Origin of the sequence: Herpetosiphon gulosus (assembly GCF_039545135.1) — a bacterium.
GTDB lineage: Bacteria > Chloroflexota > Chloroflexia > Chloroflexales > Herpetosiphonaceae > Herpetosiphon > Herpetosiphon gulosus.
The window spans coordinates 1-46,452 of record NZ_BAABRU010000026.1; the positions used below are offsets into that span (position 1 = coordinate 1).

At 49.7% G+C, this 46,452-nt stretch carries 34 protein-coding genes, 1 rRNA gene and 1 pseudogene; 13 read left to right on the plus strand and 23 right to left on the minus strand.

The genetic code is table 11. The annotated features are described in order from the left end of the window. The coding region (locus ABEB26_RS23180) for an NCS2 family permease (RefSeq protein WP_345724470.1) at positions 1-1,435 on the minus strand (1,435 nt) is incomplete at its 3' end. Between the two features lie 532 nt (positions 1,436-1,967). On the opposite strand from ABEB26_RS23180, the gene rlmN reads away from it, so the two are divergent. The 6 genes from rlmN (at position 1,968) to ABEB26_RS23210 (ending at position 8,791) form a co-directional block, all read left to right on the plus strand. Further along, positions 1,968-3,059, plus strand: a complete 1,092-nt coding sequence (rlmN, locus tag ABEB26_RS23185; protein ID WP_345724471.1) for a dual-specificity RNA methyltransferase RlmN — start codon at positions 1,968-1,970, stop codon at positions 3,057-3,059. Positions 3,060-3,233: 174 nt separating this feature from the next. Continuing rightward, positions 3,234-4,298: an SAM-dependent methyltransferase gene (locus tag ABEB26_RS23190; protein WP_345724472.1), complete on the plus strand. Its 1,065-nt coding sequence runs from the start codon at positions 3,234-3,236 to the stop codon at positions 4,296-4,298. A gap of 344 nt (positions 4,299-4,642) precedes the next feature. Then, positions 4,643-5,647: a hypothetical protein gene (locus ABEB26_RS23195; protein ID WP_345724473.1), complete on the plus strand. Its 1,005-nt coding sequence runs from the start codon at positions 4,643-4,645 to the stop codon at positions 5,645-5,647. Between the two features lie 331 nt (positions 5,648-5,978). Then, the gene (locus tag ABEB26_RS23200) at positions 5,979-7,595 is read left to right on the plus strand and encodes an FAD-dependent thymidylate synthase (protein WP_345724474.1); all 1,617 of its coding nucleotides are present in this window, start codon (positions 5,979-5,981) and stop codon (positions 7,593-7,595) included. Positions 7,596-7,604: 9 nt separating this feature from the next. Then, entirely contained in the window at positions 7,605-8,432 is an 828-nt protein-coding gene (locus tag ABEB26_RS23205; RefSeq protein WP_345724475.1) for a TIGR02587 family membrane protein, read from the plus strand. Beyond that, on the plus strand, positions 8,429-8,791 hold the full coding sequence (locus ABEB26_RS23210; RefSeq protein ID WP_345724476.1) for a hypothetical protein: 363 nt from the start codon (positions 8,429-8,431) through the stop codon (positions 8,789-8,791). Before ABEB26_RS23205 ends, ABEB26_RS23210 begins: the two co-directional genes overlap by 4 nt. On the opposite strand, the gene ABEB26_RS23215 is transcribed toward ABEB26_RS23210, so the two are convergent. Further along, positions 8,792-9,553 (minus strand): hypothetical protein, encoded by a 762-nt coding sequence (locus tag ABEB26_RS23215; protein WP_345724477.1) that lies wholly within the window; start codon positions 9,551-9,553, stop codon positions 8,792-8,794. Positions 9,554-9,717: 164 nt separating this feature from the next. Between ABEB26_RS23215 and ABEB26_RS23220 the strand changes: the two genes are divergently transcribed. Both ABEB26_RS23220 and ABEB26_RS23225 read left to right on the plus strand, forming a co-directional pair. Further along, a complete protein-coding gene (locus ABEB26_RS23220; RefSeq protein ID WP_345724478.1) occupies positions 9,718-11,706 on the plus strand; it encodes a cellulase family glycosylhydrolase in 1,989 nt (662 codons plus the stop codon). Between the two features lie 221 nt (positions 11,707-11,927). Continuing rightward, complete coding sequence (locus tag ABEB26_RS23225; protein WP_345724479.1) at positions 11,928-12,335, plus strand: GNAT family N-acetyltransferase; 408 nt, start codon at positions 11,928-11,930, stop codon at positions 12,333-12,335. A gap of 40 nt (positions 12,336-12,375) precedes the next feature. On the opposite strand, the gene ABEB26_RS23230 is transcribed toward ABEB26_RS23225, so the two are convergent. The 4 genes from ABEB26_RS23230 to hpf form a co-directional block, all read right to left on the minus strand. Then, a complete protein-coding gene (locus ABEB26_RS23230; protein ID WP_345724480.1) occupies positions 12,376-14,304 on the minus strand; it encodes an ELWxxDGT repeat protein in 1,929 nt (642 codons plus the stop codon). Positions 14,305-14,484: 180 nt separating this feature from the next. Beyond that, complete coding sequence (locus tag ABEB26_RS23235; RefSeq protein ID WP_345724481.1) at positions 14,485-16,392, minus strand: ELWxxDGT repeat protein; 1,908 nt, start codon at positions 16,390-16,392, stop codon at positions 14,485-14,487. Between the two features lie 130 nt (positions 16,393-16,522). After that, on the minus strand, positions 16,523-17,023 hold the full coding sequence (gene sixA, locus ABEB26_RS23240) for a phosphohistidine phosphatase SixA (RefSeq protein WP_345724482.1): 501 nt from the start codon (positions 17,021-17,023) through the stop codon (positions 16,523-16,525). Positions 17,024-17,126: 103 nt separating this feature from the next. Beyond that, positions 17,127-17,687, minus strand: coding sequence for a ribosome hibernation-promoting factor, HPF/YfiA family (hpf, locus tag ABEB26_RS23245; protein ID WP_345724483.1), 561 nt, complete (start codon positions 17,685-17,687; stop codon positions 17,127-17,129). Between the two features lie 669 nt (positions 17,688-18,356). Between hpf and ABEB26_RS23250 the strand changes: the two genes are divergently transcribed. The 4 genes from ABEB26_RS23250 to ABEB26_RS23265 all read left to right on the plus strand — a co-directional run bounded on the left by ABEB26_RS23250 (position 18,357) and on the right by ABEB26_RS23265 (position 22,974). After that, positions 18,357-19,079, plus strand: a complete 723-nt coding sequence (locus ABEB26_RS23250; protein ID WP_345724484.1) for an NUDIX hydrolase — start codon at positions 18,357-18,359, stop codon at positions 19,077-19,079. A gap of 249 nt (positions 19,080-19,328) precedes the next feature. Next, positions 19,329-21,197 (plus strand): NAD+ synthase, encoded by a 1,869-nt coding sequence (locus ABEB26_RS23255; RefSeq protein ID WP_345724485.1) that lies wholly within the window; start codon positions 19,329-19,331, stop codon positions 21,195-21,197. 74 nt (positions 21,198-21,271) lie between these two features. Continuing rightward, the gene (locus ABEB26_RS23260) at positions 21,272-21,973 is read left to right on the plus strand and encodes a cysteine hydrolase family protein (RefSeq protein ID WP_345724486.1); all 702 of its coding nucleotides are present in this window, start codon (positions 21,272-21,274) and stop codon (positions 21,971-21,973) included. A 191-nt stretch (positions 21,974-22,164) separates the two neighbouring features. Further along, positions 22,165-22,974 carry an alpha/beta fold hydrolase gene (locus tag ABEB26_RS23265; protein WP_345724487.1) on the plus strand — a complete coding sequence of 270 codons (810 nt, stop codon included), beginning with the start codon at positions 22,165-22,167 and terminating at the stop codon, positions 22,972-22,974. A 263-nt stretch (positions 22,975-23,237) separates the two neighbouring features. Here ABEB26_RS23265 and ABEB26_RS23270 read toward each other — a convergent pair whose 3' ends face one another. The 17 genes and pseudogenes from ABEB26_RS23270 to ABEB26_RS23350 form a co-directional block, all read right to left on the minus strand. Further along, positions 23,238-23,912 carry an endonuclease III domain-containing protein gene (locus tag ABEB26_RS23270; RefSeq protein ID WP_345724488.1) on the minus strand — a complete coding sequence of 225 codons (675 nt, stop codon included), beginning with the start codon at positions 23,910-23,912 and terminating at the stop codon, positions 23,238-23,240. Between the two features lie 236 nt (positions 23,913-24,148). Then, positions 24,149-25,174, minus strand: a complete 1,026-nt coding sequence (locus tag ABEB26_RS23275) for a COX15/CtaA family protein (protein WP_345724489.1) — start codon at positions 25,172-25,174, stop codon at positions 24,149-24,151. 91 nt (positions 25,175-25,265) lie between these two features. Beyond that, positions 25,266-26,681: a hypothetical protein gene (locus ABEB26_RS23280; protein WP_345724490.1), complete on the minus strand. Its 1,416-nt coding sequence runs from the start codon at positions 26,679-26,681 to the stop codon at positions 25,266-25,268. Positions 26,682-26,820: 139 nt separating this feature from the next. Further along, positions 26,821-27,594 (minus strand): methyltransferase domain-containing protein, encoded by a 774-nt coding sequence (locus ABEB26_RS23285; RefSeq protein ID WP_345724491.1) that lies wholly within the window; start codon positions 27,592-27,594, stop codon positions 26,821-26,823. A gap of 175 nt (positions 27,595-27,769) precedes the next feature. Continuing rightward, positions 27,770-28,987, minus strand: coding sequence for a glycosyltransferase family 4 protein (locus ABEB26_RS23290; RefSeq protein WP_345724492.1), 1,218 nt, complete (start codon positions 28,985-28,987; stop codon positions 27,770-27,772). 215 nt (positions 28,988-29,202) lie between these two features. Then, positions 29,203-31,515, minus strand: a complete 2,313-nt coding sequence (locus ABEB26_RS23295; RefSeq protein WP_345724493.1) for a hypothetical protein — start codon at positions 31,513-31,515, stop codon at positions 29,203-29,205. Between the two features lie 31 nt (positions 31,516-31,546). Continuing rightward, complete coding sequence (locus tag ABEB26_RS23300; protein ID WP_345724494.1) at positions 31,547-32,299, minus strand: hypothetical protein; 753 nt, start codon at positions 32,297-32,299, stop codon at positions 31,547-31,549. Between the two features lie 140 nt (positions 32,300-32,439). Beyond that, entirely contained in the window at positions 32,440-33,681 is a 1,242-nt protein-coding gene (locus ABEB26_RS23305) for a glycosyltransferase (RefSeq protein WP_345724495.1), read from the minus strand. A gap of 5 nt (positions 33,682-33,686) precedes the next feature. Next, positions 33,687-34,625 (minus strand): SDR family oxidoreductase, encoded by a 939-nt coding sequence (locus ABEB26_RS23310; protein ID WP_345724496.1) that lies wholly within the window; start codon positions 34,623-34,625, stop codon positions 33,687-33,689. A gap of 15 nt (positions 34,626-34,640) precedes the next feature. Next, a complete protein-coding gene (locus tag ABEB26_RS23315) occupies positions 34,641-36,302 on the minus strand; it encodes a glycosyltransferase family 39 protein (RefSeq protein ID WP_345724497.1) in 1,662 nt (553 codons plus the stop codon). Positions 36,303-36,862: 560 nt separating this feature from the next. Then, positions 36,863-37,729: pseudogene (locus ABEB26_RS27000) on the minus strand (oligosaccharide flippase family protein); the annotation flags it as partial. Positions 37,730-38,014: 285 nt separating this feature from the next. Next, positions 38,015-38,683 carry a class I SAM-dependent methyltransferase gene (locus tag ABEB26_RS23325; protein ID WP_345724499.1) on the minus strand — a complete coding sequence of 223 codons (669 nt, stop codon included), beginning with the start codon at positions 38,681-38,683 and terminating at the stop codon, positions 38,015-38,017. Beyond that, positions 38,673-39,896, minus strand: a complete 1,224-nt coding sequence (locus tag ABEB26_RS23330) for a glycosyltransferase family 4 protein (protein WP_345724500.1) — start codon at positions 39,894-39,896, stop codon at positions 38,673-38,675. The genes ABEB26_RS23325 and ABEB26_RS23330 overlap by 11 nt, the downstream gene beginning before the upstream one ends. 252 nt (positions 39,897-40,148) lie before the next feature. Further along, positions 40,149-41,585 carry a DUF2079 domain-containing protein gene (locus ABEB26_RS23335; protein ID WP_345724501.1) on the minus strand — a complete coding sequence of 479 codons (1,437 nt, stop codon included), beginning with the start codon at positions 41,583-41,585 and terminating at the stop codon, positions 40,149-40,151. A gap of 204 nt (positions 41,586-41,789) precedes the next feature. Next, positions 41,790-42,896, minus strand: a complete 1,107-nt coding sequence (locus ABEB26_RS23340) for a glycosyltransferase family 4 protein (protein WP_345724502.1) — start codon at positions 42,894-42,896, stop codon at positions 41,790-41,792. Beyond that, positions 42,896-43,735: a class I SAM-dependent methyltransferase gene (locus tag ABEB26_RS23345; protein ID WP_345724503.1), complete on the minus strand. Its 840-nt coding sequence runs from the start codon at positions 43,733-43,735 to the stop codon at positions 42,896-42,898. Before ABEB26_RS23345 ends, ABEB26_RS23340 begins: the two co-directional genes overlap by 1 nt. Beyond that, positions 43,729-45,765: a hypothetical protein gene (locus ABEB26_RS23350; RefSeq protein ID WP_345724504.1), complete on the minus strand. Its 2,037-nt coding sequence runs from the start codon at positions 45,763-45,765 to the stop codon at positions 43,729-43,731. The genes ABEB26_RS23345 and ABEB26_RS23350 overlap by 7 nt, the downstream gene beginning before the upstream one ends. 592 nt (positions 45,766-46,357) lie before the next feature. Between ABEB26_RS23350 and ABEB26_RS23355 the strand changes: the two genes are divergently transcribed. Then, positions 46,358-46,452 (plus strand): 16S ribosomal RNA (locus ABEB26_RS23355); the annotation flags it as partial.

Here is a 46,452-nt window from a genome sequence, read left to right on the forward strand (position 1 = left end):
GGGTTGGTCGGCGGTCGTTGGTGCGGGTTTGTGTTTTGCTCGTGGCATGGTATCCCCTTACAAGCCTATTCTGGAAATGCTCGTCTTTGGGTTGGGAACCAAATACACACGCTATTGTACAGTCTCTGCCCAAGGCCAATTTCAACACCACATAACTGATAAATCCCGCACCAATCCCATTGGTAATGCTATAGCTGAATGGCATAATCGTCATGGTCAGCAAGGCAGGAAAGCCCTCTTCAAGCTCACCAAAATCAATTTCGCGAATGCCGCCGCACATCAAAAAGCCCACGATAATCAAGGCTGGGGCGGTCGCTTCGCTCGGCACAACCCCAGCAAATGGCGCGATCAAAATGCTCAGCAGGAACAAAATCCCAGTAACCACGGCGGTTAGGCCAGTGCGCCCGCCTTCGCCAACGCCCGCCGCGCTTTCGATGTAGGTTGTGACCGATGAAGTGCCGAAAACGCCGCCAGCAATCGCCGCAACTGAATCGACCATCAACACTCGGTTGGAGTTGGGCAAATCGCCATCGGCTTTGACAAAGCCTGCTTGTTCTCCCACACCGATAATCGTGCCCATTGTGTCGAAGAAATCTGAGAGCATCAGCGAGAAAATCACCAAAACCGCCGAAAGTACCCCAGCTAATTTAAACACATCGAAATTAAGACCTTGGCCAATGGTTTCAAAGCTTGGGCTGGCTAGTTCGGTTGGGAATGCACCTTGCACGCCTGCCTGCGCACTGGTATCTGCGCCAAAGGCATAATGGCTCACCACCCCAATTACGGTCGTGGCCAGAATGCCAATTAACAAAGCTGCCTTGACTTTACCCGCCATCAAAATCAAAGTCAAAAATAAACCAACCACAGTCAGCAAGATTGAGAAGGTGGTGAAATTGCCCAAAGCCATGGGCGTTCCCGCGCCGCGTTGTACAATCCCAGCATTATTTAACCCAATGAACAGAATGAACAAGCCAATCCCGACACTGATCGCCCGTTTTTGCGAAAGCGGAATCGCATGCATCACCGCTTGGCGAAATCCGGTTAGCACCAATAGCGTGATCAAAACGCCTTCGAGTACGATCACGCCCATGGCTGTTTGCCATGGTAGGCCCATGGTCAGAATTAATTGAAAGGCCACGACCGCGTTTAAGCCTAAGCCTGGAGCCAAGGCAAAAGGATAATTGGTAAATAAGCCCATCGCGATACACATCAAGGCCGAAACCAAACATGTGGCGGTGAGGGTTGCGTTGAATGGCGGCCCAGCTTCTGCCAATGGGCCGCTCGATAAAATCGAGGGATTCACAAAAATGATGTAGGCCATCACGAAAAAGGTGGTTACACCCGCCAGAATTTCAGTCCGAAGGTTGGTTCCACGTTCGGCAAAGCGAAAATAGCCTGCCAAACCAGCGTCAAGCCGCGAATTGCTGCGTGCCACAGGTCAACTCCTTTGAATCAAGCCAACAATGCACGCCCGGCAAATGCTGGCCATGCCCAAGAAAGCTCCATCCAGCAGGCTGCCGTAGGCTTCAAGATGGGGAAATATTGTTAAATTAGGCGTGGCGCTATTATACGATATGGAGTGGGGATCGGGGATCGGTTGTCGGGGGTCGGTAATAAAATCAGAAGTCAAAAGGCAAAAATCAAAATGGGGATTAGAACAAAGAAAATTAGGATGTGATGGCTATTGGCTTATAGAGTTTAACGCAGAGGCGCAGAGAACCAAAGGATGAAGGATGAATTATGAGGGATTAAATTCCAACAGGATGAGCATGTGAAGTGTGTGGCATAGAGCAATAATCAAACAAATCTGTGGAATCTGTGGCTAAAAACTTTAACCTTTGTGGATCAAAACCCGATCCCTGACAACTGATCCCTGAACCCTCGTTCCTTCGTGTCCTTCGTGGATCAACAACCGATCCCCACAATAAAGAAAGATGGTATCATGGGGCGTAACAAACGAGGAACCCATGAATATTTACGATCTTGATTTGAAGGGCTTGACCGCGCAATTGACCGAATTAGGCCAGCCAGCCTTTCGGGCGCGGCAAATTTATGCCCATTTATATAAAAAATTAGCCAACGATTTTGCCGCCATGACCGATTTGCCCGCCGCGTTGCGGGAGCAATTGGCAGCAAATTTACAACTTGGTAGCCTTGAGTTGGTGCGCGAACAAACTACTGACGATGGCTTAACCCGCAAGGTGCTTTGGCGCTGCCCAGGCAATGCAGTGATTGAAACCGTGCTGATGATCTACCCGCCGGATCGGGCGACGATTTGTGTTTCGACCCAAGCTGGTTGTGCCATGGGCTGCGTCTTTTGTGCAACTGGCAAATTAGGCTTGTTGCGCAATATCTCCAGTGGCGAGATTATGGAGCAGGTGCTCTATTTCGAGCGCTATCTGCGCAATGAAGGCTCTGCGATTGCCAAACGCCATGGCGGACCAGTGCCCGACCATATCACTAACTTGGTGTTTATGGGCATGGGCGAACCATTTGCCAATTACGAGCGTTGGTGGGCGGCGGTTGAACGGCTCAACGATAAGCAGGGCTTTAATCTTGGCGCTCGCAACATGACCGTTTCGACGGTGGGCTTGGTCAAAGGCATTCGCCAATTGGCCGATGAAGCCTTGCAGGTCAATTTGGCGGTTTCGTTGCACGCCCCCAACGATCAATTGCGTAGCGAACTTATGCCGGTCAATGATCGCTTTGATATTAGCGATTTGATGGAGGCAGTGCGTTATTACACCGATAAAACCCATCGGCGAGTTTCATTTGAATATGTGCTGCTTGATGATAAAAATGATACACCTGAACTAGCGGCCCAACTTGCCAGTTTGGTTAATGGCATGCTCTGCCATGTCAATTTGATCCCGTGGAATCCTGTGCCTGGAACGCCTTTGACGCGTTCGCATCGTGAGCGGGTCACGGCTTTTCAACGAGTTGTGCAAGCAGCAGGCATTTCGTGCACCGTGCGAGTGGAGCGCGGGGTTGAAATCGCTGCCGCCTGTGGCCAACTTGCCGCGATTCCATCGCCAACCAGCCCGATAAACCTGTATTAAAATCAGAATTCAGAAGGCAAAAATCAAAATAGTTAATCGATAAGCCGCTGTATTTCTGTATTTCAGAACAATTGGAATTAACTGTATCAAGGTATGTAGGTGAACTGGAACGGGCTGGATCAAGGAACTTTTGCCCTTTGCCTTTTGCCTTTTGCCTTTCTAGGGGACTTTTTTGTGCTTGAGACTTACCGTGTTTTGATTAGTGCTGCGCCCGAAATGCTTGAGGCAGCGATAGATGAAATTCGTTTTGGCGAGTATGGGGTGGCTGCGCAGCGGCTTTCGCCAGAAGTAGCCATGGTTGAGCTTGAACAGCCATTGGCTGAATGGCAAGCAGCCCTGAACAAACGCCCAGCGATCTTTGTGCGCCATATCGCGCCAGTTCACCGCGAATTGATGCTCGATGGTACACCGGATGATCTTGAACGCCTCACCCAAGTGGCCTTGAATCTTGCGCCACATTTGCCCGCCCGTAAACCGTTTGCGGTGCAAACTCGCTTGCTCGATGAACATGTCAAATTGACGCGCTTTGAAATTAACCAAGCTTTGGCCGAAGCAGTGTCGCAAGTCAGCGGGCTACCGTTGGATGTGCGCAATCCGCAGGGCGTGCTCTCGGTGGCCTTAAGTATGGATCGGGCTTATTTGGGCGTTTCGACGGTAGAATTTAATCGCTCGGCCTGGGCGGGGGGAGCACATCGCTTTGCCCGCGAACAAGGCCAATTAAGCCGCGCTGAATTTAAATTGCTCGAAGCCCAAGCGTTGTTCAATATCGAGTGGCCCGACCATGGCCAAGCCTTGGATTTAGGGGCAGCGCCTGGTGGTTGGACGCGTATTTTGCGGCGAGCAGGCTTACCAGTAGTTGCGATCGACCCAGCCGACTTACACCCCAGCTTGCGCTACGATCAAGGCGTGCGCCACTTACAAATCTTGGCTCAGCGCTTTTTGCCTACCCAAGAGCGTTTTACTGTGATTGTTAATGATATGCGGATCGATGCCCGTGATTCGGCATGGCTGATGGTTGATTCAGCCAATGCCTTGACCAATGATGGTTTAGCAGTGGTGACGCTCAAATTGCCGCATGAACATAGTGCCCAAATTGCCTATCACTCGCTGAGTATTTTGCGCACGGCCTATTGGGTGATTGGCGCACGTCAACTGTTTCACAATCGCTCCGAGGTTACCGCTGTGCTGCGCAAAAAGCACGAAAAACGCCCCAAACCTGAGCAATTACCAAGAGATTAATTACGATCCACGAAGGGCGAGGGGTCAGGATTCAGGGGCTAGGGGGCAGAGTTGAATTACCTAGCCCCTGAATCCTGACCCCTCACATCCCTCTGCGCCTCTGCGTTAAGATACTGAGCCACGAATTGCACGAATTCCACGAATGCTTGTTTTATTAGGACAATAGGGTGCATAGTTCACCATAATAATCCACCAAACAATTATTAGGGGTGTAGGGGATGAAAACCCCTGCGGTCTCCCGCCTTGAGGCGGGACGGAAGGGTGGAGAAAAGCATCTTGATTTAAGCCCATAAACGCCGAGAAGAGGTTTACGAATGCCTGATAATTCTCTTTATGATGCTAGCATGATTCAAATACCATCGAATCTTAACTCAATTCAGTTTCGCCGCGAACATGTGGGAATGTATTATGGTGGCAATGATGGCAAGGCAATTCAGCGCTTATTGGTTGAATATATCGATTTTCTCTTAAACCATCAGCATGCCCAACACATTCAATTAACTATTTTGCCAGAAGCTGGCTTTATTGTGCAAGATTTTGAGGCGACAATTGAATCCAGCGATTGTTGTGGTTTAACTGAAGATCAGGTATTCCACCTGTTTGGCGCTGCCCAACATTGCACGATCGATTTGTACAGGGCTGGTCAGCATTACCAGCTATCGTATAACGCTGAACTCGTAGTGCCACCAGTTCAGCAACTTGGTTCGAGTCAAACCAACTACCGAAGCATCTCTTTTGTTCCCCACCGCGCTATGTTCATAAATCGGACTAGCTCAATCCATCAACTACTAGGTTCGTTGCGCGGCTTGGCAACGCTGTTTCGAGGTTGTCGTATCGACGTTGTTGACACTATACAATCGACAACTAATCAGCTTTTTTACCCCAATGGCTTACGTGATTATCTCGATGAGTTAATTTATCAGGATCTGAGCCCACAGCCATATTTAGAGTTTGAAGGCGCTAATGAGCATGTTCAAATCAAGCTTGGTCTACGATTTAGCTATTTCAGTCGGATCGAGCAATGTTTGCTTCGCTACAGGCATGTGCCGTTTGAGCCGAGCTATCGACGTGGGGTGATCAAGGGTTTGGCCGCAGGATTAACAACCTATGCCCAAGCCCGTGGCCAAATTACTGCCAGCCAAATAATCGATCCACAGCACATTCGCGATTTTGGTTGCTTACTCGTTTTGGATCGGCTGCCAAAAACGCTTCAAGATGCAGGCGGCAGGCCCAGTGATCATTCATCAATTGAAACAACGATTCAACATACTATTCAACAACAACTGCCTGAAAAACTTGCAACATTATCCGATGCTGAAATTCATGCATTGGTTATGTGGTTGGCCTAATGCTGAGTCACGAAGATTTTTAGCCACGAATTGCACGAATTCCACGAATGCTTGTTTTATTAGGACAATAGGGTGCATAGTTCACCCTAATAATCCACCAAACAATTATTAGGGGTGCAGGGGATGAAAACCCCTGCGTCTCCCGCCTTGAGGCGGGACGGAAGGGTGGTGAATCAATGCTTGAAACACTTAAAATCTTCTAATGGTTACCTAAACCACATAAAAACCATCTGAATCTATGCACCCTAGTAGCCATCCTCGGAATCAACTGTTCCATCTCAGGATAAAATACCCAAGTTTGAAACAAATAATCGATTACTGGAGAAATTCAATGCACGACCCTTGGGGTGATACATTTACCGCTGAAGAACAGGCGATTCTTGCGCCGTTTGTCACCAACCTCGATCAGCCCATTTTTGGCTTGCGCAACTTACCTGAGGTGGTCAAAGGTGCGCTGTTTTCACGTTATAGCCGCAGCGACAAAAGCTTGCGCCGCATGTTGCTCGATGAATTTATTCAAGCGCCAGAGGCTGGTTTTCAGGCGATTGTTGGTCATGCCGCTGCTAACGGCAACGAGCAACTGGTAGCAACCAAACAGGCCGAGGCTTTTTACGAACGGGTATTGTTGGGTTATGGCGATGACTCGGTGGCCGAGTTGGGTGGGGCTCACGTTGCCTGCGAAGGCGTGAGCAACATCGTCGCCAAAGCGATTGAAGATAGCCGCTTGGGCCTCGATCCACTCGAAAAATCGACCCGCTATGTGCCATTCGATCGCCAAGTGGCGGGCAAATATCGCTATCATCGGGTGGCCGAAATTATGCAATCGCCCCATGCAGCCCATTATGAACAAACACTTGATCAGTTGTTCGATACCTATCGAAATTTGATCGAGCCTGTACAACGTTGGGTGCAAAGCGCCACACCGCGCGATGCCAAAACCAGCGAACGTGCCTATGCCAGTGCCACTCGTGCTAAAGCCCTTGATTTGCTGCGTGGTTTGCTGCCAATGGCAACCTTGACCAATGTTGGTTTATTTGGCAATGGTCGCGCTTTTGAATATTTGCTAACTAAATTAGCCAGTTCCGAGCATAGTGAAGTACGCAACGTTGGCGTTAATTTGCAACATGAGCTTGATCAGCTGATTCCTTCGTTTGTGAAACGGGCTAAAACCGAACGCGGCGCAGCCTATAGCCAGTATCTCGCGACAATGCGCCAAGCAGGAGCTGCCTTCCAGCCCGAAATTGCTGCTAGCAACGATCTACAAGCGGTAACCTTGGTTGAATATGATCCTGATGCTGAGGCCAAAGTGGTGGCGGCGATTCTTTATCCGCACAGCGACCAACCGTTGGAAACTCTGCAAGGCTGGGCACGAAATTTGCCAACTGAGCAGCGCAGCGCAATTATTCGGGCCTATGTGGGCGAACGTGGCTCGCGTTTCCATCGTCCAGGTCGCGCCTTCGAGGAAACCTACTATACCTTTGATTTCTTGGCCGATATCGGCGCTTATCGTGATTTGCAACGCCATCGGATTTTGACCCAAGAACGCCAGCGTTATAGCGTGGTGCATGGTTACACGCTTGCGCCTGAACTTGAGGCCGCCGGAGTTGCCGCTGCTTATTGCGCGGCCCTTGATCAAGCGGCAGCAGCAGTTCAAACGATCGAAGCTGATTTTCCGGCAGCCGCTCAATATTTGGTGCCGTTTGCCTACCGCATTCGTTGGCGCTTTCGCTTGAATTTGCGCGAAGCCTACCATTTGATCGAGCTACGCGCTGCGCCACAGGGCCATCCGAGTTATCGGGCAATCGCTCAACAAATGTATTTGGCCTTGCGAAAAATCCATCCAAGTTTGATTGAAGGCATGCAATTTGTCGATTTGGGTGAGCATGCCTTAGAACGTTTGGCTGCTGAACAACGCTTTGACCAAAAATTGGCCGAGCGTCAACAATAGGAACGAACTATGTGGCGGCGTGAATTTGATGATTTGCTTAATGGAATAGCTGGTGCGTTTTTGTTTGGCATTCCGTTGCTCTACACCATGGAAGTGTGGGATATTGGCAGCGATCTCACGCCGCTGCATATGCTGTTGTACCTTGGCTTAACCTATATTGCCTTGGTGGCGCTGAATCGCGCTACCGGTTTTCGGCGCAATTCCGACGAAACGTGGAGTCGTTCGTTGGCAGATAGCATCGAAGCCTTAGCACTGGGTGCGGTGGTCGCTTGCTTCAGTTTAATCATTTTGCGGCGGGTTACCTTTGATTTGGCCTATGATGTGATTCTGGGCAAAATTGTTTTGGAAACTATGCCCTGTGCGATTGGCGTTGGGATGGCCAATGGTTTGTTGCGCCGTGAGGATAACGATGAGCAGGAATCTGAGCAGCGTAGCTTTTGGCATGCGACCTTGGTTGATGCAGGTGGTACGATGCTTGGGGCAACCGTGGTTGGGCTTTCGATTGCTCCAACCGATGAGGTTGGCGTGATTGCCGCATCGTTGCCGCCATGGTGGTTATGGCTGATTATCGCAGCCTCATTGCTGATCTCGTATGTGATTGTGTTTCAGGCCGAGTTTGGTGATCATCAGCAGCGCAGGCGTGAACGCGGCTTATTTCAATCGCCGCTCAGTGAAACGATTGCCTCATACATTATCTCGCTGTTGTTTGCCTTAGTGACGCTGCGGGTTTTTAATCAGCTTGGGGCTGGTACATCGCTGCATCAAGTTATCGATTACACAATTGTTTTAGGCTTACCTGCTACGGTTGGCGGGGCAGCAGGGAGATTAGCCATATGAGTCGTGCAACCCACAGCACTGCCGAATGGATTTCGCTGGTTATCTCGATTGGGCTATTAAGTTGTTTGGTTGGCTTGATTGGCTGGCTTTGGGCGACCGAAGGTGATCAGCCTGCTCAATTTAGGCTTGAAATGGGCGAAGTGCGCCAAATCGAGCAACAATTTTATCTCGATGTAACCGTGCACAACGATGGTGATCGGGCGGCGGCGGCGGTCGAAATAATTGGCGCAGTCGATGAGCAAACAAGCAATGTCACGCTGGATTTGCTACCAGGCCATGCTGAGCAAACCGTTACCTTGATTTTCAACCGTGATCCCCAGCTAGCAAAAATTGCCGTTGTGGGCTATAGCGAGCCGTAATTATTTACATCCCTTAATGATAGAATCTGGCCTTAATTCGCGACAATAATACATTTCGCCTACCTCAAACCCTGCCCATGGAACTAAAAATTGGCTAGAATTGTCAATCTGTAAATTCGGGTCGGTTAATGCAATATCAAAACCTTGAGCACTTGGGGCAAATATTTCAAGGTAGTTAATGGCTAATGCAGGTGACATTTGCGGAAGTTGTGGGCGTTGCTGATTTGATGGTACAAAACTGACAGCAAATCCTTGTTCTAAATAGACGATATACCATGGATAATAGCTCAATTTTGTAGTTTCATCGTAAGCATGATTGAGCAGGATATGACTAGGTTGTCCATAGCGTGCTATAATTTTCTCCAAAGCTATTTCTTTTTCAAAATTAATAATAATCCGATTAATAAGATTGACTTTAATATCAATAAATTTTTGCGGTTTGGTATAATAGACTCCTGCATTAACTATTTCAGGCCAATCCTTCCAATTCCAAGATAATGCTCCTAAGCCTTGTTCATTGGTTGCTTGGACAATCTTCTGTGCAAATGACCAATCTTTGGTAATTATTTCCAATTCATTTGCATTGGTTCTGCCTGGCGTAATACCCTGCCAACAAGGCAATTCACAAGTGTTCTGACCCAAAATTGAATTTGTTGGAGTCCATTGCTCAGGCAATATTATTGGGTTTGAGGTTTCATTACTGCTACAAGCAGCTAATAAAATTATCAACAACCAGACTATTGCTAAGTTTCGATACCTCATAGCTTCTCCTCATAAGTAGTAGTATTCATAATAGCAAATTTAGTACATAGTGGGTATTGAACTTCTGCGGTTGTTTCAGCTTTTTATCAGCAGCAAAGCGAGGCAACCATGGTACACTACGCAACGTTGAGATGAACAATGGATTGTACAAGGGATAAACTGCAATGCACAAACGCTTGCTCCCTCTGGTGCTGGCGCTGGTGCTCGTCGTCACACCGTTTTTGCTAGCCAACCCCGCTACTCCCGCCGCTGCTGCCGAGATTCCATGGGGTGATAAAACAACGCCATTTGGCATGGTCGTGTCGCTGGGCAATCGCGTGCGCTCCGATGAAATGCCGACGATGATTCGCTTGATGCGTGAAGCTGGTGTTCAGTGGAACCGCGAAGAAATCTGGTGGGATCAGGTTCAGTTTGAGCCTAATGGTCCCTTTCGTTGGGATGGCGATAGTTCGCGTTTCTATAATTATGATCGGGCAATTCAGTTGCAAGCTGAGGCTGGCATCAACATTTTAGGCTTGCTCGATTATAATCCTGCTTGGTTCAAAGGCCGTAACCCGCACCCCGAAGAATGGCTCAGCGATTGGGGCGATTATGTGTATGCCACCGTTGCTCGCTATGGCCGCGATCGTGGGCAGATCAAATATTGGGAAGTTTGGAACGAGCCAAATTTAGTGCCATCGGGCTATGAGAGCGGCCTCTACAACGTTGACGATTTTGTGCGGGTACTGCAAACTGCTAGTGCCGCAATTCGGGCGGCTGATCCTGAGGCCAAAATTGTGCTAGGTGGTGTGGCCGATATTTGGAGCGAAATTCCCGAATTTGCCTATGATACTCCCGATTATCTCCAGCGTTTGTATGCACTCGATGCTTGGCCGATGTTTGATATTTTGGGCTTGCACCCTTATCGTCCTGATGCGCCCGAAGTGCCTGTGCTGCGCCGTGATCGCAGCCAAACCTACCGCGAACAGGCTGCCGAAATCGATGCGCTGCTCGCCCAATTTGGCAACAAGCCGATTTGGTATACCGAAGTTGGTTGGTCTACCGAAAGCGATGGGATTGTGAGCGAAGACGAGCAGGCGGCTTGGCTCCAACGCTTCTATCTGCTGGCCATGACCCATCCTGGGGTTGAAAAAATCTTCTGGTATGATTTTCGCAACGATACTGGCGACAACAGTAACTACACGCGTCCAATCAACGATCCATCTGAAAATCAATTTCATTTTGGCTTGTTGCGGCGTACCTATCCGTTAAATTTTGATGATCAGCGGATTCGTAAGCCGAGTTATAGTGCCTACTACCACCTGACCCACAATTTGGGTGGGCTGAGTTGGCAAGCTAATTATGCTTTGCCTTATGATGGTGGGCTTGGCTGGCAACATTGGACCAACGGCGATCGCTCGGTGGATATTTTGTGGTGGATACACGAAGCTCAATCGCCGCCCTACCTTGAAATTCACTGCGATTGTAGCCATGTGCAAGTTCGGGCTTACGATGGAAGCTTGTTGCGCGTGATCAACACCGAAACTGGCAATGTCAAAATCCAGCCTGATCAGCGGGGTATGCCAATTTGGGTTGAGTATGGTGGTTATAGCCGCACTGGCCGCACCTTTGATGAAACTCCACACTCGATTATTGGCGGTTTTCGTACTTACTGGGAGCAAAATGGCGGCTTGGCTCGCTTTGGTTTGCCCTTGACCGATGAATTGACCGAACCAGGCGCTGGCCGAATTCCAACGATTGTGCAATATTTTGAGCGCAACCGCTTCGAGTTATTTCCTAATAATCGACCTGAATTTCGGGTCCAACTTAGCCTGCTCGGTGTACGTTCGCTCGAACGCAATGGCGTAGATTGGCGCGGCCTGCCACCAGCCCAAAATCCGCCTGCCGAATGTAGCTATTTCGTCGAAACTGGCCATAGTTTGTGCTATCCCTTCAAGCAATATTGGGAACAAAACGGCGGGATTGCGATCTATGGATTTCCGTTGAGCGAGGCCTTTTGGGAATATGACCCAGTGCAGAACAAAGGCTTTTTGGTGCAATATTTCGAGCGCAATCGCTTCGAGCACCATCCTGAATTAGCTGGAACTGACTACGAAATTCAGCTTGGCCTGCTTGGCCGCCAACTGTACCAAAGTTGGGCGCAGTATCCCTAAGAACATAGAGCATAGAGCATAGAAGCTGAATACGAGGATACCAGAATCACGAAGGATATGAGGCATGTGGCTATGGGCTTTTGATTTCTTTCTCAAGAATTTCCATAGCCTATGGCCTTTGTGCTCGCTCCGTTAAATTCCTAACCCCATCCGTAGACCGATCTCCGAACCTCGATTATGCTCTATGTTCAATGCGCTATATTTTTAGTTGAAGGAATACTATGACAATTCACTACAAGCGCGATTTGGATGGTATTGATTGGGCGCAATTAAAAGCTGAGCTGGCTGGCGATGATTTTGATAATGGCCGCACGCCTGAGCAATATCAACGTTCATTTGCTGCAAGTTATAGTGTTTGCTTTGCACTTGACGGCCAGCGGATTATCGGCAAAGCCCGTGCTTTATCCGATGGCGTGTGCAATGGCTATATTGTCGATGTTTGGACGCATAGCGATTATCGTCGCCAAGGTATTGCTAGCCATTTGGTTAAGCAAATTCTAGCTGATTTGCAAGGCCAACACGTCTGTTTATTTACCGACGATATGCAAACGTTCTATCTGCAACTTGGCTTTGCCGAAGAAACCACAGGTATGTCGCAAGTGATCGGCCAATGGCTTCAGAACGCATAAAGCTGTGGCGCAATCGGAAAGACTGCGCCACGCCTTTGAGTTATGGCCGAATATCCTTGAGTAAACGTAGGCCTTGGGCATCGCTGACCCAAAGCTCCATGCCATGTTGCTGATCAGGCAAGCTAAAAAAGCTGCGTTGAGAATTACTAGCCGTATCTGATGGATAGAAGGTAAAACTAGATTGACTCAAGACCGAGCCTTGATAGTGCATCGCTTGATAATCGCTGGTGCTGCGGTACACCCGCACCCGATTGCTGAGCAATTCCCAGCCAATCAAGCCTTGACCAGTATCGGCAATTATTAGGTCGAGCGGGCTGAATTGGCTCAAGCTGGCATCTGCATTTAGTATCCACCAACCAGCCTGTTCAGTGCCTTGGTAGAGTTGGAGATAGAATGTATTATTGGCGCTTAGCAGGCGATAGGGACTCTTGCCAGCTAAATCAATTGCTTGGGCTTTTTGACCATTGGTGCGCCAGAGACTTGTACCAACACCTTGGCTCATCACCGTATAAAATACCTCGCCATTAACCTGAGTGAGTTGCGAGGCTGGGATTGGATTACGAATGCTGCCAGTAATCCAAGGGTAATTAGCCAGATTTTGTTGCTCGCCAGTGTGAATATTCAATTTCCAGATGCCAAATGTGCCTTCGTTGCTGGCCGCCACGATCAAATGTTGGGCATCTAGCGGCTCTAACTCAAAGACACTATGGATTTCACCAGCAAAATTGCTGATTTGGCGTGTGCCCGCCGCAGTTCCATCAGTCCACCAAACTTGTGCTCCGGCCTGAGCGTTTCTCGCTAAGAAGGCCATTCCACCTGCCATAGGTGTATATTCTGCCCAAAAATAGCTATAGCCAGTTTCAACATTCGAGTGGCCTGCACCTGGATTAATGTCGCGGAGCAAACGAGTCCCAGCTTCGGTGCCATCGCTATACCATGGCTCCATGCCGCTCAGCCCATCGTTGGCGAAAAAGAGCACGCCATCACCTAAAGCAACCAAGTTGGTCATATATGGATTGTAATCAGCTTGAATTGACTTAACGATTCGGGTATTGTTTGCGCTGCCATCGCTAAACCATAATTCATAGGCTGTCGTGTTGAATTGCACGAAAAAAACACCATGCTTTGCTGCTGCTAGTTGATGTGGCCAATTTGATTCAGCGCCAACTTCCAGATCTTTGACTAAGCGCGTGCCAGCCTCGGTGCCGTCGCTTGTCCACAACTCACGACCATGCACGCCATCGTCGGCGGTGAAAAAGAGCTGATCGCCAACCAAGGTTAATTCGAATGGCTCGCCACTTGCGCTATAGGGCAATTGGTGTAATTCTTTGCCGACTAAGCCTAATAACACTTTAAATTGATCGGGCTGGTTGGGATGCCACTCGAAACGGGCACGCTCAAAATGTTGGGTGAGCACGCTATCGCCATTGGCATTGGTTTCCATGGCTGGCTCGGTCAGCGGGTAGCCAAAAAGTTGCAACGAACGGCCAAAGCTATCAAGTTTGGGGTCGTTGAGGCCATGATTTTGCCAATAGCTCATAAAACCAAGGCCATTGGCTTGATTGCAGACGTTGTGCCCAGTCGTTTCGAACCATAAGCAGCCTGATTTTGCGCCTGCCTCACGTGGCAACATTGGACTATCGATATTGCGATAGCGCAATAGATCATCGCCCAACCGTCCTAGCAGCACATCGTAAGGAGCGGCAAACTCTGGGTGCAACTCAAAGCGAGCACGCTCAAATTGCTGGGTTAAAAAGGCTTTTTGGCTATCCTGATTATAGACATCTTGGGCGCTGCTCAGCGGATAGCCAAACACTTGCAAGCCGCCATTTTGCTGCCAATATTCGGCGAAGCGGCCTTCGATACAAAAGCCCGTTTGCTCGAAACATTGTTGTTCAGCGGCACTGCTGGCTTGAGGTAAGCCCAAACTTGCAACCATCAGCACGAATAAAATCCAGCGTTTCATCATTATTCCTCCACATTCTGATAGCTTGAGTATAGTGAGCCAGCTGGCGAATCACGATGAAACCTGGCTGGTAAACGACTTTGAATCTACTTATAAGCTGAACTCAAACTGAAAAGTTGCTGAGTATAAAACAACTCCACCTGTTGGTACAAGTGGAGTGTTGAAGTTTATTGGGCGAAGCATTTATGGGTGAATATCTTTGACCATCCGCAGGGTGCTGCCATCGTTATACCATAGCTCCGTGCCATACTGAAAACTAGGGATGGCGAAAAATCGATCATTGGCCGTATCAGGGAAGGATGTCTGCTTGCCCATCACTGAGCTACGATAGCGTAGTGCTTGATTTGGCCCATTACTGCTATAGAACCGTAATCCTCCAGCGATCGATTCCCAGCCCAGTAAGCCATTGTTCGAGGCCTGAATACGCAGCGGCAATGGCGTTAGTTGAGTCAACCCTTTACTTGAATCGAAATACCACCAGCCAGCCTGAATTCCGTGCGAACTTATCAGCTTCACATACAATTGATCGTTTGCAGCTAAGAGGTTTTCGGCTTTGTAGCCTTGTAAATTGGGTTGAATTGTTTGGCTTGCTTGACCATTCGTTTGCCATAAGGTGATTGTGCCATTTTGGGTTTTGCTAAGGTAATAAACCATGCCACCGGCTTGGGTTAGTTGTACGACTGGCGCTGGGTTGCGGGTTGTGGCAATTATCAGATAGCTGGCTAATAATTGTTGTTCGCCTGTAGCCAGCGTAATATTCCAAACGCCCATCGTTGTATTTTGATAGGATGTAGCAATCAGATGTTGCTCATCTAATGCTTCTAACTCAAGCATGCCCCCCGATTTATCCAAACGACTGACTTGGCGAGTATTGGCAATGCTGCCATCTGTCCACCAGATTTGGTTGCCAATTTGGATGTTTTGGGCAAAAAAGGCCATACCTCCCGCGATGGGGGCATAGTCAACCCAATAAGATCCATAATTGTTGTAAACTGCTGAATCTGCAAGGCCTGGGTTGATGTCACTCAGCAAATATGTACCAGTTTCAGTACCGTTGCTATACCATGGTTCTATGCCATGAACTGCATCATTCACCCAAAAGATACTCCCATTGCCCAATGTTTTGAGATTGTTGATCTTAGCGTTTGGGCCAAAGCTTTTGATTAAGCGCGTACCAGCCTCAGTGCCATCACTGAACCATAATTGATAATCCTTATCTTGCTTGTTGACGGCAAAAATAACGCCCTGATTGACAGCGGCTAATTCATAAATTCCACTCCATTCAGCGCCAACTTTCAGATCTTTGACCAAGCTAGTGCCAGCTTCAGTGCCATCGCTTTTCCATAATTCGCGGCCATGAACGCCATCATCGGCAGTAAAAAAGAGCGTGTTATTGACGAGGGTTAGTTCAGATAGGCTTGAGCTTTCGCCATAGACTAATTGTTGCGATTCTTTGCCGACTAAGCCAAGCAGCACTTTGAACTGATCGGACTGATTAGGATGCCATTCGAAACGAGCACGCTCAAAATGTTGGGTAAGCACGCTATCGCCATTGGCATTGGTTTCTATGGCTGGCTCAGTCAGCGGGTACCCAAATAATTGTAATGAACGGCCAAAAGCATCAAGTTTGGGGTCGTTCAAGCCATGATTTTGCCAATAGCTCATAAAACCAAGGCCATTAGCTTGATTACAGACATTGTGTCCAGTCGTTTCAAACCACAAACAGCCTGCTTTTGCACCTGCCTCACGTGGCAGCATGGCACTATCAATATTACGGTAGCGCAGCAGATCATCACCCAAACGCCCAAGCAACATGTCGTAGGGCGCGGCAAATTCAGGGTGCAACTCAAAGCGAGCACGCTCAAATTGTTGAGTCAGGAAATGCATCTGGCTATCCTGATTGTAGACAATTTCAATTGTGCTCAACGGATAACCGAAGACTTCCAAGCCACCATTTTGCCGCCAATACTCTAAAAAACGCCCGTCAGTACAAAAGCCTGTTTGCTCAAAACACTGTTGTTCGGCAGCGCTGCTTGCCTGAGGGAGCACCAAACTTACAACGATCAGAAATAATAGCATCCAACGTTTCATTGCCAGATCTCCTAGATAGATTCGACTACAGAGGGGAGTATAGCGATCGCTCTGAGGAAGCACGATGAAACGCCACTAGCATAAATCTTGTAATTAGCTTAAAAACTGAAATCAAGCTGAAAATCGGCTGTTAATGCTTAGCAGGTTTGGCTTGACGCGCCTCGGCGAGAGCAATCAGCACTTTTGGCGGTAATATCCAGCTCACTTGACCATGCTCGCCTTGCACTTCAACCCGACAAACTGTGCCTTTTTTGAAAATCAGATTTGTGCCATAGCCTGCCAGATGCGCCACATACTCGCTGAGATTTGGCTGGTGGCCGACGATCATCACCTCCTGCCACTCAGGGTTGAGGCATTCGGTCAGCAAATGGCTGTTGGCTCCGTCAGGTTGTAATTGTTCTTTGAGCACTGGTGGGGCAGCGCCAAGCGTTTCGGCAATAATCAAGGCAGTTTCGGCAGCGCGTGGGTACGGGCTACTCAAAATAATCTCGGGCTTAATTTCCAATAAGCGTAGCGCCTGAGCACATTGGCGAATCCGCTTACGCCCACGCTCAGTCAAGCGCCGATCCTGATCAAGCCCAGTTTCGGCCCAATCTTCGGCGATTCCATGGCGCACAAAATAGAGAATCATGGCACACTCCCGCAAACAACCAATTAAGCATATTGTTATTATGCCCGATTAACGCACAACAGGGATCACACATGCATGTGATCCCTGTTGAAAGAAAAGAGGTTTAGCGTGGCATAATCAAGCCATAATTGCCATCGTTACGGCGATAGACGACTTGAATTTTTTCGGTTTCAGCATCGCGGAACACAAAGAACGAGTGGCCGAGCAACTCCATTTGTTCGATCGCTTCATCGCTAAACATGGGCCGTAGGGTTACTTCCTTGGCGCGAATGATTTGACGTTCTTCGGATTGTTCGGCATCTTCGGGCAAGGCTGGCAGCGGAGCGGCAATAATTTCGCCAGCGGTGCGGCGCAATTTGCCACGGCGATAATGTTTTTCCTTGAAGCGCCGAATTTGGCGTTGCAAATTATCGTGAACTGCTTCGACCGCAGCATACAATTCGCGATCGCGTTCTTCGGCCCGTAGAATGATCCCATGATCGGCCAACAGTGTTGCTTGAACAGTATATGTTTCGCCGCTACCACGGAGCGTTTCAAAACGGCATTCCACTTTCCAATCGTTAATTCCGTCGAGGTAGCGTTCTAATTTGCCTAATTTTTCTTGAATAAATGCTTTTTGCGCATCGTGTAGCTTAATATTACGGCTCTTAATGTTCCATTCCACGGTACGCCTCCTTACAAAAACCTAAAATGCACCAGCTTCCTACCCAAGCAAGGTAAGAAGCTGGCAATGGGCTGCTCCTAGTGGAACGTTATTCAATTGGATGCTGCGATCTTGCATAAATCCTCAACCCGCATCAAAGCCCCATTGCAAACCAAAGGGCGAGGAGATTTTACCGTCAAACGTTCACGATCCAAGTGTTGACAAGTTGAGGTGCTGAAACGCAGTTCCCAATCGGTTCACCAGCTACCAGTTGGATGATCGACCTTTTGGCGATTAATCACTTACCCTTGTAGCTCACTTGGAGCAGTTGCCAGTATTGTACTATGCCCATGAGGCGAACGCAATAGAACCAACATCCGATTGTAATTGTTGGGGATTGGGGATCAGGGGTTAGGGGTCGGGGGTCAGGGATCAGAATTTAACCGAGCAGGCTATTGGCTGAATCGTTGGGTAATGCACAAACAATGAGTTGAGAACTCATTCGTGCTCTTCGTGCTCTTCGTGGATCAAACGTTAACCCAGAGGTACAAATTGCGGCTAAAAAGCTGAGATTCTGATTCCCTGACCTCTAGCCCCTGAATCCTGACCCCTAGCCCCTCATACTCCCTATTGACAACTGCCTAATTCATGTTTATACTTTGTGTCATAATAACACTATTAGGAGCAGCTATGACAGAAACTGCTGAAAATTACGATGCAACAAAATATGAGCGGCCTTCTGTAACGGTCGATGTGGTGATATTTGGCTTGCGCAGTGGCCGGTTGCATGTGCTGATGGTGCAGCGCAAACACTGGCCCTACGCCGAACATTGGGCCATCCCAGGTGGCTTCGTCAATATGGATGAATCGTTGGAAATGGCTGCTCGGCGCGAGTTGGAGGAAGAAACGGGCGTTCACGATGTGTATATGGAACAGCTGTATACCTTCGGCGATCCTGGGCGCGACCCACGAACCCGCGTAATTAGTGTGGCCTATTTTGCCTTAATTCGTACCGAAGAGCAAGCCTTGCAAGTTTCCGACGAATCGAATGATGTTTGTTGGTTTCCGGTCGATGAGCTGCCCAAGGATTTAGCCTTCGATCACGAAAAGATTTTGCGTTTTGCGATTGATCGCTTACGCTCAAAGCTTGAATACACCACTTTGGCCTTTCAATTGCTACCCAAGGAATTTAGTTTGCCCAAACTCAAGCGGATTTACGAAGAGATCTTGGGCGAACAGCTCGATAAAGCTAATTTTTATCGCAAACTGCGCGATTCCGATTTGCTTGAAGATACTGGCAAATTGCTGAATAGTCGAGGCCGACCAGCTCGCCTCTATCGCTTCCGCGATTCACGCATCGAGGGCGATTTTGTGTTTCGCTACCGTGAAGCCAAAAAGAAGGACGAAGGGTAAAGGATGAATTATGAAGGATGAGGGATGAAAAATCTTTCAGGCTTGGAGCTTAAGCCTTAAATCAAGGCTTACCCCAAAATGTTCATCGTTTGATCTTTGTAACAGATAATCCATTACCCGAAGGATGAACGAAAACGGTTATGTTCGATTGATCATTAATCTTCTCGACAGAAGGATGAACGAAAAGCTCTTTTAGAAGCTATTCATCCTTCAACCCTCATCCTTCATCCTTAATACTACGGGGTGTTTATGTACACTTTAGCTTTAGCTCAATTTCGCCCACGCAAAGGGCATTATGCTGTTAATTTGGCGCGGCTTGGCGAAATTTTCGCCCAACTTGGCCCAACTGAACGTCAGCCCGATGTGCTGATGCTGCCTGAAACTGCCTTAACTGGCTATTTCCTTGAGGGCGGCGTGCGTGAGCAGGCTGTCACCGCAGGCCAATTGTTTCACGATTTGCAACAAACCTATGTGGCGGCACGCGGAGCTGATGCGCCAGCCCTCGATATTGTGATTGGCTTTTACGAGCGCTGGCGTGAACGTTTTTACAATAGCGCTTTGTACGCCACGCTTGGCAGCGATCAGAGTTTGGCAGGCATTCGCCATGTGCATCGCAAGATGTTTTTGCCAACCTATGGGGTGTTTGATGAAGCACGATTTGTCGAGGCTGGTCGCCAAATTGCCGCCTTCGATACCCGCTTTGGGCGAGTGGCAATCTTAATTTGCGAGGATGCTTGGCACTCGCTGTGTGGCACGGTCGCAGCACTCGATGGGGCGCAAATGCTCTATGTTGTTAGTGCCTCGCCTGCCCGTGGAGCCAACGAAGATCGCCCAAGCAACCTCGCCCGTTGGGATGACCGGATTCGTGAGATTGCTGGCGAGCATGGCGTGTATTTGGCGGTTTGCCAAATTGTCGGCTTTGAAGGTGGCAAGGGTTTTGCTGGTGGTTCAGTTGTGGTTGGCCCGCGCTCCGATGAACGCGCCCGTGCTCCGTTGTGGTCGGAAGCGGTTATGTTGGTCGATATTGATCTCAGCGATTTGACCTTGGCTCGTGCTGATTTGCCGTTGTTGGCTGATTTGGAAGAACGTTTGCCCTTTATGCTGCGCGATGTGCATGCTGCCAGCGAGGGCCAACATCGCCCAAGCACGTGGGATACAGCGCTTTCCAGTGATTCGCAAGGCTTAAGCGATGCTAGTTCGTATCAACGCACAGTTGATAGCGAAGGTGAAAAACGAGCCAAAGCCACAGTTGGCAAGCAAAGCTTCCCAATTATTGCTGCACCACGCTTTGATCCTGAGAGCGACGAGCCACTGCGGATCAATCCTGAATTGACGATTAATTGGTTGGTTGAATTTCTGCGCGATGAAGTTGGTTTTCGGCGCGGCTTTAAACAAGTTGTGATTGGCCTCTCGGGCGGGGTTGATTCGGCTCTAACCACCTATTTGTGTGCTAAGGCATTTGGCGCTGAAAATGTGCTCGCCGTGCGCATGCCCTATCGCACCTCATCATCGGATAGCCTCGATCACGCTCAGTTGGTGATCGATGATTTAGGCATTCAGCATCGCACAATCGAAATTACCAATGCGGTTGAAGGCTATTTGAGCTTCGAGCCAGATGCTGATGGCCGACGGCGGGGCAATGTGATGGCTCGTACCCGCATGATTGTGCTGTTTGATCAATCGCAAAAGCTCGGTTGTATTCCGATTGGCACTGGCAACAAAACCGAGCGTTTATTTGGTTATTACACGTGGCACGCCGATGATGCTCCGCCAGTCAATCCTTTGGGCGATTTGTTCAAAACCCAAGTTTGGGAATTGGCTTCGGCGATTGGCGTACCTGATGTGATTGTGCATAAGCCAGCTTCGGCTGATTTGGTAGTTGGCCAAACCGATGAGGATGATTTTGGCATCTCGTATCGTAAGGCTGATCGGGTGTTGGCCTACTTGCTGAGCGGTTATCGGCCTGAGCAATTGGTTGCGCGTGGCTTCAACGCCGATGAAGTAGCGATTGTTCAGCGGCGGGTCAATTCGACCCACTGGAAACGCCATTTGCCCAGCACCGCCATGCTCTCAAGCACCGCCATCGGCGAATACTACTTGCGGCCAGTCGATTATTAGAAAGGATGAAGGATGAAGGATGAAGTACCAAATCCCCATTCATAATTCATCCCTCATCCTTTCAAGGAGTTTTTATGCTCGCGAACAATAGCCAAGCATTTTTGGAATATTTGGATGATTGGTATGCTAACTTGCCCGAATTGCCACTTGATGATTTATTGATCGACGGCGCTGATCGGGTGGCAGTGACCTGTGTTGATATTATTGTCGGGTTTTGTACCGATGGTGCTCTAGCTAGCCCACGGGTGCAAAGCATCGTCGCGCCGATTGCCGAATTGTTCAAAACTGCCCATGCTGGTGGTGTGCGCCATTTCATCCTGCCTCAAGATTCACATCCTGTCGATGCTGTCGAGTTTGGCGCATTTCCGGTTCACTGTGTGCGTGGCACGCCCGAAGCTGACACTGCGCCAGAATTACGCGCTTTGCCCTTTGCCGATAGCTTTACAATTTTTGAAAAGAACTCATTGAGCGCTGCTTTGAGCACGGGCTTTCCGGCTTGGGTGGCTGAACATCCCGAAGTTGATACCTACATTATCACTGGCGATTGCTCGGATCTCTGTGTGTATCAATTGGCGATGTTTTTGCGGCTCGATGCCAATGCCCGTAATGTGCAACGCCGCGTCGTGTTGCCCGCGCAATGCGTCGATACTTACGATACGCCGCTGGAAGTAGCCCGCGAACTTGGCTTATATGCCCATCCTGGCGATTTCCATCATGTTTTTTCGTTGCACCATATGTCTGCCAATGGCGTGGAAGTGGTCAAAGCACTGAAATAAGGTTTCCCTCACCCCAACCCCTCTCCCACTGCGGTGGGAGAGGGGCTTTTAGTTTCATGGTTCCCCGCTCCTGCTCGGCGGCTAGGGCATATTAATCGACGGCGAATTATAGTATTTTTTTGTTTATAGATCATATGTTCTATCAATGCTATACTCGTGAGTGATGTGCATGACTAGTCGTGGAGGAATGGATGCAGACATTGCGCTCACAAGATGGCACAACGTTGGCCTATGATGTTTATGGGAGTGGCCCGCCGCTGATCTATATCACAGGTGCAACCTGTTTTCGCAAGTTTTTTCCAATTGTCAAAGATGCCAAAGCTCTAGCCCAAGCGTTTACCGTTTATAGCTACGATCGCCGAGGTCGTGGTGATAGCAGCGATACCCAGCCGTATACGCCGCTCCGCGAACTTGAAGATTTGTTGGCGCTGATCGAGCGGGCAGGCGGAAAAGCCCATATCTATGGTCATTCATCGGGGGCTGTCTTGGCACTTGAAGCGGCATTGCAATTTCCCCAGTTTGTCGATCATGTGGTGCTATATGATCCCCCGTATGTTTATAATTCGACTGAACAAGCTGACTATAGGCTATTACAAAAACAGATTGAATCGTTGCTTGCAAACGGCAAGCATGGCCAAGCCATCAGCACATTTTTAAGTGGCATTGGCGTGCCCAAAATATTCGCATGGCTGATGCGACTCATGCCTGGTTGGAAAACCATGGTTAAACTAGCTCCGACGTTGGCCTATGATCTTGAATTAACTGCCGAGTTGCCACCGATTGAGCGGGCTGCGCAGTGCAGCGTGCCAATCCACGTGCTGGTTGGGGCAAAGAGTCCACTCGGCATTCGCAAAATTGGCCAAGCATTAGCCGAAACAATCCCTAATGCTACCTTTGCGCAATTGGCTGGAAAAGGCCATATGATCGATGGGGCGGATTTATTACCGTTCTTCAAGAATTACTTAAGCAAACTGGAATCAGCCAGTGTTGCTACTACCTAATCCAAAGCATCTCTAATTGATTGTTGTGTACCAGCCATATAGTGCTATTCATTGAGCCAAAAATGGCTGATACTGGGCTAATTCCATGCATTTCCGCATCCCAACCGCCCTAGTAAGTGAGAATCATATAGGTAAAAGTAGCCTTATATAGGTAATAGATTGATGATTTTACCTATATAATTTGCGATTTCATTACCTCTTCTCATTTATTTTAATGATCAAAATGCCGCTTGAGCGTGGGCCAAGTACCCGTTGGCGCAAAATTACTTAGCCTGATTAGCCGCATACCACAAACATTGCGCAGTCAGTGGGCATTGGCTGCAACGGGGCCGCTGGGCTAAGCAGATGCGTTGGCCGTGGCGTAATAGCGCAACATGATAGTTAAACAGCCATTCAGCGTCGTGCGGCAGCAATTGCCAAAGGATTTCGTGGGCTTCGGTCGGTGTTTTAGCCTTGACCAAGCCCAAGCGCTGGCTGACTCGATGCACATGGGTATCGACGGGCAAAATTGGCTTGCTAAAACAAAACAACAACACCAACGAGGCGGTTTTCGGGCCAACCCCGCGCAACCCAGTGAGCCAGGCCATCGCGGCTTCGGTCGATAGTTCAGCTAAAAAATTAATCGAGATTTCGCCGCGCTCGGCCAGAATTTTGGCCAAGGCGGCTTGAATATTTTTGGCTTTGGCCGGGGCATAGTTGGCGGGCTTGATCGCTTCGGCAACGGCTTCGACTGGCGCTGCCAAAACGGCTTCCCAGGTTGGAAAGGTTGAGCGGAGATTTTGATAGCCACGCTCTTCGTTGGCCTCGGTGGTTTGATGCGAAAGCATGGTCGAGATCAATTCGTGCATTGGTTCGCGACGCGGCACAAGTTGGTTAAACCCATGCAACGCGACTAACTCGCGATAAACTAATTCGGCTTTGGCTTGGAGATCTTGCATCTATCTGCTCCAACATGCACAAAGACACGCCGAAGCGTGCCTTTGAATCGACGATTTTGAGGCTTAGTTGTAATGGTTTATGAGATTAACAACGGCCAGCATGTCCTCACCCCCTGACCCCCTCTCCCGCACGCGAAGCGAGGGGGTCAGGGGGTGCTCCCCTCGCCCGCCGCAGTGGGAGAGGGGCTGGGGGTGAGGGCATGGTACTTAATTGTTAACCCAATGAACCATTACGCTTAGTGGCTAGCTTCGGCAACTTGTGCAAATGACTCATTGCTTGTGCTTGGGCTAACAGGCAAGCGATATGCCAGCAATACCAAGGTCATCAAACAGCCAATCAGCAACGAGCCAACGATCAGGTGAATCGCTTGCAATGGTGGTGGTAAGGCTGCATAGGCTAGGCCAATCCCGGCGGCAACTTGAGTTAGCACCAAGCCGCTGGCAATCCAAGCGGTGCGATGAATCCACGGATGTAAACTGCGATTTTGCACAATCGCATAGGTTGCCGCCAAAATCGCGATCGTGAAAATGAGTGCTCCGGTGCGGTGCAATGGGTCGGTAATGCCAACTTGCGATACCCAATCACTGCGTGGAATGTTCATTTTCGAACCAACATCGTCGATGTGGCCGCGAACCAATGCCCCCAAAGTCAATTGAACCAAGCCAAAGCCCACCAACGCTTGACCCCAACGAGCCACCGTGCGCCGTTCGGCTGGAACATTGGCGATTGGTCGGCCATTGGGGAAGAAGGCGCAGACAGTTGCATATAGCAGTAAGCCGACAATCACCAAGGCCAAAATCATGTGTAAGGTCACGATCCAGCCTTCGAGTTCGAGGTGTACAACCTTGCCCCCCAGCCAGCCTTGAAACAAGGTCAAGACCAAGGCGCTGAGCACTGACCAAAACACCCGCTTGGATTTGCGGTAGTGCCGCAACATGAGATAGGTGGTGATCAACAAGAAGAAGCCAATCAACATCCCGATCAAACGGTTGATGTATTCGATCCACATCAAGGTTGGGTTGAATTGACTGGCATCGAAACCATGTTGAGCAATCATGTCGGCGCTGGCAGGTGGAATCCAATAGCCAAAGCATTTGGGCCAGTCGGGGCAGCCCAAACCAGCTCCCGAGGCGCGAACAATTCCGCCCACAAAAATCAAGAAATAAGTAGCAATCGTGGTAATCATCGCCCATTTTTGAAAGCGATCTAAACGCCGCCAAGAAAAACGCACTTGGTCGGTCGGAACACGCATTTGTTCCATTGGTATGGCTCCCACTTGAGAATAAATATCTGGTATTGGGATAGTATCATAGGCCAAGCCTCGCCGGATTGCATCGCATCGCGACCTGATCTTAGCAATTTTTAACGACTTCGCAGCGATTAAACAGCAGTTGATCAGCTTTTTGCCAAATCAATTGGGGCACTTTAAGCTGATCAGCGAGCATGCTGTTCCAGCGCAGGCCTGGCCCACGAATCTCGCGATCAGTCGCTGCTTGGAAGATTAAGCCGCCATTCCAAATAATGAATATGAGTGCTAAGCTGGCAATTGCCGCTTTGGGCCAGCGAATCCGCTCGATCAATAATGCCAAACCGATAATAAAAATCGGTGTACATTCGATTAAGCGTCGAAAGCCAAATGAGCCTTGCAAATGCCAGGTCGAGCCAAACGCCCCATTTAGGTAAATTTGGGCAAATAGGCCTAAACCGAGCAATCCAGCCAGCAGCCGATCCTTGCGCCAGAGCCAAATCAAGCCAGCCAAGCCAATCAGCAACAACGGATGCCACATAAACGCCCCGCGCCGTGGATCAAACAATGTATGGAAAAATTTATAGCTGATGAGATTCAATTTGCCTGAAACCGTGCCCGATGGCTTGGGCTGACCATACAAAATATTGTAGCTGATCAACTGTGGAACAAGGCTCAGGGCGAATATCAACACAAAAAATACATGCTTAGCCAAGAGTTGGCGCACTTGGGGCCATTGGCCTTGGCGAATTAAGCTGGCATACGCGAATAAGCCTTCAACTGCTGGTAACAGCAAAAACAACCCAAGTTGCTCGCGCGTCAGTGTCATCAAGCCGCCGACGATTGCCAAGGCCAGCCAACGCATCCATGAACGCTGCGAATATTGGGTTTGTAAAGGTTGATCGGTAGGGCCAAGCCAGATTGTGATAAACAAGGCCACCATCGCAAAGCCCGCGCCATGCGACCAAGGCACTTGAATATAGGTGTACCAAATTAATGGCGAGGCCAGCCAGATGCTCAAAGTGGCCAAGCTGGCTGGCCACATGCCAACCCAACGCCGTGCTAAACGATAGGAAAGCAGCAAACCAAACAGCGTGTAGCAGGCCGATGCCAAACACACGGCAATGATGTAAGGCTGGCTAAATCCATCGCGCGGCGCATCGCCAAAGATGCCTAGGCCAACTAAACCATCGGCAACCACATACCATGGCGACCACAAGATTGCCGAGCCGACTGGCGCAACATTGCGATATAAGCCCGTGGTTGGGTTGAGCGGCGGATCGCTGGAACGATCTTTGAGCAGCGCGTTATAGACCGCTGGATCGCCTTTTTGCATACCGAGATCAGCAAAATAGCCATATTCGTTGGCAAAATCCAAATCGCCATCGAAATAGACCGAGCGCAAATAGGCAAAATATTGCACTTCGTCGGTGGCATACAGCCGGAATAAGCTAATTGGCAGCAGCGCCAGCCATAGGGCCACAATCACCAATGGCCCGACTTGAGATAAAAGACGCTTCATAGTGGGCCTAGATTCCTCAATGTGTAATGGCCTTTCCCTCACCCCCGACCCCTCTCCCACTGCGGCGGGAGAGGGGAGTAGGCGCAGCGCGGTTCCCCCTCGCTCGCTTGCGGGAGAGGGGGCTAGGGGGTGAGGGAACTTAAGACTTCGTACCAACGATTAACAACATCGAACGCCATTCGGGCCGCAAACTCGTCAGCACCCATAAACCAGCTTTGGTGGCAACCCGCAATGGGTGGCGCAAAATCCGGCCTTTTTCGATGCCGACACGCTCCCAAGCATCGCCAAAAAACTCTTTGGCAACCTTGAATCCAGCTTGTTCAAGCATCCAACGCAATTCGGCCATGGTGTAGAGGCGGCTATGATTGTAGTAGCGCTGCGGCCCATCGAGCTGCATCGAGCGCGTAAATTCCTTGAACGATTCGAAGGGTCGCGCCAGCACCACATCGCCGAGGGTTTTCATGCGGCTTTTGAAATAAAATTGATTCGGCGTGGAGATAATCACGCGGCCACCTGGCTTGAGCACTCGCAGCATTTCGGCCAGTGGCTTGAGCGGCGAGCCAGCTAGGTGCTCGATCACCTCAGAAAACACCACCGCATCGAATTCGCCATCAGCATAAGGAATAGGCTGCTCGTCGAGGTTACAAAACTTGACCTCAACATTCAGTTTTTGCCAAAGTTCGACTCGATCTTGGGGGAAAAGATCGATGCCTGAAACCTGATAGCCTGCTTGGTGCAAAATACCAGTGAAGGTGCCTGGCGTTGTGCCAATTTCGAGGATGCGAGCTGGTGCTGCTGGCAATGCTCGGAGCAAAGCCCGAAAACGGTAACGATGCAGGCGAAAATAGGCTGGTTTGGCCTCATTGGGCATCGTGCGCCCATATTCTTCCACTAGTTGATCTAAGCGATGCATATAATCCTTATCATTCTGAGTAGCAATTTGCTTGTTATTTTTTGGCTAATTTGTAATGGTTCATTGGATGTTCCCTCACCTTCAGTCCTTCGTCCACGAAGTAAACGAGGTGATCTGTTCCCCCTCGCTCGCGTGCGGGAGAGGGGGCTGGGGGGGTGAGGGATGTTCATCATAACTAATCTAATGCACCATTATTGGTTGTTTGGCTAATCTGTTGGCACAAAGCCTTGATCCGGCCAGCGCGGGCGCGATAGGTATGATCTTGCACACATTGGCGGCCAGCTTGCTCACGCTCATGTCGCAACGGATCGGTTAAGGCATCAGCAAGGGCTTGCTCTAAGCCTTGGGTACTGCCACGCTCAAAATAATAGCCGATTTGTTCGGGCAAAATTTCGCGCAAGGCTGGAATATTCGGCAAAACCACTGCCCGCTCGACTGCCAAATATTCAAATAATTTAAGTGGCGAGGCTGTTACATCAGTGACCGTATCGGGAATGACCAAGACATCGGCGGCGTGTAAATAGGTTGGCGTGGCGCTTTGCGGTAGCGCTCCGAGAAACCGCACGCTCTCACCAAGCGCCAAATTGTTGGCCTGTTGGCTGAATTGGGCAATTTCGGCTGGCCGCCCGCCGATGAATAGTAATTGCGCATCTGGCATGGTTTGGTGCAAGTTCGCAAAAGCAGCGATCAAGCGATCAAGCCCACGGTAAGAGAAGGTCATGCCAGCATAGACAATTAATGGTGCACTTGGATCAAGCCCAAGCTGCGCTCGCGCTGGTTGGCGATCGTGGGGCTGATATAACGAATCATCAAAAGCATCGGGAATTACCGCCACATCGTTAGGCTTGCGCCAGCCTAAACGGGCCAAGAGTTGGCGAAAATCATCGGTCAATGAAGCTACGGCAGCGCTGCGCCCAAGCGTCAAGCGATCAAGCAAATTGAGCACGGGTTGCACCCACGTTTCCTTGGCGCGTGACGGATTCCAGCTTTCCAGATCATGGGCCTCGTAGATTACCGGAATTTTGAGCAATGGCCCCCAGAGTGTCGCCCACCAGCCAGCGGCAATCACTTCGCGCACATAGACCACATCGACGGCTTCGCCGCGCCAACGTTGGCTGACCACGACAGCAGCACTCATGGCGGCAAAAACGCTGCGCTCAGCGTAATACCACAAGGTCGATTTTTTAAAGCGCGAGAGCTTGCCAATCGCTGGGCGTTGCAAGTGGGTTGCGCCGACCTCTTTAAATCGGCTTGGTTCACCTAACCAGCGCGGAATAATAATCAAGGTATTAGGCGCTTGTTGGCGCAATTCGCGTAAGGTTGTCCAGGTTTGAATCGCGTTGGCCGAAGCCAGCATCAAACTGGTTGGATAAGCAATATAAGCAATTCGCATAAGTTAATTTAAAAGCCATGATTAAATTGAGTTCAGCAAAGCCATAGTGGCAGAGATGTAGTAACTCCAATGAGCACAAAATCATGCCAATAAGCAGGCTTATAGTACCACCATTGCCTAAAACTAGTGCATTATTCACGAAACCTAGAAATTTGAAGAAGGTTTGAGGGTTAAATTAACAGGGACAGCCAATGGCTGCCCCTATTGGTTTGAACTTATTGATACTTGTAAATCAGTGGGAGATAGTTGGGCAGACCGCTATAGTTTGGCTGCAAGCTGATTGCTGGCGAAGTCAAACCAGTTTCGGTGTAATTGCCTGCACCATCGAGGAATCGCATATGTACATGGCGCGTGCCTGATTCAGTGCCAGTTAGGGCATTGACCAAACGCACATAATCGACATGGGTTGCACCATCTTCCAAGCCAATTACATCGCCATATTGCAAGAAATCTTGCGGAGTTGGGAAGTTGCTGTTGGTGGTGGCGACAACCCACACGCCCCAATAGCGTTTGTCGGCTGGAGCGGTATTCATAAATCCATCATCAGTCACCACGGCGGTGAAATCCAATGGAATTACTGAGACACTGGTGCTTGCGCCATTGGGCAAGGTAATGCTGCCACCAGCAGTCAAGACTGGTGCATCATCATCGTAGGTGAATTGCTTGCTGACCAAGCTTTGATTGCCCAAGGTATCGGTCAGAATCACGGTTGCATTGACCGTTTGTTCTTCAAAGCCTGTGCCTGAGCTATCATTGCCCGTCACAAAACTATCGAAGGCCGAGAAACCACTATATGGATAGCTTGAGCCGTTGACCACGAATGGCCCAGCTTTATGCCGCGTAACACCTGAACAACCACTGGTTTCTTGAGCGATGGTATAGGCAAAGGTCATGTTGCGAGTATATTTCTCAGAAACTCGATCGGGTGCAAATGGTTGCACTTGCACTTGAGTCAAGCTTGCTGGGCGAGCACTTGGGGCAGTTTCCATGGTGTAAATTTGGGGTGCGCTTTGCAACGAGCTGTCAATCACAGCACTGATCGTTTGCACACTTGAGATGCCACCATTACTGCTATTGCGCAACTGCACATATACAGTTGTAGCACATGAATTTACCCCAGATCCAGTGTTTACGGTTTTGCTGGTATTCAAGCCTTCCCATGCTGGCGATGCCGCTTGGGCAGTGAAGGCACTGGTGCTAACCCGCATTTGGTCGGGGTTGCCAGTTAAGTTCGATAAGGCCAAAGTAACGCTGGGATTGCTGCTTGGGCTGGCACTGCTACGAGCAACCGTAAAGCCAACTGGTGGTAAGGTTGGGGTTGGCGATAAGGTTGGGGTTGATGTGGCTGGGGTTACGCCGCTGGTATTGCCAGTAATTTGACGAATATCATAGCGCCCAATTGCTTTATCCTGCCAAATCACCCCAATTGTTGTGCCTTGAACCGCTGCTCGAGTCCATTTACGCTCGGCTTTTGATGAAGTGGCGGTTTGCAAATTGGCAATCGCTCCACCAACGATAATTTCACGGTTGACGATATACAGATTCTTTTCATCAACCCCGCTCATCCACAAAGCATAAATGCGATCGGCGGTTGGGCTATAGATAATTTCAGGGAATTCATCGAACGATGAGCCGCTGCTAACCAAAACCCGATTCGACCAGCTGGTGCCATAGCCAATGTGATAGTACATTTTGCGGCCACTGCTGTCGATGCTATACAAGGCGGCAACAGTGTTGCCTTTGGAGGTCAAAGAGACCTGCTTGATTTTGCCTGAGGCCAAATCGGAGCCAGCCGTCCAGGTTGTGCCATTAAAGGTCGCATAACGCACCGAGCTATCGCCGCTAAATGCAACGTGAATCACCCCATCGCTGGTTTGGGTTGCCCCGATGTAGCGTTGATTATTGCCATCGTTGCGAATCAGCCGACCGGTGTTGGCTTCCCATGCGCCGCCCGACCAAATGCGGTGGACAACTTGGGGCAAGCTGCTAGCGCGACGGTCGCCCCAGAAGGCATGGACTTTGCCACTACTATCAGTCAAGAGTTCAGGTGTTGAGGCCTTGGTGGTGCTGAGGGTCGTAACACTGCTTTTTGTAATGTCCGAGCCATTGACCGTCAGATAGCGGTGAGCTGCAAAACCTGAGTTGGCAACATACACAAAGTGCACACGGTTGCTTTCCAAGGTCATCGAGTGTAATGGGTCGGTGCCACGGGCAACCGAGCCAGTTACTTCATAGGGGGTAAGCCATGCACCCGAAACGTTGTTGGTATAGAGCAAGCGTGCGCCATCGGCATCAGTTGCCCCATATTCAACCCAAGCAACGTGGCTGCGGCCATTGCCATCATATTTAATATCAGGATAAACATTGGTATTGGCGCTGACGTAGCGAACTTCTACGTTGCCCCAGCCAACCGCTTGAATTGCCGCCTTAACCCCAGTGCCGCCTTGCTTGAACGCTAACGGAATTAGGAGACAAACCAGCAAGAACAGCACAACACTGGCTCGCTTCATCGATGTAGACTCATTCATTGATCGGTTCCTTTTGTATGCGGCAATCGCTTTATTGGATGATTAGATTGTCGAATGCAAGGTTGCCTTCAGCATAGCCATAGACTCCTGCTTGCCCGGCAGCGTAACTCTCATCCTCGGCTCGCAATACTTCGATGCCATCGATGTTGGCAATAATTGTCTTGCCTTCAAAGCGTAATTCCAGCGTTGCCCAGGTCTTGTTAGTCCAGCCTTTATCAGCGCTTGAGGCCAACAACGTGTAACTATCAGTTGCTGCATCATAGCGTTGTAAGCTGACGGTTTTGCCACCTTCAGCACCTTCGGGTCGCACCACAAAGGCATAGAAGCCAGCATCATTCACCCGACCAACAACACCCATAATGCTATTGCCAAACGAATAGGCTTGAGCACGAATGCTATAGTCGGCCCAAGTTTTATCGCCAGTTACCAAGCCGGTTGGGGTGCTTGAACCATAGCCATCGGGGCCAGTAATTTGCTCAACCACCCCTTGCTTAACTTCCCACGTCGAAAGCTCAGTCGAATTGCTCCAAATATCGAAGACGCGCCATTCGCTCAAAGCGCTGTCGAAGCCATTGCTATAGCGAACAGGCGCTTTGTTGGGGTTTTCGACGCTTGGCGCTTCAGGAATCGCCTCGGCCTCAATTGGGGCATAGGTTGGGGCTGGGGGCGCAGTTGGAATGGTAATTTGTTGCTCTTGTTGAGCGCTGGTTACCGCACCACAACCACTGATAACAATGGTTAGGAGCGCTAGCCCACCCAATGAACCCATAATATTTCGTCGCATTGAACTCCTCCTAAGTTCTAGTGAGAGTTTGGAATGAATCCCGCAGCATGTGTGGATTGCAGTTATTGAGCGTAGCACGATGCTGTTGATTCTGTCAACGTAAAATCAACGTCCTTAGTAGGTTAAAAGATGAAGATTAGCTAAAAGTTCCCTGATAGCGGCTGATTGGCTAAAATTGTTGCATAAAGCCGAGCGAGCCGCTGGGCGACTTGAGGTGAATAAAATTGTTGGGCCTCTTGTTGACAGGTTTGGCTGCGAGCCTGGGCTTGTTCCGAGGTTTCAGCTAAAATTGTGGCTAAGCCAGCCCAGAGTTGATCAGGCCGATGTGGCGCGATGCTAATGCCGGCAGCAGCACTAAAAAATTCGGGTGTGCCAGCGCTACGAGTCGCCACGAAGGGCACTCCCAAGCTTGCTGCTTCTAAAACCGTGCGGTTGCCGCCTTCAATAATCGAAGGCACTGCGAGCACGTCGGCTCCAGCAAAATACTGTGGCATTTGCTCACGGGGAATGCCTCCCGTAAAGATTACCCGATCGGCCACGCCATGGCGATGGGCCAATTGGCCTAAATATTCGCCATAATCGCCAAGTTTTTCGTCAACTCGATTTGGCCCGCAAATCAGTGCTACAGCCTGTGGTAAACCAGCCAATGCTTGAATCAAATCATCAAAGCCTTTGACCGGCAATAAACGTCCTGCCGCGACGATGACTTTGCGTCCAGCAATTGCTGGGTATTCTTGCCGCAACCAAGTTCGACTTTCAGCCCGAAATGCTGCTTGATCGCGCTCGAAGTATTCGTCGCGAATATTCCGCCCAATCGTGATGATTTTCTGCGCTGGGCAGCCAAATTGTTCGGCCATCGCGCTGGCACTCGGCGAAACCGAGCGAATTGCCGCCGCTCGCGCAAAGGTCAATTTGAGCAAGGCCCGTACTCGTTTGTAGCGAGCAAAACCATAGCTGATCGAATCATCAGCAATTAAGTCGCCACCACGAATCGTTGGCACAAATGGTCGTCGATCAATCAACGAAGCCACAGCCGCAATCGCCCCCAATGGATAAACCGACTCAACATGGATAATTTCAATTTCAGGATGTTGGCGCAAAAAGCTTAAATAATCGCGCAGCAAACTGAAAAAATAACTATATTCAGTCAAGCGCCGCCCTAAATTGTTCAACAGCCGATCGCTGCGCTGCATGCTTACTGCTGGCCGATAGACCTGAATCGCGCCATCCTCAACCAACCAACGGCTTTGGCGATCGCGGCTGGGGTCGGGCACAAGAATGCTGGTTTCATGGCCTAATGCCTGCCAGCGCAACAAAAATTCTTCATGCACCCGATCAAGCAAGGCAGCATTGTAGGCAGTGGTGAAGTAGAGCATGCGCATTGAATTTAGGCTCCCTGAGTGCGATACCAATCGAGCGTGCGGGCGATGCCAGTTTCAATATCGACACTTGGCTCAAAGCCCAAGATTTGGCGGGCGGCGCTAATATCGGCCAATGAATGCTCAACATCGCCAGTCCGGGCTGGCCCATAAATCACTGGTAGCTCTTTGCCGACTAGTTTATTTAACATCGCGACCACATCGTTAAGGCTAATCCGCAAACCACAAGCAATATTAAATACATGGCCAGCTGCTGCTGGTACGCTTGCCGCCAGCAAATTGGCCTGGACTACATTTGCAATATAAGTGAAATCGCGCGATTGATTGCCCGTGCCATTCATGGTGTAGGGTTCGCCTTGCAAGGCCAAAGTCATAAAACGAGCAATTACCCCTGAATATTGCGAAGTCGGGTCTTGACGCGGCCCAAAGACGTTGAAATAGCGCAAGCCAACTGTTTCTAAACCATACACATGGTGAAAAACCTTCAAATAGCTTTCGGCAGCCATTTTGCTCACCGCATACGGCGATTTGGGACTCATGGCCATGGTTTCGACCTTGGGCAAGATCGGGGTATCGCCATAAACCGATGATGATGCTGCAAAAACTACCCGCCGTGCACCATGCTGACGCGCTGCTTGTAACACATGCAACGAGCCGCCAGTATTGACCGCATCGGTGGTCAGTGGGTCGCTGACTGAGCGCGGCACTGATGGCAAGGCACCTTCGTGAAAAATCACTTCGCAGCCAGCCACCGCTTGGCTCACGGCCTCGGCATCGCGCAAATCGCCACGCACCAACTCAATATCATTAATGCAATGTGCCAGATTATGCTCATAGCCAGTCGAAAAATTATCGAAAACCCGCACAGCATCGCCACGTTGCAAGAGCGCATCGACCAAATGCGAGCCAATAAAGCCTGCGCCACCAGTTACCAAATATCGCGCCATAACTACAAATCCTTTTTAGTTAAGTTCAAAAATCGCAATCGGGTTATTGTTATCGTTTGGCCGTGGGAAGCGCTGAATCACCGTGGTGATGCTGCTAAATGGCTGATTTGGCTCAAAACCATCGCGCCGATCGAGCACTGGTTTATCGGCTAGCCCTAAACTGCTCAGCAACAATTGGCCATAAATTTTAAATTGAGTGAAGGTTGTGGGCACACGATGCTCAGGCCGGTCACCAAACTGATAGCTATAAAACTGAATATGATCAGCCATGGTTGCCTCTTGATCGATCAAATGGGTCACGCCTTTTTCGCGCAAGTAATCGAGCATGCGCCGTTGATCATAGACGGCAAGAATATCGTTGTTCAATTTGCCATCGATATTTAGCACATGATGGCCAGAATAATATTGATAAATCCCTGAATTTTTAGCCCCGATCAAGGCATTACTGGGCAAATTATCGCGCATCCACAATGCCGCTTGATACATCGTTGGTTGTGATTGGCTGGGTGCAGTTTCTTTTTCTTGCCAAAAGCGCGAGCTATCGAGCGTTTGTACAATTAATAAGCCTGCCAGGATGACTGGCACTGCCAAATAGCTGATTGATGGTAGGCGTTGGAGCATTGCCGCCAAAGCCCAAGCCAGCAAAATAATCACTGCCAGCGACCAAGGCACAAAGTGGCGCGGATTATCCTGCTGCATCATATAGCCATAATAGACCAAAGGAATGGGCAGATATAGCAATAGTGGTAAGCCGAGCCAGAGTTGACGACCAACCCAAAAGCCCACAAACGCCGCAAAAATTGCCAAACAAATCGCTGCACCAACCACCGAGCGCCCCAATATTTCCATTGAAATGGCACTATTGACGTACCAACCATCAAGCCCATTTGAGATCGCATAGGAGTTGACGTAGCTGTGTAAGTAGGTCAAGGCTTTGCCGCTGCTAGGCGAAAACGAGCCAAACACCGTTAAATTACGCCAGAAGTAGGGCACTAACAGAGTGAAGGTAACCACGACATAGCTGGTGAGCATGGGTAATTCACGGCGTAAGCGTTTGGCTCGCCAAGCCCAAATCAAACGTGCCGCCGCGATTGCTGCAAACAATAATGCCCCATCCAAACGAGTCAGAATCATGGCAGCGGTCAGCACCGCGAGGCCTAAATTATGGCTCAATTTTTTGGGATCGATTTTAACCGCGACTAGCAAGGTGGTGACCCACATCAACAAGGCCATCGAGGTTTCCATGCCATTGACGGTTAGCCGCACTAAGGTTGGGTTCAAACCATACAAAATCAAACCAAATAAACCAGCCTGCCAGTTCATCCAATGTTTGAGCAAATGCCACAGTGGCCACATCACTGCACTTGCCAACAAGGCACATATCAGCAAATTGGCGGTAAAGCCCAAGGCCAAATTATCGGGCGCAAGCAAATATGGAATCGCCCCCAAGGTCAATGGGTACAACGGATGAAAGCCATTGGTTGGGGTAATGCCGTCGGCGGTGATGCCTTGGCCCATGGCCCAATTCCGCGCAATAGCCGTCACCATCCACGCATCATCTTCGAGCACCAGCAAATGAGTTTGCAACGGCAGCAAAGCGAAGATCAGCCGGATAATAATTCCAGCCCCGACAATTGAGGCGATGATCCAACGGATGGTTTTTGGTGATGTGATCATAACTATAATACGCGCCGAAGCACGCCCTTGAATGGAAGTTTCATGCTCAATAAACGCTCACGCTCAGCTGGATCAAGCCCGCCAAGCAGTTTTAATGTGAGTAAATAGAGGCCAGCGCCAATTGCGGCAAACAGCATCAATGGCAAGAGATTGATCAATTTGGTTTGCCAACCAGCCGCTACCTCAGGCATTGGCCAAAGTTGCATTAATCCAATTAGGGCAACTGCAAAACTGGCGCTGGCAGCACAAACCCGCAACCAAAACCGCCATGGCAATTGCAAGCCCAAATTGCGCCACCCATAATAGAGCGTGATCAAGCGGGTGGCAACTCGCACCGCCCCAACTGCAATCGCCACGCCCAGCATGCCATAGCGTGGCAGTAACACAAAGACCAATGGCACACTAACAAAGGCAAATAAACGTGAAATAATCACCGCCCGATATTGCTCATAGACCATCAGCACATTATGCGGCACGCTCAGCAACGATTCGCCAAAGGTAAAGGCGATGAACACAATAATTAAGCTGCTGGCATCGGTATAGAGTGGATAAAGCACCGCCACCATACGCGGAGTGAGCAGCGCCAAGCCCACGCCTGCTGGCACAATCAACAGCCAAATCATCCGTGCCAAGCCACCATGAGCATCTTGCAACGATTGGGGATCGCGGCGTAATTTGATCCGCGAAAGCAGCGGAGTCATCACGCCGTTGAGCGGCATCCAAATATAGCTAAGGTAATCTTTGGCAAATTTATAGGCAAAGGCCAAAATCGCCACATCGCGGGCATTCAGCTGGGTCACCGTAAACAGCGTCACAAACTGAATATCATAGACCCAGGTGGTGATTTGCATTAAATAGGAGACTGCGGCAAATTTGGCAAAACGCTTGGGTAATTCAGGATCAGTCGCTTCGCCCTCACCAGTGCTGGCTAGTTCGCGGCTGGCGCGTAAGGCTTGCCAGGCTGCCATCAACACGCTAACCAATGGCGTGAGTACCAAGCCAATTAGCACCCCAGTGATGCCCCAACCCAGCAAAATGAAGATCGTTACCAAAATTGGCTGAAGTAAGGTCGTGACTAAGGTAATCAGATTCCAAGCGCGTTGTTTGAAGTAGGCTGTCAAAAACTGCATAAACACATCAAACAGCGCACCCAAAATTAATAAAGCGCTGACCACCAGCATAAACCAGTGGCTTTGGCGCTCAATTTGGTCAATTACTGCGAGCGTGCCAGTGCGTTGATTTTGCAGTTTGCTGAGTTTGCTCGTTTGGTCGGGCGTGGCTGGTTGCTGCTCAAGGTTGCTAATTTGGCTTTCAAGCTCAACAACCTCAGTTCGTTGTTGCTCGATCAGATAATTGCCCATGGGTTGGGCCAGTAGATTTAACCCGAGCACTAGCACGGCCATAATTGCCAGCTTAAGCCCGATCATGCGCCAGAGAAAGCGCAAAACACCTTGGCGACCTTGGCGTTTTTCAACTTCAGGGATGAAGCGCGGCAAACTGCGCTCGATTCCAAGGTCGGCGTAGGTGCCAATTGAAGCGGCCAAACTAGTGAGGAGAAAAATCAAAGCGACCTGCTCAGGTGCAAGCCGCCCGTAATAAATTACACTGGTGATGATGCCAACTAAAAAGCGGGCTGGAAACAGCAGCGTATTCCAAAGCGTTGCGCTCCAAACCTCACTGGTGAGGCTTCGCTGCGGTTTGTTCGATTGCACTTAACGTACTCCAGTGGCTACCATCCCATTTCCGATCAAGGGTGGGTAGGGAATAGCAAGCGGGTTGCGATGTGGTGGCAACCAGCGAATTGGTTTAAAGCCAGTTTTGATCCGTGGTTGTTTAAATCCAGCGGCTTTGAGATCGTTTCGCAAGCGCCAAGGGGTATACAAATTAATATGGGTGGGGTCGGTATCGCCCGACCAAACTTTACCAACCAAGGGAGCCAGCACTCGCCGAATATCCCAAAGATTAGGTGTCGTCAGAAAGACCATGCCGCCAGGTTGCAGCACCCGAGCGCATTCCAGCAGAAATTCTACCCCATCTGGTACATGCTCAATTACCTCGTTGGCGAGCACCATGCCAAAGGTTTGGTCGGCAAACGGAAAACGCGGTGCAGCATCCATCTGCACCAGATCGACGTGAATCAATTTGGCTGCTTCGCGCAAGGCATAAATGCTGGGGTCTACGCCAATTGCGGTTGCGCCACGGCTGCGAATATAGCGCAACCCTGGCCCCGCGCCACAACCCACATCGAGTACTGGCCCTTGGGGTAAGTGCTTGGCTAAGCCACCAAACGCAAACATACGGCGGTATTGCACGGCAATTTTGCGGTCGGATTTGCTGACCTGCGGCGCAAAATAGCTCGTTTCGTCGATCTTAGTGCTCATTGATTACTCGCGTATAGACCTGCTCTAAGGCGGTCGTCCATCGGGCCGGATTATACCATACCTCGCATGTTTGCTGCCCACCGCTGCGCAGTTTGGCGGCTAAACGCGGTTGCCCAAGGATCAAATTGGCAGCTGCTGCCAAGGCTTCGGGATTGTTGTAGGGCGCTAGTAAGCCATTTTCGCCATGGCGCACAATTTCGTTGACCACTGGAATATCGCTGGCAACCAAGGGAGCACCAGCCGCCATGGCTTCGAGCAAGGTTAAACCAAAGCCTTCGTAGCGGGTTGGTGTGAGATAGACATCGCAATGGCGAAAAAGATTGACCAAGGTTGCATCATCGACCCGCCCCAAAAAGTGAATCTGCTGCTGGATATTCAGTTCTTGAGCGATCCGCTCGACTTCAGCCCGTTCAGCGTGGTTAATTCCCGATACCATCAATAAATTGGCGTTGGGATATTGCTGCAAAATTGCTGGCATGGCCCGCAAAGCCAAATCGTAGCCCTTGCGCGGAGTCAATTGGCCGACAAACAAAATCCATGGGCGGCTTATATTCAAATCAGGTAAAACAACTGGGGTTGTCTGAATCGCTGAATCATCAATCCACAAGGGAATCACGCTTGAAGTTTGCTGCAAACCCATGCGTTTAAGTTCATCGGCCTCGAATTGCGAGCAAGGAATCAGCTGATCAGCTTCCCACAACGGTCGGTGTAACCGCCAATTGCGCAGATGGTCGCGCATTGTGCGCCACGAACGGGCTGATTTGATCCGTTGCCAAAATTGCTGTTTGGTCCAAATTGGCCGTTGATAGTGGATGGTCGTTTCAAATGGCCGCTCACGATCATCAACCAAATAGGCATCGTGATACGGCCCTAACCATGTATAAACCGTGGGAATGTTGTGCTGTTTGGCCCAGGCACTGGTTTGGGCGGCCAGCACATTGCGCGGATGCATAAAATGAATCAAATCTGGCTTGGGGCCGTGTTCCAAGGCTTGGTACAACTCGCGATTAGGAGCGTAGCCCGAACGTACGCGCTGCACCGTCACGCCCTCGATGATTTCATTGCGGGCAGCCAAGGCAGGTCGTTTGGGATCATGAGTTCCAATGGCGCGAACGGCATGGCCGCGTTGAGCCAAACCGAGCGCCAAAATTCGCTCAGGCCAGTTGCGGAAAGTTGTGGTTACCCCGCCCAGCCCAACAATCAAAATTTGCATCGATCTATCCTTATTTGTTTTAGGGATCGGGGATCAGGAGCTTTTGATCCACGAAGAACACGAAGCGCACGAAGAATGTTTTAGCCACAGATGAGCACAGATTGATCAGATTATTTCTGTATGTCTTAAGTTCTAATCCTGCCGCATTTTCATCCCTCATTCTTTCGTTCTCTGCGCCTCTGCGTTAAACAAACAGACCTCTAGTTCCTGAATTCTAGCCCCTTTGTGCGCTTCGTGTCCTTCGTGGTTTCGTTACTGCTGCTTCAATAAGGCAAAATCACCAGCCTCGGCCACAATCACCCATGCAGGATCGTTCAAATAGCGCTCGATTGCAGCACGAGTTTCGGCGCTATTGCCTGGTGGCCGCCGATCAAACACCAAATACTCGGCTCGCTCGATATATTCGGCAGGATACGATTTATTGCCTGGGAAGAAATAGATTTCTTGGCGCTGGGCGAGGTGAGGTGCAAGAAAGGTGCTAGCTGCAACCGCAGCATCAGCGGGCACTTGGGCCAAAATTGTCCGGGCATCAGCGACCCGCGTTGGGTTTTCGCGGTTGCTCAAAGCCGTTTTTACCACATTATTCAAGGTCAAATTGCCGATAATGCCAATTAGTAATAAACCTAGCACCGCGCCATGCACCACGCGTTCGCGCCATTGCCGGTTGCGAATTGTCCAGCGGGTGAGATTCAGCAAGCCTTCGACCGAAGCTACGATCAAGAATGGATAAACTAACGAGCCATATTGATAATTCAGACTGAATTGCACCGCGTTGGGCGAGATTAGGTTAAGCGCCAAAACGGGTAAAGCCAACAGCAAAGTTGGGCTGAGCAAGGCCAAAAATCCACCAAGCCCAAACAATTGCCACAAATATTTGAGCTTTGGAGCTTCAGTCATAACGCTCAAAGCAAGGGCTGGGTTAGTCAGCATGGTCGTAATCACATCGCCAACATTTTTTCCAAGCTTGCCATAGCTATAGATATTGGCAATAAAATCGCCTTCACTGAAGGCTGGTACGATTACGCCTAAAGCAACCGCAACCCAAGCTGGCCCTACCGCCAAGGGAAAGACGATGAATTTCCAAGGCTTGCGCTGCCACGCTGCATACAAACCAAAGGCGATTAACGTAAAGCCTGCCTCAGTTTTGGTACACATCATCAGAAACAGAAATAAACAATACAATCCCAAGCGTTCACGCCGCAAATACAATAACGCTGCTAAGGCAAACGGAATCATAAATGAACGTAATTGAAACTCATACATATTGATATGCTGAGTTGTGGGATGCAATAAATAAATTGCAGCAATCACTAACGCATGCCATGGTTTTGGCAAAAGATCGCGCACAATCAAATACAATGGCCAAGCAGCCATGCCCAAAGCAATTGTTTGTAGCACAAGCAACGTATAAGGTGATTGATACAGACCATATAATAATGCTAAGAGCAATTGCAATAACACAGGGCCATCATCAAAATCGTAGCGCATCATGGCAAACACCGAAATTTGGAATGGCCGCCCATGCAAGGTATTCCAAATCGTTTGCTCGTTGCCCGCCATATCGAAGCCTTGGCGAAACCAGGCCAGTTTCAGGCACGATAGTGTGGCGAAAACCCCGATATAACCCACAATCATTGCTGTGAGTAGGGTTTTAGCATATGTATCGATAGTTGCAAAAAATCGTTGCATTGTTGTTCCATTGTGAGGCTATAGGCTGATGGCTATCTGTAATGGTTCATTGGATTAGCAATGATACATATCCCTCACCCCCTGACCCCCTCTCCCGCCCAGCAGGCGAGGGGCAACCATCAGTAGTGCTCCCCTCGCCTGCCGCAGTGGGAGAGGGGTTGGGGGTGAGGGAATCTTAATGCTATAAACCAAATAGCCAATAACCTATAGCCTTAACCCCTCATAAACCACTTCAACTCGCTCGGCGACTGCCGACCACGGAAACAGCTGCTGCACTCGTTGGCGACCAGCACACGCTAGTTGCTCACGATAGGCTGAATCGTGGCAAAGTTGGCTGATAACGCGAGCTAAATCGGCTGGATCTTGGGCGATAAAGCGTTCGCCTGTGCTGCCAGCTTGCACCACATCATCATAACCACGCCACGACGAGGCGATAACGGGGCGACCACAGGCTTGGGCTTCGGCTAAGGCCATACCAAATGTCTCTGATGTATAACTTGTACCAAGTACCAAATCGGCGCAGGCCAGATAGCGCGGCAGTTCACTGTGGGCAATTGTGCCAAGAAAATGCACACGTTCGGCAATCCCTAATTGTTGGGCATAATTAGCCAATGCTTGGTGGGTTTCGCCATCGCCTAAAAAGGCCAAATGATACGTGTGGTCAAGCAAACTCAAGGCTGTGATTGCATCACGCTGTCCCTTCCACGGCATCATGCGCCCAGGATGCATGAGCAAGCATTGGGCATCTCCAGCGATTGCTTGGCGTAATGTCGGTTCAGCCGCCAAAGGTCGAAAATGCTCAAGATCAACGCCGTTATAGACCACGCTGGCCGTGCGCCCATAATGTTGCTGCAAAGTTTGGGCATTGTAGCTAGAACATGAAAGCAGCGCGGCGGCTGACTGTATAAGCTGGTCATCGCCACGAAAAAAATCTTCGCCATGGCCGTGATAGACCGTGGGAATGCCATGACGTTTGAGCAACGGAGCCACCACCAAATCATATGGCTTGTGAATATGCACCAAATCGGCAGTTTTTAAAATTGGCCAGGCTCGTGGCAGCAACGACAAGCGTTCGGCCAATTTGCGCCAAGCATAGGCCCGACGCAACGGCCCCCAAGCCAACCGTGACCGATCAATAAACGGGAATTTTAGCACTCGCAAGCCTTGGTTTGGTCGTTGAATTGGGCCTTGACCACCAACAATCGTCACCCGATGGCCGAGCCGAACTTGCTGCTGAGCCAATTCCCAAACAAAACTCTCAACCCCGCCAACTTTGCTGGTGGTGGTCAGATTGTAGTGAATAATATGCATTACCACAGCACCAATTCGTAGGTTCCCTTGACCCAATCGCGATAAAAATAATAAGCAGGCAGGCCTAAACCAAGCCGATAGGCCAGATCGCGCAATTGGCCTTTGAGTCCTTTGGCGCGGCGTTTGTTGCCATGCTGAATATCCAAGGCTTCCATATCGGCAACCTTAAAGCCATACTGTTGGGCCAAATCGCGGAATTGATTCATCGTGTAATAATGCATGTCGCTCAAACGCTGGCGATCTTGCAAACCCATCGCTTGTTTGGTTTTGAGCCGCGTGGCAACCAAACGATCAGCCATACTGCGCGGCAACCAATTGATTCCACGAATATGGTAGTGTGGGTCGCGCCACGCCCAGCGGTTGATAATCGTGAGTAGCACCCGACCACCAGGCCGAATCACCCGCCGCAACTCGGCTAACATCGCCGCAGGATCTTGCACATGCTCAACAATATCCCAGCAAATTGCCAAATCGAAGCTATTATCGGCAAACGGTATCGCCTCGCCAACCGCGTTCAAAATTGGCACATTGAGATCATAACGGGCTGCGCGATGCTTGCTAATTTGGCAATAATCACGATTAAATTCCGTCGCAACTGGCTGAGCACCAGCTTGGGCCAAGGCCACCAGCGTGCCGCCCATGCCACAGCTAATTTCTAAAATGCGAGTGTTAGCCAGATCGCCGCCAAAACGCTCGATTAATGCTAAACGCTCGGCTTGATAACGCTCTTGCCAAATGCGTTTTTCGCGCCAAGTGCTGTAATCGGGTCGCCAACGCATCGGCTCAACCCAGCGATCGATTTGCTCGATCAATGCTGTTTCATTTGGATCAACTACCATACTTGTGTCACCGTTGCGATCCGCCGTGTCCATAATTCAATTGACATAGCAAATAGCCCAAGGTAGGCCAAGCCAAACAGAATGCTGCTCCAGCGCCAACGTTTGAGCGCCATATCCATCAACATTGCCATCAAAATCGCCCAGACTGGAATCAAGAAAATAATATGTTTATCGACCATCGGCACATTGCGATCAATCACGGTGAATAGTAACGAGACGGTTACCATCGCACACATCCAAATCGAACCCATCCACAAACGAGTTTCAGGTTGGTGCGTGCGCAAACGGGCAATTACCCACAAGGCAAATGGCAACAGCAGGAATGGAATCATTAACCCATGGTTCCATAAACGGGTGCGATACGCCAGAAAATTATCGTAGGCTGTTGGTTGATATTGAATTGCGCCGACGGCTTCTTGGCCTTCAGTAAAAGTTGTGGTGAAGTAGGGAATGGTTTTTTCGATGATGCCTGGAATATACAAGCCATAATAAACAATGGTTGAACCAAGCACCCCTACCAACATTGCCATGATCACTGAACGGGCTTGGCGGCGTTCGCTGCGCTTGGTGATCGCGATATAGCTCATCCAAATACACAGCAACAAGCCCAAGAACACTGCCATCACCGTGTACATCAAAAATGCTACAGTTAACAAGGCGGCGAAGCTCCACCAAACCTTGCGTTGATTAAGCTTGCCCCAAGCGCCGATGATGAAGGCAATGCTCATAAATGTCCACCACATCCCGAAGGTGGTTGGCACATTGCCCCATGAATGCAGCAAATAGGTTAATGGCACAACATTATAGAATGCCGCAGCTAGCAACCCGACCCGCCGCGAGAAATCAAACGAACGGGCAAAGAAGTAAATCAAAAAGATATAGCTCGAATCGATGATTGAGCTAAATACCTTGGCAGTTGTCTCCATTTGGAAGGGCAACAAGGCAAACGACGTTGCAAAAATATGGAAAAACGGCGAATACGGAATAATTGGCCGATCCTTGCCGAATTCCTTTTCAGGCATAACCGACTCATTGAATGCACCTGGCTTGTACATTTCAGCCAAGCGACCATCCAATATCCAGCGTACTCGCTCCATATGCCAATGAATATCGATCGCAATCATATATGGATAGACTTGACCTGCTGCTTTGACCCAAAAGCCAAATAAAAATAAGCCAAGCAAAATCGTCAAGGTTTGTGGCTCTAATTCGATGCCTCCCTTGCGCATCAACCATGGCACAATTTTGCCGAGTGCGGCAACTAAACCAACGCTTAAAACTGCCAGCACCGCCAAATTTGGTAACCAAAAGGTATGTGGCACACGTGCCAACATCACTGGCAGTGCTAAACCAATGCCAATTGCCGCGCTAATCCCAACCGCCCAAGGCCAATTGATCCCAGTTAGCAGAATGCTGACAGCGATGCCAAGCAAAATAATGCTGAACAAAACCACTGCAATCAATGGTGGTAGCCAAGGGCGGCCTGTCGTTGAAGCAATATCCACATTGAATAAAGCTACGCCCAGTGTTCGCGCACTTGCTGTTTGCTCCTGATATAGATTTGAATTCAGCCCAATTGCCAGATTACCATTGCTGGTTGCGGTAGCTGGAATAAAGGCATGAATAATTCGCGTCTCATTGCTATCTGGCAGTGCCACGGCGACATTCGGTGCAAAATTCAGCGTTGCCTCAACCGGGCTAGCATCAGGATGTTGAGTTAACAAATCGATTTTCGTTGTCCAGCTGCCACGTCCAGCTAAAGGCACTGCGACCGTAGCCTCACCGGTTGTCCAGCGAAACGAACGATTATTGCCCTGACTGACCTCGCTAGGCGAGAAATTGCCTTGCAGAAAGGGTGGATCATAATAATCGCCAAGCGTAATCGTGGCTTGAGCTTGCCACTGATAGGTCATTGTTAAGAGCAATACTGCCCAAAGCACCAAGCCACCAACTGCCGCGAGCCAGGTACGCCATGACTCGGCAAAAATCGATGATCGATCTCGAAAAAGCGTTGAACCAACCAATTGCATGCGTTATCACTCAATCACTAAAAGGTGTTTAATCTCATATTTTGCTGAGCAATTATAGGCGATCACCCTACCTTTGCAACCAATTTGACAAGCGAGGCCATCTGCGGTAGACTTCACGGGCTGTCAACGAATGACTCAAATATAGTCACGACGCGATAAACCGAACGAAATCAACCACAAACAAAGGTTTGACAAGAACGATTGAATGTGGTAGACTTCACGGGCTGTCAACGAATGACTCAAATACAGTCACGACGCGATAAACCGAACGAAATCAACCACAAACAAAGGTTTGACAAGAACGATTGAATGTGGTAGACTTCACGGGCTATCGACTGATAGCAACGATGTGAGATAAACATCAAACAACTGGCAACAAACTTCCGTTTGGTTAGTAAAATGAACCTGCGGATTTTTTATCGCCAAAACTGCACCTTTCCAACTGATGGGTGCTGCGTCCGCAGCACATTCCATGCATCATAATAATATTTGTTTTTTGTCACCGTCAATGCAATTGGTTTGTTAATCTACCAAGCAGAGCCACCGTTCTCCGGCTCGTAAAACAAGGAGAACACGCAGTGACCACGGTCACTTGTCGGCGAGTTTGATCCTGGCTCAGGACGAACGCTGGCGGCGTGCCTAATGCATGCAAGTCGAACGCATTCTTCGGAATGAGTGGCGCACGGC

What these genes read in the sequence shown, in the direction of transcription:
- rlmN (WP_345724471.1), top strand. Translation starts at nt 1,968, where the DNA reads ATGAATATTTACGATCTTGATTTGAAGGGCTTGACCGCGCAATTGACC.
- ABEB26_RS23195 (WP_345724473.1), top strand. Translation starts at nt 4,643, where the DNA reads ATGATTCAAATACCATCGAATCTTAACTCAATTCAGTTTCGCCGCGAA.
- ABEB26_RS23200 (WP_345724474.1), top strand. Translation starts at nt 5,979, where the DNA reads ATGCACGACCCTTGGGGTGATACATTTACCGCTGAAGAACAGGCGATT.
- ABEB26_RS23205 (WP_345724475.1), top strand. Translation starts at nt 7,605, where the DNA reads ATGTGGCGGCGTGAATTTGATGATTTGCTTAATGGAATAGCTGGTGCG.
- ABEB26_RS23210 (WP_345724476.1), top strand. Translation starts at nt 8,429, where the DNA reads ATGAGTCGTGCAACCCACAGCACTGCCGAATGGATTTCGCTGGTTATC.
- ABEB26_RS23215 (WP_345724477.1), bottom strand. Translation starts at nt 9,553, where the DNA reads ATGAGGTATCGAAACTTAGCAATAGTCTGGTTGTTGATAATTTTATTA.
- ABEB26_RS23220 (WP_345724478.1), top strand. Translation starts at nt 9,718, where the DNA reads ATGCACAAACGCTTGCTCCCTCTGGTGCTGGCGCTGGTGCTCGTCGTC.
- ABEB26_RS23225 (WP_345724479.1), top strand. Translation starts at nt 11,928, where the DNA reads ATGACAATTCACTACAAGCGCGATTTGGATGGTATTGATTGGGCGCAA.
- ABEB26_RS23230 (WP_345724480.1), bottom strand. Translation starts at nt 14,304, where the DNA reads ATGATGAAACGCTGGATTTTATTCGTGCTGATGGTTGCAAGTTTGGGC.
- ABEB26_RS23235 (WP_345724481.1), bottom strand. Translation starts at nt 16,392, where the DNA reads ATGAAACGTTGGATGCTATTATTTCTGATCGTTGTAAGTTTGGTGCTC.
- sixA (WP_345724482.1), bottom strand. Translation starts at nt 17,023, where the DNA reads ATGATTCTCTATTTTGTGCGCCATGGAATCGCCGAAGATTGGGCCGAA.
- ABEB26_RS23250 (WP_345724484.1), top strand. Translation starts at nt 18,357, where the DNA reads ATGACAGAAACTGCTGAAAATTACGATGCAACAAAATATGAGCGGCCT.
- ABEB26_RS23255 (WP_345724485.1), top strand. Translation starts at nt 19,329, where the DNA reads ATGTACACTTTAGCTTTAGCTCAATTTCGCCCACGCAAAGGGCATTAT.
- ABEB26_RS23260 (WP_345724486.1), top strand. Translation starts at nt 21,272, where the DNA reads ATGCTCGCGAACAATAGCCAAGCATTTTTGGAATATTTGGATGATTGG.
- ABEB26_RS23265 (WP_345724487.1), top strand. Translation starts at nt 22,165, where the DNA reads ATGCAGACATTGCGCTCACAAGATGGCACAACGTTGGCCTATGATGTT.
- ABEB26_RS23270 (WP_345724488.1), bottom strand. Translation starts at nt 23,912, where the DNA reads ATGCAAGATCTCCAAGCCAAAGCCGAATTAGTTTATCGCGAGTTAGTC.
- ABEB26_RS23275 (WP_345724489.1), bottom strand. Translation starts at nt 25,174, where the DNA reads ATGGAACAAATGCGTGTTCCGACCGACCAAGTGCGTTTTTCTTGGCGG.
- ABEB26_RS23280 (WP_345724490.1), bottom strand. Translation starts at nt 26,681, where the DNA reads ATGAAGCGTCTTTTATCTCAAGTCGGGCCATTGGTGATTGTGGCCCTA.
- ABEB26_RS23285 (WP_345724491.1), bottom strand. Translation starts at nt 27,594, where the DNA reads ATGCATCGCTTAGATCAACTAGTGGAAGAATATGGGCGCACGATGCCC.
- ABEB26_RS23290 (WP_345724492.1), bottom strand. Translation starts at nt 28,987, where the DNA reads ATGCGAATTGCTTATATTGCTTATCCAACCAGTTTGATGCTGGCTTCG.
- ABEB26_RS23295 (WP_345724493.1), bottom strand. Translation starts at nt 31,515, where the DNA reads ATGAATGAGTCTACATCGATGAAGCGAGCCAGTGTTGTGCTGTTCTTG.
- ABEB26_RS23300 (WP_345724494.1), bottom strand. Translation starts at nt 32,299, where the DNA reads ATGCGACGAAATATTATGGGTTCATTGGGTGGGCTAGCGCTCCTAACC.
- ABEB26_RS23305 (WP_345724495.1), bottom strand. Translation starts at nt 33,681, where the DNA reads ATGCGCATGCTCTACTTCACCACTGCCTACAATGCTGCCTTGCTTGAT.
- ABEB26_RS23310 (WP_345724496.1), bottom strand. Translation starts at nt 34,625, where the DNA reads ATGGCGCGATATTTGGTAACTGGTGGCGCAGGCTTTATTGGCTCGCAT.
- ABEB26_RS23315 (WP_345724497.1), bottom strand. Translation starts at nt 36,302, where the DNA reads ATGATCACATCACCAAAAACCATCCGTTGGATCATCGCCTCAATTGTC.
- ABEB26_RS23325 (WP_345724499.1), bottom strand. Translation starts at nt 38,683, where the DNA reads ATGAGCACTAAGATCGACGAAACGAGCTATTTTGCGCCGCAGGTCAGC.
- ABEB26_RS23330 (WP_345724500.1), bottom strand. Translation starts at nt 39,896, where the DNA reads ATGCAAATTTTGATTGTTGGGCTGGGCGGGGTAACCACAACTTTCCGC.
- ABEB26_RS23335 (WP_345724501.1), bottom strand. Translation starts at nt 41,585, where the DNA reads ATGCAACGATTTTTTGCAACTATCGATACATATGCTAAAACCCTACTC.
- ABEB26_RS23340 (WP_345724502.1), bottom strand. Translation starts at nt 42,896, where the DNA reads ATGCATATTATTCACTACAATCTGACCACCACCAGCAAAGTTGGCGGG.
- ABEB26_RS23345 (WP_345724503.1), bottom strand. Translation starts at nt 43,735, where the DNA reads ATGGTAGTTGATCCAAATGAAACAGCATTGATCGAGCAAATCGATCGC.
- ABEB26_RS23350 (WP_345724504.1), bottom strand. Translation starts at nt 45,765, where the DNA reads ATGCAATTGGTTGGTTCAACGCTTTTTCGAGATCGATCATCGATTTTT.